The 54,844-nt window shown below is 71.4% G+C and carries 57 protein-coding genes (1 of these 57 cut by a window edge); 34 read left to right on the forward strand and 23 right to left on the reverse strand.

Annotated elements, in window-relative coordinates:
- Positions 1–98: 98 nt before the first annotated feature.
- The 5 genes from ACFQ9V_RS16690 to ACFQ9V_RS16710 form a co-directional block, all read right to left on the reverse strand.
- On the reverse strand, positions 99–1,655 hold the full coding sequence (locus tag ACFQ9V_RS16690; protein WP_382460292.1) for an aspartate ammonia-lyase: 1,557 nt from the start codon (positions 1,653–1,655) through the stop codon (positions 99–101).
- Positions 1,656–1,836: 181 nt separating this feature from the next.
- Positions 1,837–3,261: an aldehyde dehydrogenase family protein gene (locus ACFQ9V_RS16695; protein WP_382460238.1), complete on the reverse strand. Its 1,425-nt coding sequence runs from the start codon at positions 3,259–3,261 to the stop codon at positions 1,837–1,839.
- 10 nt (positions 3,262–3,271) lie between these two features.
- On the reverse strand, positions 3,272–3,955 hold the full coding sequence (trmB, locus tag ACFQ9V_RS16700) for a tRNA (guanosine(46)-N7)-methyltransferase TrmB (RefSeq protein ID WP_382460239.1): 684 nt from the start codon (positions 3,953–3,955) through the stop codon (positions 3,272–3,274).
- A 52-nt stretch (positions 3,956–4,007) separates the two neighbouring features.
- Entirely contained in the window at positions 4,008–4,316 is a 309-nt protein-coding gene (locus ACFQ9V_RS16705; protein WP_382460240.1) for a hypothetical protein, read from the reverse strand.
- A gap of 91 nt (positions 4,317–4,407) precedes the next feature.
- Positions 4,408–5,898 carry an NCS2 family permease gene (locus ACFQ9V_RS16710; protein ID WP_382460293.1) on the reverse strand — a complete coding sequence of 497 codons (1,491 nt, stop codon included), beginning with the start codon at positions 5,896–5,898 and terminating at the stop codon, positions 4,408–4,410.
- Positions 5,899–5,959: 61 nt separating this feature from the next.
- On the opposite strand from ACFQ9V_RS16710, the gene ACFQ9V_RS16715 reads away from it, so the two are divergent.
- The 11 genes from ACFQ9V_RS16715 to ACFQ9V_RS16765 all read left to right on the forward strand — a co-directional run bounded on the left by ACFQ9V_RS16715 (position 5,960) and on the right by ACFQ9V_RS16765 (position 17,071).
- Positions 5,960–7,237, forward strand: coding sequence for a uracil-xanthine permease family protein (locus tag ACFQ9V_RS16715; RefSeq protein ID WP_382460241.1), 1,278 nt, complete (start codon positions 5,960–5,962; stop codon positions 7,235–7,237).
- 118 nt (positions 7,238–7,355) lie between these two features.
- Positions 7,356–8,474, forward strand: coding sequence for a zinc-binding dehydrogenase (locus tag ACFQ9V_RS16720; protein WP_382460242.1), 1,119 nt, complete (start codon positions 7,356–7,358; stop codon positions 8,472–8,474).
- A 31-nt stretch (positions 8,475–8,505) separates the two neighbouring features.
- On the forward strand, positions 8,506–9,828 hold the full coding sequence (locus ACFQ9V_RS16725) for an RbtT/DalT/CsbX family MFS transporter (protein WP_382460243.1): 1,323 nt from the start codon (positions 8,506–8,508) through the stop codon (positions 9,826–9,828).
- Positions 9,825–11,600 carry a dihydroxyacetone kinase family protein gene (locus tag ACFQ9V_RS16730; protein ID WP_382460244.1) on the forward strand — a complete coding sequence of 592 codons (1,776 nt, stop codon included), beginning with the start codon at positions 9,825–9,827 and terminating at the stop codon, positions 11,598–11,600. Before ACFQ9V_RS16725 ends, ACFQ9V_RS16730 begins: the two co-directional genes overlap by 4 nt.
- Positions 11,597–12,052, forward strand: a complete 456-nt coding sequence (locus tag ACFQ9V_RS16735) for a ribose-5-phosphate isomerase (protein WP_382460245.1) — start codon at positions 11,597–11,599, stop codon at positions 12,050–12,052. Before ACFQ9V_RS16730 ends, ACFQ9V_RS16735 begins: the two co-directional genes overlap by 4 nt.
- A complete protein-coding gene (locus ACFQ9V_RS16740; RefSeq protein ID WP_382460246.1) occupies positions 12,049–12,792 on the forward strand; it encodes a GolD/DthD family dehydrogenase in 744 nt (247 codons plus the stop codon). Before ACFQ9V_RS16735 ends, ACFQ9V_RS16740 begins: the two co-directional genes overlap by 4 nt.
- Positions 12,793–12,846: 54 nt before the next feature.
- Positions 12,847–13,143 (forward strand): hypothetical protein, encoded by a 297-nt coding sequence (locus tag ACFQ9V_RS16745; protein WP_382460247.1) that lies wholly within the window; start codon positions 12,847–12,849, stop codon positions 13,141–13,143.
- Positions 13,144–13,174: 31 nt separating this feature from the next.
- Positions 13,175–15,127 (forward strand): alpha/beta hydrolase, encoded by a 1,953-nt coding sequence (locus ACFQ9V_RS16750; RefSeq protein ID WP_382460248.1) that lies wholly within the window; start codon positions 13,175–13,177, stop codon positions 15,125–15,127.
- 92 nt (positions 15,128–15,219) lie between these two features.
- The gene (locus ACFQ9V_RS16755) at positions 15,220–15,819 is read left to right on the forward strand and encodes a hypothetical protein (RefSeq protein ID WP_382460249.1); all 600 of its coding nucleotides are present in this window, start codon (positions 15,220–15,222) and stop codon (positions 15,817–15,819) included.
- A 50-nt stretch (positions 15,820–15,869) separates the two neighbouring features.
- Positions 15,870–16,391 (forward strand): hypothetical protein, encoded by a 522-nt coding sequence (locus ACFQ9V_RS16760; RefSeq protein WP_382460250.1) that lies wholly within the window; start codon positions 15,870–15,872, stop codon positions 16,389–16,391.
- Positions 16,392–16,483: 92 nt separating this feature from the next.
- Positions 16,484–17,071: a hypothetical protein gene (locus ACFQ9V_RS16765; protein ID WP_382460251.1), complete on the forward strand. Its 588-nt coding sequence runs from the start codon at positions 16,484–16,486 to the stop codon at positions 17,069–17,071.
- A gap of 1 nt (position 17,072) precedes the next feature.
- Here the strand turns inward: ACFQ9V_RS16765 and ACFQ9V_RS16770 are convergent, their stop codons facing one another.
- From ACFQ9V_RS16770 to ACFQ9V_RS16780, 3 genes are all read right to left on the reverse strand, one after another.
- The gene (locus ACFQ9V_RS16770; RefSeq protein WP_382460252.1) at positions 17,073–17,408 is read right to left on the reverse strand and encodes a peptidase; all 336 of its coding nucleotides are present in this window, start codon (positions 17,406–17,408) and stop codon (positions 17,073–17,075) included.
- Positions 17,405–18,619: an anion permease gene (locus ACFQ9V_RS16775; protein ID WP_382460253.1), complete on the reverse strand. Its 1,215-nt coding sequence runs from the start codon at positions 18,617–18,619 to the stop codon at positions 17,405–17,407. Before ACFQ9V_RS16775 ends, ACFQ9V_RS16770 begins: the two co-directional genes overlap by 4 nt.
- 143 nt (positions 18,620–18,762) lie before the next feature.
- A complete protein-coding gene (locus ACFQ9V_RS16780) occupies positions 18,763–21,318 on the reverse strand; it encodes a DEAD/DEAH box helicase (RefSeq protein WP_382460254.1) in 2,556 nt (851 codons plus the stop codon).
- A gap of 68 nt (positions 21,319–21,386) precedes the next feature.
- Between ACFQ9V_RS16780 and ACFQ9V_RS16785 the strand changes: the two genes are divergently transcribed.
- From ACFQ9V_RS16785 to ACFQ9V_RS16825, 9 genes are all read left to right on the forward strand, one after another.
- On the forward strand, positions 21,387–23,009 hold the full coding sequence (locus tag ACFQ9V_RS16785) for a molybdopterin-dependent oxidoreductase (protein WP_382460255.1): 1,623 nt from the start codon (positions 21,387–21,389) through the stop codon (positions 23,007–23,009).
- A gap of 4 nt (positions 23,010–23,013) precedes the next feature.
- Entirely contained in the window at positions 23,014–24,198 is a 1,185-nt protein-coding gene (locus ACFQ9V_RS16790; RefSeq protein ID WP_382460256.1) for a ThiF family adenylyltransferase, read from the forward strand.
- Between the two features lie 56 nt (positions 24,199–24,254).
- Entirely contained in the window at positions 24,255–25,469 is a 1,215-nt protein-coding gene (gene glp, locus ACFQ9V_RS16795; protein ID WP_382460257.1) for a gephyrin-like molybdotransferase Glp, read from the forward strand.
- Positions 25,466–26,488, forward strand: a complete 1,023-nt coding sequence (gene moaCB / locus ACFQ9V_RS16800) for a bifunctional molybdenum cofactor biosynthesis protein MoaC/MoaB (RefSeq protein WP_382460258.1) — start codon at positions 25,466–25,468, stop codon at positions 26,486–26,488. Before glp ends, moaCB begins: the two co-directional genes overlap by 4 nt.
- Positions 26,485–26,898, forward strand: a complete 414-nt coding sequence (locus ACFQ9V_RS16805) for a molybdenum cofactor biosynthesis protein MoaE (RefSeq protein WP_382460259.1) — start codon at positions 26,485–26,487, stop codon at positions 26,896–26,898. The genes moaCB and ACFQ9V_RS16805 overlap by 4 nt, the downstream gene beginning before the upstream one ends.
- Before the next feature lie 57 nt (positions 26,899–26,955).
- On the forward strand, positions 26,956–27,360 hold the full coding sequence (locus tag ACFQ9V_RS16810) for a molybdopterin-binding protein (RefSeq protein WP_382460260.1): 405 nt from the start codon (positions 26,956–26,958) through the stop codon (positions 27,358–27,360).
- A 71-nt stretch (positions 27,361–27,431) separates the two neighbouring features.
- Positions 27,432–28,253 carry a molybdate ABC transporter substrate-binding protein gene (gene modA, locus ACFQ9V_RS16815; RefSeq protein WP_382460261.1) on the forward strand — a complete coding sequence of 274 codons (822 nt, stop codon included), beginning with the start codon at positions 27,432–27,434 and terminating at the stop codon, positions 28,251–28,253.
- Positions 28,250–29,077, forward strand: coding sequence for an ABC transporter permease (locus tag ACFQ9V_RS16820; RefSeq protein WP_382460262.1), 828 nt, complete (start codon positions 28,250–28,252; stop codon positions 29,075–29,077). The genes modA and ACFQ9V_RS16820 overlap by 4 nt, the downstream gene beginning before the upstream one ends.
- Positions 29,074–30,111, forward strand: a complete 1,038-nt coding sequence (locus ACFQ9V_RS16825; protein WP_382460263.1) for a sulfate/molybdate ABC transporter ATP-binding protein — start codon at positions 29,074–29,076, stop codon at positions 30,109–30,111. Before ACFQ9V_RS16820 ends, ACFQ9V_RS16825 begins: the two co-directional genes overlap by 4 nt.
- Here ACFQ9V_RS16825 and ACFQ9V_RS16830 read toward each other — a convergent pair.
- The 3 genes from ACFQ9V_RS16830 to moaA form a co-directional block, all read right to left on the reverse strand.
- Entirely contained in the window at positions 30,108–30,443 is a 336-nt protein-coding gene (locus tag ACFQ9V_RS16830) for a hypothetical protein (RefSeq protein ID WP_382460264.1), read from the reverse strand. The genes ACFQ9V_RS16825 and ACFQ9V_RS16830 overlap by 4 nt on opposite strands.
- Positions 30,444–30,538: 95 nt before the next feature.
- On the reverse strand, positions 30,539–30,790 hold the full coding sequence (locus ACFQ9V_RS16835; RefSeq protein ID WP_382460265.1) for a MoaD/ThiS family protein: 252 nt from the start codon (positions 30,788–30,790) through the stop codon (positions 30,539–30,541).
- Positions 30,783–31,865 carry a GTP 3',8-cyclase MoaA gene (moaA, locus tag ACFQ9V_RS16840; RefSeq protein ID WP_382460266.1) on the reverse strand — a complete coding sequence of 361 codons (1,083 nt, stop codon included), beginning with the start codon at positions 31,863–31,865 and terminating at the stop codon, positions 30,783–30,785. The genes ACFQ9V_RS16835 and moaA overlap by 8 nt, the downstream gene beginning before the upstream one ends.
- Positions 31,866–31,926: 61 nt before the next feature.
- Here moaA and ACFQ9V_RS16845 point away from each other — a divergent pair, with 61 nt between their 5' ends.
- The 6 genes from ACFQ9V_RS16845 (at position 31,927) to ACFQ9V_RS16870 (ending at position 37,786) form a co-directional block, all read left to right on the forward strand.
- Positions 31,927–32,520, forward strand: coding sequence for a sulfite oxidase-like oxidoreductase (locus tag ACFQ9V_RS16845; RefSeq protein ID WP_370056947.1), 594 nt, complete (start codon positions 31,927–31,929; stop codon positions 32,518–32,520).
- Positions 32,517–33,269 carry a ferredoxin reductase gene (locus tag ACFQ9V_RS16850; protein ID WP_382460267.1) on the forward strand — a complete coding sequence of 251 codons (753 nt, stop codon included), beginning with the start codon at positions 32,517–32,519 and terminating at the stop codon, positions 33,267–33,269. Before ACFQ9V_RS16845 ends, ACFQ9V_RS16850 begins: the two co-directional genes overlap by 4 nt.
- Before the next feature lie 5 nt (positions 33,270–33,274).
- Positions 33,275–33,529: a DUF6510 family protein gene (locus ACFQ9V_RS16855; protein WP_382460294.1), complete on the forward strand. Its 255-nt coding sequence runs from the start codon at positions 33,275–33,277 to the stop codon at positions 33,527–33,529.
- 43 nt (positions 33,530–33,572) lie between these two features.
- Complete coding sequence (locus tag ACFQ9V_RS16860) at positions 33,573–35,066, forward strand: SDR family NAD(P)-dependent oxidoreductase (protein WP_382460268.1); 1,494 nt, start codon at positions 33,573–33,575, stop codon at positions 35,064–35,066.
- 235 nt (positions 35,067–35,301) lie between these two features.
- Positions 35,302–37,287 carry an amino acid transporter gene (locus ACFQ9V_RS16865; protein WP_382460295.1) on the forward strand — a complete coding sequence of 662 codons (1,986 nt, stop codon included), beginning with the start codon at positions 35,302–35,304 and terminating at the stop codon, positions 37,285–37,287.
- Positions 37,288–37,372: 85 nt separating this feature from the next.
- Positions 37,373–37,786, forward strand: coding sequence for a DUF1622 domain-containing protein (locus ACFQ9V_RS16870; protein ID WP_382460269.1), 414 nt, complete (start codon positions 37,373–37,375; stop codon positions 37,784–37,786).
- A gap of 16 nt (positions 37,787–37,802) precedes the next feature.
- Here ACFQ9V_RS16870 and ACFQ9V_RS16875 read toward each other — a convergent pair whose 3' ends face one another.
- Positions 37,803–38,189: a DUF5997 family protein gene (locus ACFQ9V_RS16875; RefSeq protein WP_382460270.1), complete on the reverse strand. Its 387-nt coding sequence runs from the start codon at positions 38,187–38,189 to the stop codon at positions 37,803–37,805.
- 53 nt (positions 38,190–38,242) lie between these two features.
- Between ACFQ9V_RS16875 and ACFQ9V_RS16880 the strand changes: the two genes are divergently transcribed.
- Complete coding sequence (locus ACFQ9V_RS16880; protein ID WP_382460271.1) at positions 38,243–38,932, forward strand: LysR family substrate-binding domain-containing protein; 690 nt, start codon at positions 38,243–38,245, stop codon at positions 38,930–38,932.
- A gap of 91 nt (positions 38,933–39,023) precedes the next feature.
- Positions 39,024–40,331, forward strand: coding sequence for an alpha-hydroxy-acid oxidizing protein (locus ACFQ9V_RS16885; protein ID WP_382460272.1), 1,308 nt, complete (start codon positions 39,024–39,026; stop codon positions 40,329–40,331).
- Here the strand turns inward: ACFQ9V_RS16885 and ACFQ9V_RS16890 are convergent.
- Positions 40,309–40,716 carry a hypothetical protein gene (locus ACFQ9V_RS16890; protein ID WP_382460273.1) on the reverse strand — a complete coding sequence of 136 codons (408 nt, stop codon included), beginning with the start codon at positions 40,714–40,716 and terminating at the stop codon, positions 40,309–40,311. The two genes, ACFQ9V_RS16885 and ACFQ9V_RS16890, sit on opposite strands and share 23 nt — an antisense overlap.
- A 139-nt stretch (positions 40,717–40,855) precedes the next feature.
- On the opposite strand from ACFQ9V_RS16890, the gene ACFQ9V_RS16895 reads away from it, so the two are divergent.
- Positions 40,856–42,148, forward strand: a complete 1,293-nt coding sequence (locus ACFQ9V_RS16895; protein ID WP_382460274.1) for an alpha/beta hydrolase — start codon at positions 40,856–40,858, stop codon at positions 42,146–42,148.
- Between the two features lie 21 nt (positions 42,149–42,169).
- On the opposite strand, the gene ACFQ9V_RS16900 is transcribed toward ACFQ9V_RS16895, so the two are convergent.
- From ACFQ9V_RS16900 to ACFQ9V_RS16910, 3 genes are all read right to left on the reverse strand, one after another.
- Positions 42,170–43,096, reverse strand: coding sequence for an NADP-dependent oxidoreductase (locus tag ACFQ9V_RS16900; protein WP_382460275.1), 927 nt, complete (start codon positions 43,094–43,096; stop codon positions 42,170–42,172).
- Positions 43,097–43,160: 64 nt separating this feature from the next.
- Complete coding sequence (locus ACFQ9V_RS16905) at positions 43,161–44,189, reverse strand: 6-phosphofructokinase (protein ID WP_370056938.1); 1,029 nt, start codon at positions 44,187–44,189, stop codon at positions 43,161–43,163.
- Positions 44,190–44,328: 139 nt separating this feature from the next.
- Positions 44,329–44,949: a CYTH domain-containing protein gene (locus tag ACFQ9V_RS16910; protein ID WP_382460276.1), complete on the reverse strand. Its 621-nt coding sequence runs from the start codon at positions 44,947–44,949 to the stop codon at positions 44,329–44,331.
- Positions 44,950–45,024: 75 nt separating this feature from the next.
- Here ACFQ9V_RS16910 and ACFQ9V_RS16915 point away from each other — a divergent pair, with 75 nt between their 5' ends.
- Both ACFQ9V_RS16915 and ACFQ9V_RS16920 read left to right on the forward strand, forming a co-directional pair.
- A complete protein-coding gene (locus ACFQ9V_RS16915) occupies positions 45,025–45,420 on the forward strand; it encodes a DUF3224 domain-containing protein (RefSeq protein WP_382460277.1) in 396 nt (131 codons plus the stop codon).
- 57 nt (positions 45,421–45,477) lie between these two features.
- Positions 45,478–45,669, forward strand: a complete 192-nt coding sequence (locus ACFQ9V_RS16920; protein ID WP_382460278.1) for a hypothetical protein — start codon at positions 45,478–45,480, stop codon at positions 45,667–45,669.
- A 21-nt stretch (positions 45,670–45,690) separates the two neighbouring features.
- Here the strand turns inward: ACFQ9V_RS16920 and ACFQ9V_RS16925 are convergent, their stop codons facing one another.
- The 3 genes from ACFQ9V_RS16925 to ACFQ9V_RS16935 all read right to left on the reverse strand — a co-directional run bounded on the left by ACFQ9V_RS16925 (position 45,691) and on the right by ACFQ9V_RS16935 (position 48,909).
- Positions 45,691–47,895 (reverse strand): DEAD/DEAH box helicase, encoded by a 2,205-nt coding sequence (locus ACFQ9V_RS16925; protein WP_382460279.1) that lies wholly within the window; start codon positions 47,893–47,895, stop codon positions 45,691–45,693.
- A 170-nt stretch (positions 47,896–48,065) separates the two neighbouring features.
- Complete coding sequence (locus tag ACFQ9V_RS16930) at positions 48,066–48,401, reverse strand: DUF6804 family protein (RefSeq protein WP_382460280.1); 336 nt, start codon at positions 48,399–48,401, stop codon at positions 48,066–48,068.
- Positions 48,402–48,480: 79 nt separating this feature from the next.
- The gene (locus tag ACFQ9V_RS16935) at positions 48,481–48,909 is read right to left on the reverse strand and encodes an RbsD/FucU domain-containing protein (protein ID WP_382460281.1); all 429 of its coding nucleotides are present in this window, start codon (positions 48,907–48,909) and stop codon (positions 48,481–48,483) included.
- A gap of 152 nt (positions 48,910–49,061) precedes the next feature.
- Between ACFQ9V_RS16935 and ACFQ9V_RS16940 the strand changes: the two genes are divergently transcribed.
- The 3 genes from ACFQ9V_RS16940 (at position 49,062) to ACFQ9V_RS16950 (ending at position 51,212) form a co-directional block, all read left to right on the forward strand.
- Positions 49,062–49,340: a metal-sensitive transcriptional regulator gene (locus tag ACFQ9V_RS16940; RefSeq protein WP_345836414.1), complete on the forward strand. Its 279-nt coding sequence runs from the start codon at positions 49,062–49,064 to the stop codon at positions 49,338–49,340.
- A gap of 1 nt (position 49,341) precedes the next feature.
- Positions 49,342–49,869: an O-acetyl-ADP-ribose deacetylase gene (locus ACFQ9V_RS16945; RefSeq protein WP_382460282.1), complete on the forward strand. Its 528-nt coding sequence runs from the start codon at positions 49,342–49,344 to the stop codon at positions 49,867–49,869.
- Between the two features lie 68 nt (positions 49,870–49,937).
- On the forward strand, positions 49,938–51,212 hold the full coding sequence (locus tag ACFQ9V_RS16950; protein ID WP_382460296.1) for a M20/M25/M40 family metallo-hydrolase: 1,275 nt from the start codon (positions 49,938–49,940) through the stop codon (positions 51,210–51,212).
- Between the two features lie 8 nt (positions 51,213–51,220).
- Here the strand turns inward: ACFQ9V_RS16950 and ACFQ9V_RS16955 are convergent, their stop codons facing one another.
- The 4 genes in view from ACFQ9V_RS16955 to deoC are tightly spaced (at most 52 nt apart) and all read right to left on the reverse strand, a layout consistent with a single transcriptional unit that may run on beyond the window.
- Positions 51,221–51,814, reverse strand: a complete 594-nt coding sequence (locus ACFQ9V_RS16955; RefSeq protein ID WP_382460283.1) for an SGNH/GDSL hydrolase family protein — start codon at positions 51,812–51,814, stop codon at positions 51,221–51,223.
- 52 nt (positions 51,815–51,866) lie between these two features.
- Positions 51,867–52,727 (reverse strand): aldehyde dehydrogenase family protein, encoded by an 861-nt coding sequence (locus ACFQ9V_RS16960; protein ID WP_382460284.1) that lies wholly within the window; start codon positions 52,725–52,727, stop codon positions 51,867–51,869.
- Positions 52,724–54,256: an aldehyde dehydrogenase family protein gene (locus ACFQ9V_RS16965; RefSeq protein ID WP_382460285.1), complete on the reverse strand. Its 1,533-nt coding sequence runs from the start codon at positions 54,254–54,256 to the stop codon at positions 52,724–52,726. The genes ACFQ9V_RS16960 and ACFQ9V_RS16965 overlap by 4 nt, the downstream gene beginning before the upstream one ends.
- Before the next feature lie 17 nt (positions 54,257–54,273).
- Positions 54,274–54,844 carry the 3' portion of a deoxyribose-phosphate aldolase gene (gene deoC, locus ACFQ9V_RS16970; RefSeq protein WP_382460286.1) on the reverse strand. 470 nt of this gene lie beyond the right edge of the window, so the window shows 571 of its 1,041 coding nt (coding positions 471–1,041); its start codon lies beyond the right edge, outside the window — the gene reads right to left on this strand; its stop codon occupies positions 54,274–54,276.

Consider the following 54,844-nt stretch of genomic DNA (forward strand, 5'->3'; position numbering starts at 1 on the left):
CAATAATCAAATACTCCACGTAACCGCCGATTGTAAAATAGTAATAACTTTCCGGGCTCGGAAGTGACAACGACGTGCCCCTCGACAGGTGGGTGGTGCTACTCGCGGGCCTTCTCGGCGGCCTCGATGGCCTCGGCCTCGACGATCGGGATGGAGGTGGTGATCGCCTCGAGGCCGCTCAGGCGGGCCGGGGACAGCAGGCGGGTGACCTCCTCGCGGCTCATCAGCTTGGCCTCCACCACCAGGTCGGCGACGTTGTGGCCGGTCAGCAGCGCGGACTTCGCGAGCGCGGCCGCGGCGGCGTAGCCGATGTGCGGGGTGAGCGCGGTGATGACGCCGACCGACGAGCCGACCATCGCGCCGAGGCGCTCCTCGTTGGCGGTGATGCCGTCGACGCAGTTGACCCGCAGCGTGTGGAAGGCCTGCGCCATCCAGGTGATGCTCTGCAGCAGCGAGTGGGCGATGACCGGCTCGAACGCGTTGAGCTGGAGCTGGCCGCCCTCGGCCGCCATCGTCACGGTGACGTCCGCGCCGGCCACGGAGAACGCGACCTGGTTGACGACCTCCGGGATGACGGGGTTGACCTTGCCCGGCATGATCGACGACCCGGCCTGGCGCGGCGGGAGGTTGATCTCGCCGAGGCCGGCCTGCGGGCCGGACGACAGCAGCCGGAGGTCGTTGCAGATCTTCGACAGCTTGATGGCGCTGCGCTTGAGGGAGCCGGAGAACGACATGAAGGCGCCGGCGTCGCTGGTCGACTCGATCAGGTCGGGCGCGGTCTCCAGGTTGAGGCCGGTGATCAGGTTGAGGTGCTTGACCGCCGAGGCCGCGTAGCCGGGGTCGGCGGTGATGCCGGTGCCGATCGCGGTCGCGCCCAGGTTGATCTCGGCGAGCAGCCACTTGGTCTCGGTGAGCCGGGCGTGGTCCTCGGTGAGGGTGGTGGCGAAGCCGTGGAACTCCTGGCCGAGCGTCATCGGAACGGCGTCCTGGAGCTGGGTGCGGCCGACCTTGAGGATGTGGCGGAACTCCCGGCCCTTGGCGGCGAACGCGTCGCGCAGCAGGGCGAGCTCGTCCAGCAGGTGGCCGAGCGCGAAGGTCAGTCCGATCTTGATCGCGGTCGGGTAGGTGTCGTTCGTGCTCTGGCTGCGGTTCACGTCGTCGATCGGGGACATGAACGCGTAGTCGCCCTTGGGGCGGCCGTCGAGCTCCAGCGCGATGTTCGCGATGACCTCGTTCGCGTTCATGTTCGTGGAGGTGCCCGCCCCGCCCTGCATGACGCCGACGACGAACTGGTCGTGGTACTGGCCGTCGATGATGAGCTGGCAGGCCCGGTCGATGAGGTCGGCCTTGTGCTTCTCCAGCACGCCGATCTCGACGTTGGCGCGCGCCGCGGCCTGCTTGACGGCGGCGAGGGCGACGATCAGGTCCGGGTAGACGGAGATGGGCCGCTTGGCGATCGGGAAGTTCTCGAGGGCTCGCGAGGTGTGGACGCCCCAGTAGGCATCGGCCGGGATCTCCCGGCTGCCCAGTGAGTCGGTCTCGACGCGGGTCGGGCGCCCTTCGGCGCTCGGGGTGGGGACGTCGGAGACGTTCTCGGACGCGTCGACGACCGCGGTGTCGATGACGGGGATGGGGTGAGTCTTCGGTTCGTCCATCGTTGCTGTGGAATCCACGCTTGGCTCCATTGCCTCTCGTTGTGCGTTGGCTTTTTTGGGGGGGTGCCGGCCGTTCGTGGCGCCCGGCACAGCCGAGCCTACCCCTGGTGACTGCACGGGAGATGGACACATCGTCCGGTATCCCGGACACCGTTAGACAGCCTGTCGAGACGGCCTCCGCTCAGCCCAGCTTGCGCAGCAATCCGCGTGCGAACCGGTCCTTGCCCTCGGTGTACGGCGGGTAGATGAGCTGCAGGGTGTCGGGCGCGAGCGCCTTCGTCAGCACGGCCTTCTCGTGGCTGAAGGTCTCCAGCGACCGGCGGCCGTGGTACGCGCCGGAGCCGCTCTCCCCCACGCCGCCGAAGGGGAGGCCGCCGACCGCGAGGTGCGCTGCGGGCACGCCGAAGCCGACCGCCCCGGAGCTGGTCTCGGTGAGGATGCGCCGGCGCACGTCGCGCCGCTCGCTGAAGACGTAGAGCGCCAGCGGCTTGTCGCCGGAGCGGATGAACGCGATGGCGTCGTCCAGCCCGTCGACGGCGACGATCGGCAGCACAGGGCCGAAGACCTCCTCGCCCATGACCGCGGAGTCGCGCGGCACATCCACGAGCACGGTCGGGGCGAGGTAGCGGGAGGCCGCGTCCGACCCGCCGCCGACCGCGGCAATCCCGGAGTCGAGCAGCCCGGTGAGCCGTTCGAAGTGGCGGTCGTCCACGATCCGCCCGTAGTCGGGGCTGTCGGCCGGGTCGTCGCCGTAGAGCGAGCGCACGGCGTTGGCGAGCTCGACGGCGAGCCGCTCCGAGACGGCCTTCGTGGCCAGGATGTAGTCGGGCGCGACGCAGGTCTGGCCCGCGTTCATGAACTTGCCCCAGGCGATCCGGCGCGCCGCCGCAGCGAGGTCGACGGAGTCGTCCACGTACACCGGCGACTTGCCGCCCAGCTCCAGAGTTACAGGGGTCAGGTGCTCGGCCGCCGCCGCGGCGACGATGCGGCCGACGCGGCCGTTGCCGGTGAAGAAGATGTGGTCCCAGCGCTGGGCGAGCAGCTCCGTGGTCTCCGCGACCCCGCCCTCCACGACAGCAACGGCCGACCGGTCGAGGTACTGCGGTACGAGCCGCGCCATCGCGGCCGAGGTGGCGGGCGCCAGCTCGCTCGGCTTCAGCACGACGGCATCGCCCGCCGCCAGCGCACCGACGACCGGCGCCAGCAGCAGCTGCACCGGGTAGTTCCAGGGGGCGATCACGAGCACGACGCCGACGGGCTCCAGCATGACCCTGGCCTTCGCGGGCATCAGGGCGCCGGGCACGGACACGCGACGGGGCCGCAGCCAGCGCCGGAGGTTGCGGCGCATGTGGTCGATCTCGCCGACGACGAAGCCGACCTCGGCGATCTGCGACTCGGTCGGATTCTTGGCGAGGTCCTCCAGCAGCGCGTCCTCGAACTCGGCCGCGCGCTCGGTGAGCATCCGGCGGAGGGCGGCGAGCTGGGCGAGCCGCCAGGAGAGCGGCTTGGTGCGGCCGCTGTCGAACGTGGCACGCAGGGTCGCGACGGTGTGCGGGATGCTGTCGCCGGCGACGGTGCCGGACGTGAGCGTGGACTCCGAAGTCATGCGCCCATCATCACACGCGCGGCCGGTACTCCAGGTCGTAGATCGCGTGTCCGAGCCGCTCGCCGCGCCGTTCGAACTTGGTCACCGGCCGATCGTCGGGCCGAGGGATGAACCCGCCGTCGCCGGCGACGTTCACCAGGGCGGGCTCGGCGTCCAGCACCTCGATCATGTGCTCGGCGTACGGCTCCCAGTCCGTCGCGAGCCGGAGGACGCCGGTCGGCTTCAGCGCCGCGACGAGGAGCCGGGCGACGTCGGGCTGCACCAGACGGCGCCGGTGGTGGCGGGCCTTCGGCCACGGGTCGGGGAAGAAGATGAGCACCTCGTCGACGCTGGCGGCGCCGAGCCCCCGCTCGAAGACCTCCACCGCGTCGTGCCGGACGACCCGGACGTTCGTCAGCCCCTGCTCGTGGGCGGCGGCGAGCACCCGCCCGACGCCGGCGCCGTGCACCTCCACGCCGAGGAAGTCCTTCTCGGGATGCCGCGTGGCCAGGGCGAGGAGGTTCTCGCCGTTGCCGAAGCCGATCTCGACCACGCGCGGCGCCGAGCGCCCGAAGATCGTGTCGAGGTCGAGCGGCGAGCCGTCGAAGTCCACGCCGTAGACCGGCCAGAACTCGTCGATCGCCCGCCGCTGGGCTTCGGTCTTCCTGCCGCGGACGACGAAGCTGTGCGGCCTGACGAGGGGGGACGGTTCCATCCCTCCATTCTCGCAGGCCGCACGAGCGGACGGTTCGCCTGGGCGGTACGGGTCAGAGGTGCGCCCCCACGACGTGCCACGGCAGGAACGCCAGCCCGAAGCCCACGCCGACCACCGCGAGCAGGAGTCCGATCAGAATGCCCGCGAGCATGACGGCGTTGAGCACGATCCCCCAGATCGCGAAAGTGCGGCCCTGCGGCTCGCGGCTGAGCGCGAGCACGCCGAGCACGAGGCCGGCGATCGGGGCGAGGAAGGTCCAGCTGAAGGCGATGGACGCGAGGCCGAGCGCGAAGCTCGTGATGCTGAGCGTGCGGGCCGGGGCGGCCTGGTACGGGTTCGGTGAGGTGCCGGTGGATGTCATGGATCCAGTCAAGCGATCCGCGCGGCCCGCGCACATCCGGGTAACCCCCGGTTGTCGTCAGGGGTTACCCGGGATGTGAGTCTCAGGCGCCTCAGTGCGGGAGGATCGCCTCGATCGGGCCGCGCGCGAAGTACACCAGGAAGCCGGCCGCGACGATCCAGAGCAGCGGGCTGATCTCGCGCGCCTTGCCGGACAGCGACCGCACCAGCACCCAGGAGATGAAGCCGACGCCGATGCCGTTCGCGATCGAGTAGGTCAGCGGCATGACGATGATCGTGAGGAAAACCGGCAGCGTGCTGGAGAACTCGTGGAAGTCGATGTGGCGGATCTGCACCACCATCAGGGCGCCCACGATGACCAGGGCGGCCGCGGCGACCTCGCTCGGGACGACGCTCGTGAGCGGCGTGAAGAACATGGCCAGCAGGAACAGCACACCGGTGATGACGCTCGCGAAGCCGGTCTTCGCGCCCTCGCCGATGCCGGAGGCCGACTCGACGAACACCGTGTTGGACGACGCCGAGGTGCCGCCGCCGACCACCGCGCCGACACCCTCCACGATGAGCGCGGACTGCAGGCGCGGGAAGGTGCCGTCCTCGTTGGCGAGGCCTGCGCTGCGGGCCAGGCCGGTCATCGAGCCCATCGCGTCGAAGAAGTTCGTGAAGACGAGCGTGAAGACCAGCATGATGGCCGCGAGGCCGCCGATGCGGGCGAACGAGCCGAACAGGTCGAACTGCCCGACGAGGCTGAGGTTCGGCACGGACACGAACGAGGTCGGCAGCTGCGGGACCGAGAGGTTCCAGCCGTCCGGGTTCTTCGCCGACGAGCCGAGGTGGAAGATCGCCTCGATGACGATCGCGACGACCGTCGCCGCGACGATGCCGATGAGCAGTGCACCCTTCACCTTGCGCGCCATGAGCACGCCCATGATCACGAGGGCGATCAGGAACACCAGGGTGGGGAGGGTGGCGATGGACCCGGCCTCCCCGAGCTGCACAGGCGGCGAGGCCGACTTGGTGCTGCGCACGAAACCGCTGTCGACGAAGCCGATGAAAGCGATGAAGAGGCCGATGCCGACGGTGATCGCCGTCTTGAGCTGCGGCGGCACCGCGTTGAAGATCAGGCGGCGCAGGCCGGTCGCGGCCAGCAGCACGATGATCAGTCCGTTGATGACGACGAGGCCCATCGCCTCCTGCCAGGTGAGCACCTTGACGACGTTCACCGCGAGGAAGGAGTTGATGCCGAGGCCGGCCGCGAACGCGAACGGCAGCCGGGCGACCAGGCCGAAGAGCACGGTCATGACACCGGCGCTCAGGGCGGTCACGGCCCCGACCTGGTCGAAGCCCAGCGAGTGCCCCGCCACGTCCGGCGTCGAGCTCAGGATGATCGGGTTGAGGATGACGATGTACGCCATCGTCACGAAGGTCAGCAGGCCGCCGCGGATCTCCGTGGCCCATGTGGTGCCGCGGGCTGTGATCTCGAAGAACCGGTCCAGGCGCCCCGTGACGGTGGGCTTGGGCGTCGAAGTCGATGCGGAAATGGTGGTCTCCCGTAATATCGGTGGGGTTTGAGGTTCGCGGCGCATTCGAAGAGATGTCACAGCGCCGTACCAGCCTAATTCCCCGACCGACACGATAAGGACACGCATGGCTCTGCCCTGGAAGCTGCACGGCGACGGAAAGAAGGTCGGAGCCCGGGAGGTCGTGCTCCCCGGCGAGCGGCTGACCTGGCCGCGGACGATCGGGCTGGGCGCCCAGCACGTCGTCGCGATGTTCGGCGCGACCTTCCTGGTGCCGCTGCTCACCGGCTTCCCTCCGAGCACCACGCTGCTGTTCTCCGGCGTCGGCACGATCCTGTTCCTGCTGGTGACGCGCAACAAGCTGCCCAGCTACCTGGGCTCCTCGTTCGCGTTCATCGTGCCGATCGTCGCGGCGACGAAGGCGCACGGGATGCCGTCCGCCCTGTTCGGCATCGTCGTCACCGGCCTCCTGCTCGCCGTCGTCGGCCTGATCGTGGTCGCCACCGGCACCAAGTGGATCGACGGGCTGATGCCGCCGATCGTCGCCGGCGCGATCGTGGCGCTGATCGGGTTCAACCTCGCGCCCGCGGCGAAGAACAACTTCATGGCGGCGCCGGTCACCGCGCTGGTGACGCTGGCCGCCGTCATCCTCTGCACCGTGCTCTTCAAGGGGATGCTGGGCCGGCTGTCGATCTTCCTCGGGGTGGTCGTCGGCTACGTCTTCGCGGTGCTCGCCGGGCAGGTCGACTTCAGCAAGATCGAGAAGGCGGCGTGGATCGGCCTCCCGCAGTTCACGTTCCCGGCCAACCCGTTCACGGACGCGGCGGCGACCTGGGGCATCCTGCCCGCGTTCCTCCCGGTCGTGCTCGTGCTGATCGCGGAGAACGTCGGGCACATCCGCGGCGTGGCGCAGCTCACCGACCCGTCGGTCAACAAGCTCACCGGCCGCGCGCTGTTCGCCGACGGCCTGGCGACGACGATCGCCGGCTTCTTCGGCGGCTCCGGGACGACGACCTACGGCGAGAACATCGGCGTCATGGCCGCGACCCGCGTCTACTCGACGGCCGCGTACTGGGTCGCCGGCATCGTCGCCGTGCTGCTCGGCCTCTCCCCCAAGGTCGGCGCGGTCATCAACACGATCCCCGCGGGCGTGCTCGGCGGCGTGACGACTGCACTGTACGGCCTCATCGGCGTGATCGGCGTGAAGATCTGGCTGGACAACAAGGTCGACTTCTCCAAGCCGGTCAACCAGTTCACCGCGGCGATTGCGCTCATCATCGGCATCGGCGACTTCACGCTGAACGTCGGCCAGCTCACGTTCAACGGGATCGCGCTCGGCGCCATCGCCGCGATCGTCGTGTACCACGTCATGAACTCGATCGCGAAGGTGCGCGGCACCGCATAACACCGCGCACGCCGCAGGCCGGCGCTTACTTTCGCCCTGCTATATCTGAAATTGCACACTCCCTGGGATCTGTCCTAAGCTGAAACATGTCAGCCTGGGCCGATCCCAAAGGAGTGTCATGTCCACAACGCTGTCCGAAACCGAGGCGCACGTCGCCGCTCCGCTCCCCGAGACCATGACGGCGGTCGTCGTCCACGGCCCGGAGGACTACCGGCTCGAGACCGTGCCTGTGCCACTGCCCGGCGACGGCGAGCTGCTGCTGCGAGTGGAGGCCGTGGGCGTGTGCGCGTCCGACCTCAAGTGCTACCACGGCGCCGCCAAGTTCTGGGGCGACGAGAACCGGCCGGCCTGGGCGCAGACCGGCCGCATCCCCGGTCACGAGTTCGTCGGCCGTGTGGTCGCGGGCGACCCGGCCGCGCTCGCTCGGCGCGGGCTGGCGCTCGGCGGCCGCGTCGCGTGCGAGCAGATCGTCCCGTGCGGCGACTGCCGGTACTGCGAACGCGGCCAGTACTGGATGTGCGCCCCGCACGCGATGTTCGGCTTCAAGGAGTTCGACGGCGCGATGGCCGAGTACGCGCTCATCCCCGAGCGTGCGCTGACGCATCCGGTGTCGGCGGACCTCGCACCGCAGCACGCTGCGTACGCCGAGCCGCTCTCCTGCGCCATGCACGCGGTGGAGCGCGCCGACGTGAGGTTTGGCGACGTTGTGGTGATCGCGGGAGCCGGCCCCATCGGCCTCGGCGCCATCGCGGGCGTCCGCCAGAAGAACCCGCTGAAGGTCATCGCGCTCGATATGAGCGACGACAAGCTGGAGCTCGCCCGGAAGTGCGGCGCGGACCTCACGATCAACATCACGACGGAGGACGCCATCGCCCGCGTGAAGGAGCTCACCGACAGCTACGGCGCGGACGTCTACATCGAGGCGACCGGCCACCCCTCGGCGGTCGGCCAGGGTCTCAACCTCCTCCGCAAACTCGGCACCTACGTCGAGTACTCGGTTTTCGGCTCCGACGTGACGGTCGACTGGTCGATCATCAGCGACGACAAGGAGCTCGATGTCCGGGGCGCCCACCTCGGTCCCGGCTGCTGGCCCGCCGCGATCAAGCTGCTCGAGTCCGGCGTGCTGCCGATGGACGAGATCTGCACGCACCAGTTCCCGCTCGACGGGTTCCAGAGCGCCCTCGACCTAGTCGGCGACACCGCAGGCGCGTCCATCAAGGTCACCATCCTGCCCTGAGGCAGCCGACCCGACGATCACGGAGTTTCTGATGACCACCACAGCATTACCCGCCCGCGAGACCTTCCTCGACCGGATCGGCATCCCCCATCCCCTGCGCTGGGGGTTCCTCGGCGTCCTCGTCTTCATGACGGGCAACGGGGTCGAGTCCAACTTCCTCTCGCCGCACATGACGCACGCGCTGGGCGAGGACAAGTTCGCCATCGTCGCGCAGATCATCGCCATGTACAGCCTGGCCGTCCTGATCGCGTCCTACCTGTCCGGCGCGCTCGCCGATCTGTGGGGTCCGCGGCGCGTGATGACGCTCGGCATGATCCTGTGGATCGTGTTCGAGGGCGCCTTCCTGTTCTCGCTCTCGATCGGGAGTGTTCCGCTGCTGTTCGTCAGCTACTTCCTGCGCGGCTTCGGCTTCCCTTTCTTCGCCTTCGCCTTCCTGGTCTGGATCAACCAGATCGTGCCGAAGAAGCGCAACGGTACCGCTGTCGGCTGGTTCTACGTCATGTTCACCGGCGGCCTGCCCACCCTCGGCTCGCTGTTCGCGGTCTTCGCGATCCCTGCGTTCGGCGGCGGCGCGGGCGGCGAGACGTACACGATGGTCGCCTCGGCGGCGCTCGTGCTCGTCGGCTGGGCCATCGCGCACTTCGGCGTCCGCGAGCCGCACGGGAAACGTCGGCTCGCCCCGGCGACCGACTCGGCCGCCCGTGTGCTGACCTCGGGGATCGTGCTCACGGCGCGCAACCCGAAGGTGCTGATGGGCTTCCTCATCCGCCTGATCAACACCGCGCCGGAGTTCGGGATGTTCATCGTCCTGCCCGCGGTCATGGCCGACCAGCTCGGCTGGGGGCAGAGCCGCTGGCTGATCATGACGGTGGTGATCTTCGCGGGCAACATCGCCTTCAACGCGGTGTTCGGGGCGATCGGCGACCGGATGGGCTGGGGACGGACCGTTCGCTGGTTCGGCATCGTCGGCTCGTCCATCGGCCTCCTGCTGTGGTGGTACGTGCCGCACTGGGTGCCGGCCGGCAGCGACTGGGGCTTCGTCGTCGCGACGATCGCGGGCACCGTCTTCGGCATCATGCTCGCCGGCTTCGTCCCGATGGGAGCGATCATGCCAGCGCTCGCACCGAAGCAGAAGGGCGCCGCGATGGCAATGTACACAACCGCGGCCGGTGGGGCGACCTTCCTCGGCAGCGGCGTGGTCGCGCTGGTGTTCCCGGAGTTCGGCGCGGTCGGCGTCGTGTGGTCGTTCGTGGCGCTGTACGCCTGTGCGTTCGTGATGATCGGCTTCCTGAAGGTGAACCAGCTCGCCGAGGACGAGCCGACGGCCGAGCCGGAGCTGGAGAGCGTCCGATGACCCGCATCGCGGACGTGCCGGCCGACTTCGCGGAGGATCAGCTCGACGGCTTCGTGGCCGTCTACGGTGGCCGGCTGCGCCGGGTGACGGGCGGCGTGGTCGCCCGGGCTGCCGGCGAGCCGACCGTCGCCGTCGTGGTCGGCGGCGGCTCCGGCCACTACCCGGCCTTCGCGGGGCTCGTCGGCCCGGGATTCGCCACGGGCGCGGTCGTGGGCAACATCTTCACTTCGCCGTCCGCGGCGCACGTGTACTCCGTGGCGAAGGCCGCGCACCGCGGCCGCGGCGTCGTGCTGACGTTCGGCAACTATGCGGGCGACGTGATGAACTTCGGGATCGCCGCCGACCGGCTGCGAGCCGAGGGCATCGACACGCGCATCGTGCTGGTGACCGACGACGTGGCGTCCGCCCCCGCCGAGGACGAGCGCCGCGGGATCGCGGGCGACTTCGTGGTGTTCAAGGCGCTCGGCGCCGCCGCGGCCGCGGGGCTCGACCTCGACGCCGTGGAGCGTGCGGGCCAGGCGGCCAACGCGGCGACGCGCACCCTCGGCGTCGCGTTCTCCGGTTGCACGATGCCGGGCGCGGCCGCGCCGCTGTTCCACATCGAGCCCGGGATGCTCGGGCTGGGCCTCGGCATCCACGGCGAGCCGGGCATCCGGGACGTGCCGATGCCGACCGCGACCGGGCTGGCCGAACTGCTCGTGACCGGCGTGCTGGAGGCGGCTCCGCGCACCGGACCGGCACGCGTCGGGGCGATCCTCAACGGTCTTGGCACCACCAAGTACGAAGAGCTGTTCCTGCTCTGGGCGCGCGTCCTGCCGTTGCTGGAGGCCGCAGAGCTGGAGGTCGTGGAGCCAGAGGTCGGCGAGCTCGTCACGAGCCTCGACATGGGCGGCTGCTCGCTGACCCTCACCTGGCTGGATGGCGAGCTGGAACCGCTCTGGCGGGCGGACGCCTACGCTCCGGCGTACCGCAAGCAGGCCGCGCCACTGGCGGCGACCCTGGCGTCTGCCGCCGAGACGGAGGACACAGCGGCGGACGAGACGCTGGCGTTCGCGACGCCCTCCCCAGCCGCCGCGGCGCTCGCGGTGAGCGTGGCCGAGGCCGCCGAGCTCGTGACCGGGCTGCTGCGCGACCACGAGCACGAGTTGGGTGCGATCGACGCGGTGGCCGGCGACGGCGACCACGGCCGCGGGATGCTGCGCGGCGCCGAAGCCGCCCTGTCCGCGATCGACCGGACGGTCGAGCGCGGCGCGGGCGCCGGTGCGGTCCTCGCCGCCGGAGGCCGCGCGTGGGCCGAACAGGCCGGCGGCACCTCCGGCGTGCTCTGGGGCGCTGCCCTGGAGGCGGCGGGCGCCGCGCTGGACGACGCCGCAGCGGCCTTCTCGGACGACAGCGCCGGCACGGCGGTGGTCGCGTTCACCGGCGCGATCCTCGACCTCGGGCGCGCGGAGCCGGGCGACAAGACCCTCGTGGACGCGCTGCTGCCGTTCCGCGACGAGCTGACCGGCCGGCTCGCCGACGGGGCCTCCCTGGCGAAGGCGTGGGCGGGTGCTGCGCTGATCGCCTCAGAGGCGGCGGCGGCGACCTCCGCGCTCCGCCCGAAGCGGGGCCGCGCACGGCCGCTAGCCGATAAATCGGTGGGCACTCCCGATGCGGGCGCCGCTTCCTTCTCGCTTATCGCATGCGCGGTGGGAGACCTGCTAGCGGGAGGCGACCGCCTGACGACCGACCACCAGACGAACTACTACTGGACCGAAAGGACACCCTCATGACCGCTCTTCGCGTCGTGATCGGCAGCGACGACGCCGGCTTCGCGCTCAAGGAGACCCTGCGCGACGACCTGGAGGCGCATCCCCTCGTCGCCTCGCTCGTGGACGTCGGCGTGGACGCCGACGGCCACACCGCCTATCCGGCGGTCGCCGCCGCCGCCGCGGAGCTCGTCGCGTCCGGCGAGGCCGACCGCGCGCTGCTGGTGTGCGGCACCGGCCTCGGCGTCGCGATCGCCGCGAACAAGGTGGCGGGCATCCGGGCTGTCACGGCCCACGACTCGTACTCCGTCGAGCGGTCGGTGCTCTCCAACGACGCCCAGGTGCTGTGCCTCGGGCAGCGCGTCATCGGCTCGGAGCTGGCGCGGCGCCTGGTCGGCGAGTGGCTGACCTACCGGTTCGACACGAACAGCCCGTCGGCGCGCAAGGTCGAGCTGATCGGGGAGCTGGAGAGATGAGCGGGGCCCTCGACGGACGGATCGCGGTGGTCACCGGCGCCGCGAGCGGCATCGGACTCGCCGTCGCCGGCTGGTTCGCCGAGCGCGGCGCCACGGTCGCCGGCGTGGACAGGGACCAGCACGTGGCCGACGTGGTCGCCGGGCTCCCGGGTCGCGGGCACCTGCCCGTCGTCGCGGACCTGACGCAGCCCGACGCCGCCGAGATGGCCGTCGCCCGGATCGTGGCTGAGGCCGGCACGCCCCACATCCTGGTCAACTCGGCCGGGATCGCCCGCCTCTCCTCCGCGCTCATGACGACGGCCGCGGATTGGGACAGCACCCTCGCGGTCAACCTGACTGCGAGCTTCCGGATGGCGCAGGCCGTGGGCGCGCGGATGGTGGCAGCCGGCTTCGGCCGCATCGTCAACCTGGCGTCGCAGGCGAGCGTCGTGGGCCTGGACGAGCACGTCGCCTACTGCGCGAGCAAGGCGGGGCTGCTCGGGATGACCCGCGTGCTGTCGCTGGAGTGGGCGCCGCACGGCGTCACCGTCAACGCGGTCTCGCCGACCGTGGTGGAGACCCCGCTCGGCCGTGAGGCCTGGAAGGGACCGAAGGGCGACGAACTGCGCGCACGCATCCCGGCCCGGCGCTTCGCCCAGCCCGAGGAAGTGGCCGCATTGATCGGCTACCTGGCCTCCGACGAGGCGGGCATGGTCACCGGCGAGAACATCCTGATCGACGGCGGCTTCTCCTCCATCTGACCCGCTCCTCGCGGGGCACGTGAAAAGTACAGAGTTCAGGTTTTTGGAGGACTGATGGCGAAGGCGGTTGCCGTCGATACGGCAGAGCTGAAGGCGGGCGCGAAAGCGCTGAAGGGGGCCGCAACCGGTTCCCGTCCGTCGGCGGACGAGTCCGACGGTTTCGGCTCAGCGGTGGCCCGAGGTGCGGTGAGCCGGTTCGAGGGGTACTGGGTCCGCGGTCAGTCGACGGTCGACGAGTTGGTCGCCGGGTTGGCTGGCGCGCTCTCCCAGGCGGCCGATTCGTATCAGCGCCGGGACGCTGAGGACGCCGAGGCGTTGCGGAAGGACCGGGCCGGTTTCTATGGGTTCTAGGTGGGCGGATTGGTCACCGGTCGGCTTCGAGATGGATCCGACGCCGGGCGATCGGGAGATGGTGGAGGCCCTGGTCGTCCACTACCGCAAGTGGTCCGGCCGGCTGGAGGGTCAGTCGACGGTGGCACGGCAGGTGCTGGATACGAATCTGGGGGCGGCGTCGTGGTCGGGGCTGGCCGCGGAGGTGTTCTCGGATCGGTTGCGTGCGCTGACGGCCGGAGCGCTGAAGGCGGCCGAGCAGCACAATGAGGGTGCCGTGGCGGCGACCGCGTGGTCGATGGCGCTGGAGTACACGCAGGGTGAGGCGGATCGGGCGTTGCAGGATGCCGAGGACGCGTTGGCGGACCTGGAGACCGCTGAGGCGTCGGTGGCGACGCTGGGCGCCGAGCAGGCCGCACTGCTGGCCGCGTTGCGGGCGCTGGAGATGGCCTACAACTCGCGCGAGAAGCCGCCGCCGGGGTCGTCGGCCCCGGCGCATGTGGACGTCACGAGCGCTCGGCAGCGGGAGCAGAACGCTCGCGACGAGCTGGCGACGGCGCGCTTGACGATCCGAGACGCGCAGGAACGGTTGGACGATGCGAAGCGGAGAGCCGAGCGGGCGAAGCACGATTACGACGCGGCCGAGAGGACGTTCGCCACGAAGCTGGACGACGCGTTGCACGGCGCCCTGACGCCGACGTCCCAGCCCGAGCTGAAGGCCTTCGCGTCGATCGTCGGCAAGCTCTCCGGCATTGCCGCCACGGCGAGCGTGAACGCGTCGTTGATGGACACGTTGCAGCGGTTGACTCCCGAGGAGCTGGCGGTGCTCGTGACGGAGGACCCGGACCTGATGCAGGAGTTGTGGAAGCATCCGCCGGCTCCGGACAAGGTCGCGGAATGGTGGTCGGGTCTCGGGGACGAAGCGAAGGCGGCGCTCCAGACGGGGGCGCCCGGTGTCCTCGGCAACCTGGCGGGGTTGCCGTACTCGGTTCGCGACCGCTGCAATCGTGCCGTCTACGACGCGGCGCAGGAGCGCACGGCTAGCCTCACCCCGGAGCAGCGGAAGGTGCTGACCGCTCTCGAAACAGTGCTCGCTGACCCGTTGGCGTCGCTGGTTTGTTTCAATCTGGGCGCGTCGGTGCCGATGGTCGCGATCGGGTACGGCGATCTGGACACGGCGGACACTGTGACCTGGGCGGCACCCGGGATGAACTCCGACGCGGCGGATGCGACCGCGAGCTGGTCGGGCGCCGCGAGGAACCTTTACGACGAGCAGAACCGACTTGACCGAGGTCGGTCGCATGCTGTGGTGGGCTGGCTGGGGTATGACACTCCGGATCTGGTGAGCGTGAACACTCCGGCGCTGGCGCAAGACGGGTCATGGCGGTTCGCGAACGAGCTGGACGGGACGCACGCCACCCGGGCGGCGCAGCCAGGCGTGCCGTTCCCGTATGTGTCCGTGGTGGCGCATTCGTATGGGACGACGATGGCAGCGGATGCGTTGACTCGGGTCAAGCACACGGTGGACTCCTTCACGATGCTGGGGTCGGCGGGGATCGACACGGAGGTGGTGTCCTCGTTGTCGGACCTTGAGGTGAAGCAGGCGGGCGGGCGACCGTCGATCTTCACCACGGCGGCTGAGTTGGATTTCCTCGCGCCGTTCGGTTCGGCGATGGGAGGGCGCGCGGAGCCGAATCCCGAGGCACTCTCCAACCTGGGCACAGCAGTGGCAATGCCCCTGACGGGGCTGAACCAGCCGCAGTCGATGGGCGGTGCGCTGTCGTTCTCCTCCGAAGGCGCTGTGCTGCCCGGTGGTGAGGTGCTGAAGCAGACCAAGGGCCACAGCACGGTGGGTGAGCACATCGACGGCCTCAATCCGCTGAACGGGATCGCGCCGGAAGGCTCCGGCTACCTCGACAAGCGGACCGAAGCTCTGCGGAACACCGGTTTCACGACTGTTGGTCTGTCTGAGAGCGTCGTCGGTGGGCTGAGGACCACTCAATGAACGACATGTCGAGTGTATGTGTGGGTCGAATGGTGAGAATGTGCGCTGTGGCGGCCGTCGCAGCCGTGACGGTATCGGTTTTAGGAGGCTGTATGTCTATTCCTGCTGTGAGTGATCCTGCCCCGCAGCGCCCGGGCACCCCGCAGAAGACGATCGGTGAGCTGCTGACGCAGTGGGCGGACCACACCGACGCCGCCATCGCCGCTACCGGTGACACGGAGGGATGGTTTCGCGGTCCGATCCAGAATGGGAGGCCTTGGGACCCGGCTGTGGAGGAAGTGAGCCTGCCACCGTGTGGGACTGGGCCGAACGCCGCTCATCGGGTGAGTAACCAGGTGACGCACGATGCGTTCGAGGATGATCCGCATCCGATCGCGGACAAGCTCACCGCGTACTGGGAGAGGGAGGGGTTCACGGTTCTGCGGACGGTCGATTGGAAGTCGCCGTCCGGTGCGATGGATGTCTCGATCCGCGCTACGCGGTCTGACGGGGTGTTCTACGGACTCGGAGTTACCAGCGAGATTGTGGCCATCGACGTCTCGTCGGAATGCTCCACCGATCCCTCCATCCAGTCGTGGGCGCGTGACAAGTCACTGCGTAACAACCCGTATGCGCCAACGCCATCGCCATCGCCTGCTGCGAAGGCGGATGCCACCGCGGATGGCGCCGACGACTGGTTCTGGGGATTCTGATCAGCCCACGCCGAACCCCCTGCCACCAAGCCTCTACGTCTGGCACGACGATGGCAGCGGATGCGTTGACTTGGGTCACGCACACGGTGGACTCCTTCACAATGCTGGGGTCGGCGGGGATCGACACGGAGGTGGTGTCCTCGTTGTCGGACCTTCGCGTGAAGCAGGCGGGCGGGCAGCCGTTGATCTTCACCACGGCGGCTGAGTTGGATTTCCTCGCGCCGTTCGGTTCGGCGATGGGAGGACGCGCGGAACCGAACCCCGAGGCGCTCGTCAACCTGGGTACGGCGGCGGCCATGCCTCTGAAGGGGGTGCTGAACCCGCCGCAATCGATGGGCGGCTCGCAATCGTTCTCCTCCGACGGCGCAATGCTGCCCAGTGGCGAGGTGCTGAAGCAGACCAAAGGCCACAGCACGGTGGGTGAGCACGTCGACGGCCTGAATCCCCTCAACGGGATCGCGCCGGAAGGCTTCGGCTACCTCGACGAGGACACCGAGGCCTTGCGGAACACGGGCTTTACCACCGTTGGCCTGTCCGAGAGCGTCGTCGGTGGGCTGAGGACTACCCGATGAACCGGGGATCGGGTGTCTTCGTACGTCGAATGATGAGAATGTGCGCTGTGGCGGCCGTCGCAGCCGTGACGGTATCGGTTTTAGGAGGGTGTATGTCTGTTCCTGCTGTGAGTGATCCTGCCCCGCAGAGCCCGGGGACGCTGCAGAAGACGATCGATGAACTGCTGACCCAGTGGGCCGACCTCACCGACGCCGCCATCGCCGCTACTGGTGTCACCGACGGTTGGTTCCGCGGCGGACTCCAAAACAACACGCCTTGGGACCCGGCTGCGGAGGATGTAGCTCTGACGCTGTGTGGGACTGTCGGGTCGAAGGACGCTCATCGGATGGACAACGTCGTGTCGCATGACGCGTTCGAGGATGATCCGCATCCGATCGCGGACAAACTCACCGCGCACTGGAAGAGCGAAGGGTTCACGGTTCTGCGGACGGTCGATTGGAAGTCCCCCACCGGTGAGATGGATATCTCGATCCGCGCTACGCGATCCGACGGGGTGTACTACGGACTCGGCGTCACCAGCAAGGTCGTGGCCATCACCGTGGCGTCGGAGTGCTCCACCGATCCCTCCATCGACACCTGGGCCGATGAGAAGTCGCTTCGCGATCCGCATGTGCCGTCGCCATCCCCTTCGCCAGTTGCGGACGCGGTCACCGACGACGATTGGTTCTCGTGGATGTAGCTCAGCCGTGGAAGTACGGGATGATCAGGTAAAGCCCGTACAGCACGGCCGCGCCACACAGCACGAAGCACGCGTAGGCGCCGGCCAGCGCGGCGCGCTTGCGGCCCTCGCTCACCGGCGGGCTCTTGCGCTGGGCCTTCTCGGCCTTCCGCTGGGCCTTGGCGGCCTGCTCCGGGGTGATCACGGTGATGGCGTCGGTGAACTCCGCCGGCTCCACGAACAGCCCGCGCCCGGCGACGGCCAGCAGCCGCGTGCCCAGGGCGTAGAAGCCGACGACCACGCACGCGCCGACCAGCGACGCGACGAACACGGTTAAGAACTGCAGGACGGCGCTCATGCGGGGTTCCTCCCGGTGCGCTCGCGCTTGAGCGGCTTGACCTTTCGGATCTTCACGACCCGGCCGGACTCGGCGACGTCGCTCTGACCCTGCACCGGGCCGGGCTCGACCGCGTCGGCGCTGGACACCTGGTTGCGGCGCGAGCGCCAGAAGATGAACGTGATCACCACGACGGCGATCACCGTGTCGATCAGGATGCCGACCGGGCCGAGCAGGCCGACGAACGCGGCGAGGGCGCCGACGAGGCCGGCCGCCGGGAGGGTCAGCACCCAGCCGGTGGCGATCCGGCCGGCCGTGCCCCAGCGCACCGAGGCGCCGCGGCGGCCGAGGCCGGAGCCGATCACCGAGCCGGAGGCGACCTGGGTCGTGGAGAGCGCGAAGCCGAGGTGGCTGGAGGCCAGGATGGTCGCCGCCGTGCTCGTCTCGGCGGCGAAGCCCTGCGCGGGCTTCACCTCGGTGAGGCCGCGGCCGAGAGTGCGGATGATGCGCCAGCCGCCGGAGTAGGTGCCGACCGCGATGGCGAGCGCGCACGCGACGACGACCCAGAGCGGCGGGCCGCTCCCGGCGGGCAGCAGGTTGGCCGAGATCAGCAGCAGGGTGATGACGCCCATCGTCTTCTGCGCGTCGTTGGTGCCGTGCGACAGGGCGACGAGGGACGAGGAGAAGATCTGGCCGTAGCGGAAGCCGCCGCGGCCGTCCGGACGGCCGTCGTAGCGCCGGGTGATCCAGTACGCGAGCTTGGTCGCCGCCCAGGCGACGACACCGGCGGTGAACGGCGCGATGACCGCGGGGAGGACGACCTTCTGCACGACCACCGGGAAGTTCACGGACGCGAACCCGGCGCCGACGATCGCCGCGCCGATCAGGCCGCCGAACAGGGCGTGGCTGGAGGACGACGGGAGGCCGTAGAGCCAGGTCACCATGTTCCAGACGATCGCGCCGACCAGGCCGGCGAAGATCAGCTCCGGCGAGATCAGGACGCCGCCCGAGCCCTCGTTGATGATGCCGCCCGAGATGGTCTTGGCGACCTCCGTCGAGAGGAACGCGCCGACGAGGTTCAGGACCGCAGCGAGCGCGACCGCCACCTTGGGCCGCATGGCGCCGGTCGCGATCGGCGTCGCCATCGCGTTCGCGGTGTCGTGGAACCCGTTGGTGAAATCGAAGAAGAGGGCCAGCGCGATGACCAGCACGATGATGAGGGTGAGATCCACCGGCTTCTTTCTCGTGTGTCGACGGACGGCCGGCGAGTTCACCGGACGTTCATGCGGAGTGCCTGGCGCCGTTCAGACACCGCTGACATGTTTTCACGGCCGTCTCGGTGCGTCAAACCGCCGACCGGTCGCTACGGCCGGGCCTACAGTCGGTCGACCGCCGTCACCCGGACGACCGCCGCGCCGGTGCGGGCGGAGTCCACCAGCAGCACCTCGGCGGCGATCCCCCAGTCGTGGTCGCCCGCCGGGTCGGCGAGGATCTGCCGCACCCGCCAGACGCCCTCCGCGGCGGCGGGCGTCTCGTCCACGACGATCATGCCCGCGGCCCGCGCCGACGCGTCCGTGAGGATCTCGTCGTGCTCGGCGTAGTAGGCCTCCAGCGCTTCGTCCCACTGCAGTTCGGTGAACGACGGCGTGGTGGCCTCGGCGAGCGCCGCCGCCTCGTTCTCGAGCGCGCCGAGCTCCTGGACCTTGTCGAGCGCGGCAAGCTGCACGCGCCGGAACAGCTCGTTGCGCACGAGCACGAAGAAGGCCCTGCGGTTGGTGGTGACGTTCCGCGGCACTGGCGGCGCGAGCTCACCGCTCTCGGCCGCGTGCCGGGCGGCATCGGGGTGCACGAGCTCCTCCCACTCGTCCAGGAGGCTGGAGTCGACCTGGCGGACCAGCTCGCCGAGCCACTCCACGATGTCGCGCAGCTCCTCGGTGCGCAGGTCGAGCGGCACGGTCTGGCCCAGCGCGCGGTAGGCGTCGGAGAGGTAGCGCAGCACGACGCCCTCCGAGCGGGCGAGCTTGTAGAAGGCGATGAACTCGCCGAAGGTCATCGCGCGCTCGTAGAGGTCGCGGACCACCGACTTGGGGCTCAGCTCGAAGTCGGCCACCCAGGGCTGACTGGAGGCGTAAGTGACGAACGCCTCGTGCAGCAGCTCGTCGTGCGGCTTGGGGTGCGTGACGGTCTCCAGCGCCTCCATGCGCTCGTCGTACTCGATCCCCTCGGCCTTCATCGCGGCGACGGCCTCGCCGCGCGCCTGGAACTGCTGGGCGGAGAGCACCGGCCGCGGGTCGTCGAGCGTGGCCTCCACCACCGAGACGATGTCGAGCGCGTAGGCCGGCGACTCGAGGTCGAAGAGCTCGAACGCGGCGAGCGCGAAGGGCGACAGCGGCTGGTTGAGGGCGAAGTTGGGCTGGAGGTCGACGGTCAGGCGGATCTCGCCGTCCACGACCTCCACGACCCCGGCGGTGAGCAGCGAGCGGTACAGCCCGAGCGCGCGGCGGGCGAGCGCGAGCTGGCGCTTCCACGGCTCGTGGTTGTCGAACACCAGGTCACGGACGTGCCCGAAGACGTCGCCGCCGCGCCCGATCACGTTGATGAGCATGGCGCTCGTGATCTGCATGGAGGACGTGAGCGTCTCCGGGTCTGCCTCCACGAGCTTGCGGAACGACGGCTCCCCCCAGGAGACGAAGCCCTCCGGCGCCTTCTTCCGGACGATCTTGCGGCGCTTCTTCGGGTCGTCGCCGGCCTTCTCCAGGGCCTTGACGTTCTCGCTCTCGTGCTCGGGCGCCTGCACGACGACGGTGCCCGCAGTGTCGTAGCCCGCGCGGCCCGCGCGACCGGCGATCTGGTGGAACTCGCGCGCGTTGAGCTGGCGCAGCCGGGTGCCGTCGAACTTGGTCAGCGCGGTCAGCAGCACCGTACGGATCGGGACGTTGATGCCGACGCCGAGGGTGTCGGTGCCGCAGATCACCCGCAGCATCCCGCGCTGGGCGAGCTGCTCGACCAGCCGGCGGTACTTGGGCAGCATCCCGGCGTGGTGCACGCCGATGCCCTGGCGCAGCAGCCGGGACAGCGTGCGGCCGAAGGAGGTCGTGAACCGGAACTCCCCGATCAGCTCGGCGATCGCGTCGCGCTGCTCCCGGGTCGCGATCTTGGCGCTGGAGAGCGCCTGCGCGCGCTCCAGGGCGGCGAGCTGCGAGAAGTGCACGATGTAGATCGGCGCCTGGCCGGTGTGCAGGAGGTCCTCGACCGTGTCGTGGATGGGCGTCAGCTCGTAGTAGTAGTGCAGCGGCACCGGGCGCTCGACGCCGGTGACCGTGGCGGTCTCCCGGCCGGTGCGGCGGCTGAGGTCGGCGGCGAGCGCCGTCACGTCGCCGAGGGTGGCGGACATGAGCACGAACTGGGCGCGGTTCAGGACGAGCAGCGGCACCTGCCACGCCCAGCCGCGGTCGGGGTCGGCGTAGAAATGGAACTCGTCCATGACGACCTGCCCCACCGGGGTGTCCTCCCCCTGGCGCAGGGCGAGGTTCGCCAGGATCTCGGCGGTGCAGCAGATGATCGGCGCGTCGGCGTTGACCGAGGAGTCGCCGGTCATCATCCCGACGTTCTCGGCGCCGAAGACGTCGACGAGGGCGAAGAACTTCTCAGACACCAGGGCCTTGATGGGGGCGGTGTAGAAGCTGCGCTCGCCGCGGGCCAGCGCCGCGAAGTGGGCGCCGACGGCGACGAGCGACTTCCCGGTGCCGGTGGGCGTCGACAGGATGAGGTTCGAGCCGCCGACGATCTCGATGACCGACTCGTCCTGCGCCGGGTAGAGGGTGATGCCGGTCGACTCCGCCCAGGCGACGAACGCCTCGTAGACGGCGTCCTCGCTCACCGAGGAGGGGCCGGCCCAGCCGGGGAGGTCGTCGACGCGGAGGGAGGCCATAGGGTCCAAGCCTGTCACAGGCCGGGATGCTCGGCATATCCACCGGATCGCGCGCTTATTCTTCGGGTATGGGATCGCCTGTGTCTGCGGGGCCGGCCCGGCCGGAGGGGTCGGGGGCCGAGGGTTCGGGGAGTGCTGGCCCGTCGCCGTCCGCGAAGCCCCGCGCCCCGTTCTGGCCCTCCGCCGCCGTCGGTGTCGCGAGCATCGTGGCCGGGGTCGGCGCCGCCGAGCTGCTGAGCGCGTTCTTCGTGCAGGACGGCAGCCCGATCCTCGTCGTCGGCGCTCTCGTCATCGATCTCACCCCCGCCTGGGTGAAGAACGCCGTGATCGGCGTGTTCGGGACCGGCGACAAAGCGTTCCTCATCTCCTCCCTCGCCGTGGTGCTCCTCATCGGTGGCGCGCTGGCGGGCTGGGTGGAGCTGCGGCGGCCTCCGTTCGGCCGCATCCTGATCGGGATCGGCGGGGCGCTCGGCGTGTTCGCCGCTGTCACGCGGGCGGGATCCTCGATCGTCAACGTCGTGCCGTCCGCGCTCGCGGCGCTGGTCGCCATCCTGATCCTGGGCTGGCTGGCCGACCTGCTGCGCGGCACCCGGCCGACCCGGATCGCCCCGGAGGGCGAGGTCACCCGGCGGCACTTCGTCACGGCGACCACTGCGACCGCGGCCGCCGGGATCGTGGCGACGATCGTGGGTCAGGCCATCGCCACCGGTTACCGCGCCGCCAGCGCTGCGCGGGCCGCCTTCCACCTCCCGAAGCCCGCCGTCACCGCCCCGCCCGTGCCGGCCGCCGCGTCGTTCGACATCGCGGGCCTCGCGCCGATCATCACCCCGAACGCCGACTTCTACCGCATCGACACCGCGCTGCAGATCCCCGGCATCGACCCGTCGGCCTGGCGGCTCCGGATCACCGGGATGGTGGAGAAGGAGGTCGAGCTGACGTTCGCCCAACTGCTCGCCCTGCCGCTGGAGGAGTCCGTCACCACCCTCACCTGCGTCTCCAACGAGGTCGGCGGCAACCTGATCAGCAACGCGAAATGGCTCGGCTATCCCATCCGGCACCTGCTCGCCCGGGCGGGGCCGTCCGCCGACGCCGACATGGTGCTCTCCCGCAGCCAGGACGGCTGGACGGCAGGGACGCCGCTGGAGGCGCTGACCGACGGCCGCAACGCCATCCTGGCGGTCGGGATGAACGGGCAGCCGCTCCCGCTGGAGCACGGCTACCCGGTGCGGATGGTCGTCCCGGGGCTGTACGGCTACGTGTCCGCGACCAAGTGGGTGGTCGAGCTGAACGTCACGCGCTTCGACAAGGCGACCTCGTACTGGACCGACCGCGGCTGGTCGGAGCGCGGCCCGGTCAAGCTGGAGTCGCGCATCGACGTGCCGGCGGACGGGCACCAGGTGAAGGCGGGCACGGTCGCGGTCGCGGGCGTCGCCTGGTCGCAGCACGTCGGCGTGAGCGCCGTGCACGTGCAGATCGACGGCGGCGCCTGGCAGCAGGCCACGCTCGCCGACGCCATCTCGGCGGACACCTGGCGGCAGTGGAAGTACGCGTGGGACGCGACGCCCGGCTCGCACACGATCAAGGTGCGCGCCACCGACGCGCACGGCACCGTGCAGACCTCGAAGGTGCAGGACGTGATCCCGGACGGCGCGACCGGATTGCACAGCATCGGCGTGACCGTGGTTGGCTAGCGCCATGACCTCCCCCGACCGTCCGGCGCCGCTCGTCGCACCCGGCCCCGCGCTGCCCTCGGAGCAGCGCGCGCGCTACGCCAGGACCGTCCAGCTCCCGGGCTTCGGGGAGGTCGCCCAGCGCCGCCTCCGCGCCGCGCGCGTGCTGGTGGTCGGCGCCGGGGGCCTCGGCTCCGCCGTGCTGCCGCTGCTGGCGGGGGCCGGGTTCGGGACGATCGGGATCGTCGACGACGACAGCGTGGAGCTCAGCAACCTCCCGCGCCAGACCATCCACCGCGAGCGCGACCTCGGCAGGCCGAAGACCGCGTCGGCGGCCGACGCGATCCGCGCCATCGACGCGGGCATCTACGTGCGGGTCTTCGCCGAGCGGCTCACGTCGGCGAACGCGCCGGGCATCCTCGACGGCTTCGATCTCGTGCTCGACGGCAGCGACAACTTCCCGACCAGGTACCTCGTGGACGACGCGGCGCTGCTGGCGGGCCTGCCGGTGGTGTGGGGTGCGGTGCACCGGTTCGGCGGGCAGGTCGGGCTGAGCTGGGCGGCTTTCGGCCCGCACTATCGCGACCTGTTCCCCGTGCCTCCCGAGCCCGGCAGCGTGCCGAGCTGCGCGGAGGCGGGCGTGCTCCCCAGCGTGTGCGGCGTCATCGGGTCGCTGATGGCGAGCGAGGCGACCAAGGTCGTGACCGGGGAGGGCGACCTCCTGCTCGGGCGGGTCGTGGTGCACGACGGCCTGCGCGGGACGTTCCGCGAGCTGCCGTACGCCGCCGACCCTGCGGCGGAGCCGGTGACGGAGCTGATCGACTACGAGCTGTTCTGCGGGGTGGCCCCGGTGGAGGATGAGCCGAGCGAGGCTGCGACGGCGGCGGCCACCAGCATCTCCCCCGCCGACCTGGCCGCGCGGCTGGCCGCGGGACAGCCGCACATCCTCCTCGACGTGCGCGAGCCGTGGGAGGCCGACATCGCCGAGCTGCCCGGCTCCCTGCTGGTGCCCCTCGACGTCGTGGTGCGGGACTCGGCGGGCGTGGCCGAACGGCTGGGCGACGACCCGCTCGTGATCATCTGCCACCTCGGCGTCCGGGCGGAGACCGCGCGGAGGCTGCTGGCCGCGGCGGGCGCCCCCGGCGTGGTGCTGGAGGGCGGCCTGGACGCCTGGTCGCGCCAGGTCGACCCGTCGCTGCCGCGCTACTGAGGGCCTCGCCTGGCTGTGCCCTCGCCTGGCCGCACCCCGCGCGGGATACTGAACCCATGACCCCACCGCGCAGCGTCGAGGAGCACGTCGATCACGTCAACCGCCTCCTGGAGCCGCTCTCCGCGCAGCCGGACGTGGAGACCGTCCTGCTCGCCCACGCCGCCGGGCGCGTCGCCGCGGCGGACGTCCGATCGGACGTCGACCTCCCGCTGTTCCGCAACTCGCAGATGGACGGCTACGCGGTGCGCGCCGCCGACGTCGCCCACGTGCCGGTCGCGCTCGAGGTCACCGGGGACGTCCCGGCCGGCCACGAGGTGCCGGTGTCGCTGACCCCTGGCACCGCCATCCGGATCATGACCGGAGCGCCCGTGCCCAGCGGCGCTGACGCGATCGTGCCGGTGGAGGACACCGAGCTCGTCCTCGGAAGGGACGACGACCTGTTCGGCGCCGTGGTCGAGATCCGGCGCTCCCGCAAGCGAGGCGAGTACGTGCGCGAGCGCGGCAGCGACCTGGAGCGCGGCGACGTGCTCGTCACGGCCGGCACCCGGCTGGCCGCGCGGCACCTGGCGGCGCTCGCGGCCGCGGGCGTCAGCTCGGTGGCGGTGCGGGCGCGACTGCGCGTCGCCGTCCTGACCACCGGCTCGGAACTCGCGGCGCCCGGTCGGGGCGTGCGCTTCGGCCAGGTCTTCGACGCGAACGGTGTGGCCCTCGCCGCGCTGGTCGAGGAGTCCGGCGCCGTCGTGTCGCTACGGGCGAGCAGCAGCGACGACCCGGAGGCCTTCGCGCGCGTGTTCGACGCCGCGGTCGCCGCCTCCGACCTGGTCGTCACCTCCGGCGGCATCTCGAAGGGCGCGTACGAGGTGGTGCGGGAGGTGCTGCTGCCGCGGGGCGCGGAGGTCACCACCGTGGCGATGCAGCCGGGCGGCCCGCAGGCGACGGCGGTAGTCGACGGCGTGCCCGTGCTGTGCTTCCCCGGCAACCCGGTGAGCACGCAGGTGTCGTTCGCGGTGTTCCTGCGCGGCCCGCTGCGCGACGCGGCAGGCCTGCCTGCGTTGCCTGTGCGCCGCGTGAGGCTGGCCGAGTCGGTGCGGTCGGTGCCGGGCAAGCGCCAGTTCCTGCGCGGACGGGTCGGCGAGGACGGCGTCGCCCCGGTCTCCGGTCCCAGCTCCCACCTCGTCGCGGCGATGGCCACCGCGGACGTGCTGATCGACCTGCCCGCGGAGGCGGAGGCGGTCGAGTCGGGCGCGGACGTGACAGTCTGGACCCTATGAGCGAGCTCACCCACCTGGACGCCGACGGTCGCGCCCGCATGGTCGACGTCGGCGCGAAACCGGAGACCGACCGGGAGGCCACCGCCCGCGGCCGGCTGGTGACCACGCCCGAGGTGGTGCGCCTGGTCGCGGCGGACGACCTGCCGAAGGCCGACGTGCTCGCGACCGCGCGCATCGCCGGGATCGCGGGAGGCAAGCGCACGAGCGACCTCATCCCGCTCTGCCACCCCCTTCCGCTCAACTCGCTGCGCGTCGACTTCGCGCTCGACGAGGCGGCGGGGTCGATCGCGATCGAGGCGGTCGCACGCACGCACGGACGCACCGGCGTGGAGATGGAGGCGCTGACCGCGGTGGCCGTTGCGGGCCTGACGCTGCACGACATGGTGAAGGCCGTGGACCCGGCGGCGAGTCTGACGGACGTGCGGCTGGTGGCCAAGAGCGGCGGCAAGCGCGGCGAATGGCGCAGGGACGGTGAAGAGAGCCCCACCGCCTCATCGCAGGAACGCACTGCCCCCTCGGCGCCCGCACGCTCCACCGCCGCCGTCGTGATCGTCGCCTCCACCCGCGCCGCCGCGGGCACGGCCGACGACACCACCGGCCCGGTCATCGCGTCCTGGCTCGACAGCCACGGCCTCCACGCCGAGGTGCGCGTCGTGGCGGACGCCGACATCGCGCCCGCGCTGACGGCCGCCGTCGCCGAACGCCCCGCCGTCGTGCTCACCACGGGCGGCACCGGGGTCGCCCCCGGCGACCGCACCCCGGAGGCCACCGCCGCCGTCCTCGACCGGGAGCTGCCAGGGCTCGCCGACGCGCTGCGGGCAAAGGGCGCGACCTCCACCCCACTCGCCGCCCTGAGCCGCGGCCGGGCGGGCGTCGCCGGCCGCACGCTGGTCGTGAACCTCCCCGGGTCCCGCGGAGGCGTCGCGGACGGGCTCGCCGTCCTGGACGACGTCCTGGCGCACCTCCTCGATCAGCTCGGCGGCGACACCGACCGCGGCCACGACGGAGCGCGCCGATGAGCACCGTCTTCGCCGACGTCTCCGACCGGCCGCTCGATCCGACCACGCTGGACGCGTTCGTCTGGCGCCGCGAGGCCGGCGCCGTCGTGTCGTTCCAGGGCATCGTGCGCGACCACGACGGCGGCCGGTCGGTCGTCTCGCTCGACTACCGTGCGCATCCCGAGGCCGCCGAGTTCCTCCGGCGCTGCTGCGAGGAGGTCGCCGAGCGCACCGGGCTGCGCGTCGCCGCCGTTCACAGGGTGGGGTCGCTGACCATCGGCGACCTCGCGCTCATCGCCTCGGTCGCGGCCCCGCACCGCGCGGAGGCATTCGCCGCGTGCGCCGAGCTCGTGGAGCGGATCAAGGCCGAGGTGCCCATCTGGAAGCGCCAGCACTTCGGCGACGGCGCGTCGGAGTGGGTCGGACTCTGAGGCACAGCCTCCACCCGGAGTCGATTTCCACGCTCCTGCCGGTCTAGAGTGGCGTTCGTGCCGCAGATACGGATAAGGGACGCCGCGAGCTTCCTCGGAGTGAGCGACGACACCGTGCGTCGCTGGATCGACGCCGGGGTGCTCGCCAGCGCCAAGGACGAGGGCGGCCGCACGGTCGTCGACGGCCTCGAGCTGGCGCAGCTCGCCAAGCAGAACGCGGTGCTCCCTCCCGACCCGTCCGGGGTCGGCCGGTCGGCGCGCAACCGCTTCGTCGGGATCGTAACGGACATCGTCATGGACAAGGTGATGGCGCAGGTCGAGCTGCAGTGCGGCCCGCACCGCGTCGTGTCGCTGATCAGCAGCGAGGCCGTGCGCGAGCTCGGGCTGGAGCTGGGCTCGGTCGCCGTCGCGGTCGTCAAGGCCACCAACGTGATCGTGGAGACGGCGGGATCGCCGGAATGAGGACCAATCGGGTGAAGACCAATCGGGTGAAGACCAATCGGGTGAAGACCAATCGGGTGAAGAACACTCGAGTGAAGAACACTCGAGTGCAGAGCATCGCGGGCAGGCGCGCCGGGATCGTCGGGGCCGCGCTCGTGGCGGTGCTGCTCGCCGTCGCAGGATGCTCGGCGGACCCGGGGTCGCAGACGCCGACCCAGACGCCGACGAAGCACGCCATCACCGGCACCGTCACCGTCTTCGCCGCGGCCTCCCTCACCAAGACGTTCACCGAACTCGGCAAGGACTTCGAGAAGGCCAACCCGGGCAGCACCGTCAGTTTCAGCTTCGGCGGCTCGTCCGACCTGGTCACCCAGCTCACCGCGGGCGCCCCGGCCGACGTGTTCGCCTCGGCCGACCAGAAGAACATGGACAAGGCCGTCTCCGGCGGCGTCGTCTCCGGCGCCCCCGTCGACTTCGCGACGAACGTGCTCGCGATCGCCGTGCCCCCAGGCAACCCGGCTCACGTAACGGGGTGGGCCGACCTCGCGAAGCCCGGCCTGAAGGTGGTCGTGTGCGCCCCGCAGGTGCCGTGCGGCGCGGCGACGGCGAAGGTGGAGGCCAACACGGGCGTCACGCTCAAGCCGGTCAGCCAGGAGTCGTCGGTGACCGACGTGCTCGGCAAGGTGTCGTCCGGGGAGGCCGACGCCGGCATCGTCTACGTGACGGACGTGAAGGGCGCGGGCAAGAGCGTCGACTCCGTGCCGTTCCCCGAGGCGAAGGACGTGGTCAACACCTACCCGATCGCCGCGGTCAAGCAGGGGCAGAACTTCACCGGGGGCTCGGCCTTCATCGCATACGTGACCGGCCCGGAGGGCAGGAAGGTGCTCGAGGCCGCCGGCTTCGGGAAGCCGTGACGCGGCGCGCGCCCACGAGCGCGCGGACTGGCACGGGCATCCCCGGCTGGGTGCTCGTCGTCGCCGCCGTCGGCGCGCTGTTCGTCCTGCTCCCGATCGTCGCGATGATCACGCGCGTGGACTGGACGCAGTTCGTCGCGCTGATCACCTCGCCCTCCTCCATCGACGCGCTGCTCCTCAGCCTGCGCACCTCGGTCGCGGCCACGATCGGGTGCCTGGTGCTCGGCGTCCCGATGGCGATCGTGCTGGCGCGGGTGCCGTTCCGCGGGCGCGCCCTGGTGCGCGCGATCGTGCTGCTGCCGCTCGTGCTGCCGCCCGTCGTCGGGGGCCTGGCCCTGCTCGCGCTGTACGGCAGGCGCGGGCTGCTGGACGGGGCCATCCCGATCGCGTTCTCGACGCCGGCGGTGGTGATCGCGCAGACGTTCGTGGCTCTGCCGTTCCTGGTGCTGAGCCTGGAGGGCGCGCTGCGGACCACCGGCCAGCGCTACGAGGCCGTCGCGGCCACGCTCGGCGCGCGGCCGTCGAGCGTGCTGTTCCGCGTGACGCTGCCGCTCGTGTTCCCCGCGATCGTCTCCGGCTCGATCCTGTCGTTCGCGCGCGCCCTCGGCGAGTTCGGGGCGACACTGACCTTCGCCGGGAGCCTGCAGGGGACGACGCGCACGCTGCCGCTGGAGATCTACCTGCAGCGCGAGACCGACCCCGACACCGCCGTCGCGCTGTCGCTGGTGCTGATCGCGGTCGCCATCGCCGTCGTCGCGGTGGCGCACGGTGCGGGCGAGCCGCTGCGCCGGAGGCCGCGTCCGGTGCGCGAGGCGGCATCGTGAGCCTCGACTTCGCGGCGACGGTCGCCGAGCGCGACGTCGACGTGGAGCTGCGGCTCGGCACGGGCGAGACGCTGGCGCTGCTCGGGCCGAACGGCGCGGGCAAGTCCACGGTGCTCGGGGTGCTGGCGGGCCTGATCCGGCCGGACATGGGGCGCGCGACGCTCGCGGACGAGACGCTGTTCGACCTCCCCACCGCCTGGCTGCCTCCGCACCGCCGCGGCATCGCGCTGCTCGCCCAGGACGCGTTGCTCTTCCCGCACCTGACCGTGCGCCGGAACGTCGAGTTCGCGTCGCGGTCGGCGGGGGGGTCCCGGCCGGAGGCGCGCGCGAAGGCCGAGGAGTGGCTGGAGCGCACGGGCGTCCGCGCGCTGGCCGATCGCCGGCCCGACGAGCTCTCCGGCGGGCAGGCGCAGCGCGTCGCCATCGCGCGGGCCCTGGCCGCCGAGCCCGACCTGATCCTCCTGGACGAGCCGCTCGCCTCCCTCGACGTGAGCGTGGCGGGCGAGCTGCGCGGGGTGCTGGCCGAGGTGCTCGCCGACCACACCGCGGTCGTCGTGACGCATGACGCGCTCGACGCCTACCTGCTCGCGGACCGCGTGGCGGTGCTCGGCGGCGGCCGGGTGGTCGAGGAAGGCACGGCGCGCGACGTGCTGACGCAGCCGCGGCACCCGTTCACCGCCGAGCTGACCGGGCTCAGCCTCCTCACCGGACGGCGCACGGCGACGGGCCTGGTGACCGACGACGGCCTGGCCCTCGACGGCACGCCGACGACGCCGATCGCGGAGGGCCGGCCGGTGACCGCAGTGGTGCGGCCGTCGACGGTCGCCGTGCGGGTCGGCGCTCCGATGGAGGGCACGGCCGGCATCGCCGCGACCGTCACGGCCCTGGAGCCGCGCGACGACCTAGTGCGGGTCCGGACGGACCGCCTCACCGCGCTGGTCCCTGCTGCAGTGGTCGCGGAGCTCCGGCTCACCGCAGGCGCACGCGTGACCCTGACCGTGCCGCCCGCCGAGGTGCGGATCTCCCCCGCTTAGGAGCCGAGCTTCATCCCCGCGGTGGAGTAGCCGCCGTCGGGGTTCGCCGACGGCCGCGGCTCGTCGAACGCCGGGTTCGGCTTCCCCGGGAGGCTCTGCGGCGCCACCCGCGCCCGCGCGGCTCCGACGATCGCGACGATGCACGCCGCCAGCAGCACGACCCCGGCGACGACCAGCGCCAGCCCGAACACCGCCCCGCGCGTCAGCAGCACGACGCCGAACGGCAGCGTCAGCCACGTCCCGATCGCGGTGAGCACAGCCGCGATCACGAGGGCCGCGAACCTCCCCTGCCGACGCCGAACGGCTTCCAGGTCCCGCAGTTGCACGCTCATGGTGTCCCCCTCGCCGCAGCCTAGCGGAGCGCGTGCCGAAGATTCGGCACGAATGTCGCGTTTGCCGCCGCCATTCGCCACATTCGTGCTGAATGTCAGCCGCCGGCGAACGGGGGCAGCACGTCGACGCGCTCGCCGATCGGCGCGTCCGGGTCGCGCGACACGACGCCGTCGACCAGGAAGGACCCGTTGCGCAGCACCAGCCGCATGGCCTCGCCATAGCGCGCGTCCAGCAGCACGCGCAGGGCGCCGACGGTGGGCGCATCGAGGGAGACCCGCTCCTCCTCGCGTCCGGCGGCCTCCTCGGCGGCCGCGAAGTAGCGGACGAGGATGGCGCGCTCAGCCACCGATCGCCCCCATGCTCCGCACCGGCGGGACGAAGCCCGCTGCGTCCATCCCGTGCCCGGACTGCTTGCCCCACATCGCGCCGCGCCACCAGCGGGCCAGCTCGGCGTCGTCCGCGCCGCCGCGCAGCAGAGGGCGCAGGTCGGTCTCGTCGTCGCCGAACAGGCACGAGCGCACCGTGCCCTCGGCGGTGATCCTGGTGCGGTCGCACGCCGAGCAGAACGAGCGGGTCACCGAGGCGATGATGCCGACCGTGGCGGGGCCGCCGTCGACCAGCCACTCCTCGGCGGGGGACGACGGGTCGTCCGGACGGCCGGACTCCACCAGGTCGAACCGGGTGCGGAGGACGGCGAGCAGCTCCTCGGCGGACACCATGTTGTCGCGCAGCCAGGTGTGGTCGGCGTCGAGCGGCATCTGCTCGATGAAGCGCAGCCGGCAGCCGTGCTCCAGCGCCCAGGCGAGGAGGTCGGGGGCGCCGGCGAGGGTCTGGCGCATCATCACGGCGTTCAGCTTGAGCGGCGTCAGCCCGGCGGCGTGCGCGGCGGCGATCCCGGCGAACACGGCAGGCAGCCGGTCGCGGCGGGTGAGCGCGGCGAAGTGCTCGCGGTCGACGGTGTCCAGCGAGATGTTCACCCGCGTCAGGCCCGCGGCGACGAGCTCGCGCACGCGGTGGTCCAGGCCGATGCCGTTGGTCGTGATGCTGAGGTCGATGCCGGGGGCGGCGGCGGCCGAGAGCCCGATGATCTCCGCGAGGTCGGCGCGCATCAGCGGCTCGCCTCCGGTGAAGCGCACCTCGCGGATGCCGAGGTCGCGCACGCCGATCCGCACCAGCCGGGCGATCTCGGCCGGGGTCAGCAGGTCCTCGCGCGGGATGGCGGGCAGGCCCTCCGCCGGCATGCAGTAGGTGCAGCGCAGCGAGCACTTCTCGGTCACCGAGACGCGCAGATCGCGGGCGATGCGGCCGAACCGGTCCACGAGGCCGGGAACATCCGGGCGGCCGTCGAGGCCGGGCGCGGCAGCACTCGGCTCATCCCGCAGCGACGCGCTGCGCGGGAGTCCGAGATTCACCGCGACCATGTCCTCACCCTAGACCGACCGGCCATAGACCGGCGCACGGCGACGGGAATATGCTCCGCGCATGGGAATCATCTCGTCCGGCTTCCTCGGCCGGCGCAGAACCGAGGACCCGCGCCTCCCACCGGGGCAGTACGTCACGGAGGGCTTCCCCGTCCTGTCCGCCGGGCCCACCCCGCGCGTGGCGAAGGAGGACTGGGCGTTCACGATCACGACCGAGAAGGGCGTCGTGCACCGCTGGAGTTGGGACGAGTTCCTGGCCCTCCCGCAGGCCGACGTCGGCACCGACATCCACTGCGTGACGAGCTGGTCGAAGCTCGGGACCTCGTGGCGCGGCGTCGCGCTCGACACGCTGTTCGAGAACGTCGACACCGACTACGAGTACACGATGGCGCACTCCTACGGCGGCTACACGACGAACGTTCCGCTGAAGGACCTCCTCGACGGCAAGGCCTGGGTGGCGCACACGTTCGACGGCGCCGACCTGCCGCCGGAGCACGGCGGCCCCGCCCGGCTGCTGGTGCCGCACCTGTACTTCTGGAAGAGCGCCAAGTGGGTCAGCGGGCTGGAGATGCTGCCGCAGGACCAGCCCGGCTTCTGGGAGCAGAACGGCTACAACCTGTACGGGGACCCCTGGAAGGAAGAGCGCTACTGGTGAGCACCGCGTGGCGGGTGGCGGAGGTCGTGGCCGCGCACGGGGAGACCGCGACGGCCCGCACGATCCGGCTGCGCATCGCAGGGCTCGCCGGGCACCTCGCGGGTCAGCACGTGGACGTGCGGCTCACCGCGCCGGACGGCTACCAGGCCGTGCGGTCGTACTCGATCGCGTCGGCATCCGGCACGGGCGGCCTGGCGGCGGACGAGCTGGAGCTGACCGTGGAGGAGCTCCCGGACGGCGAGGTGTCGCCCTACCTCGTGCACGGCATCGCGGTCGGCGACCAGTTGGAGGTGCGCGGCCCGGTCGGCGGCTGGTTCGTCTGGCGGGCGGGCGACGACGGGCCGGTGCAGCTGATCGCGGGAGGCTCCGGGGTCGTGCCGCTGATGTCGATGGCCCGCGCGCACGCCGCCGCGGCGAGCGCCGCGCCGTTCCGGCTGCTGTACTCCGCCCGCACGCCGATGTCGGTCTACTACCGCGACGAGCTGATGGCGCTCGGCGAGGCCTCCGCGCCGCTGCACGTCGACTACGTCTACACGCGCGAAGCGCCGACGGGCTGGCCGGTCGCGGCGGGCCGGCTGACCGCGGAGGGGCTCGGCGCGCTCGTGCTGCCGGCCGCGGACGCCCCGCGGTTCTACCTGTGCGGGTCCACCCCGTTCGTCGAGGCCGTCTCGGGCTGGCTGGTCGACGCCGGGCACGACGCGGACCGCATCCGCACCGAGCGCTACGGCGGGATCGGAGGCGCCGCGTGAGCGACATGGACTACCTGGACGGCAACGCCGCGGCAGGACTCCTCTCGGAGGTCTTCGCGGTCGACGTGACCGTGGCGCGCGGCAAGTGCGCGCACTGCGGGGACGTCACGGTGATCGCCAAGGCGCACCTCTGGCCCGACGACCACGGGATGGTGCTGCGCTGCCGGGTCTGCGACGACGTGATCGCGATGGCGACCGAGCGCGACGGCAAGCTGTGCCTCGACCTGCGCGGCCTGGACTGGCTCGAATTGGAGGTGTAGCGCCCCTCAGCGGGCGGTCATCCGCTCCCCATACAATCGTCCGGTGCCAGAATCACCTGCGAGCCTCGACCCCGACGACCTCGCGACCACCCTCCGCGTCCTCGCGCAGCTCCACGAGCTCGACCAGGAGCACCCCGACTTCGTCTCGGTCCGCCGCGCGACCGCGCACATGTTCAAGGCCGTCAAGCAGGCCAGGCGGCGCGAGCTGCGGGAGGCCGAGCTCCTCGCCGACCGCGCCGTGATCGCGGCGACCGCCACCGGCGCGCCCGACCGCATCGACGACGAGACCCGCGGGCGCGACCTGACCTCCCCCACCGCCGGCTCCGCGACCGCCGGCACGCTGATCAACTCGCAGGCCTGCTATATCTGCAAGCAGCACTACACGGACGTGGACTGGTTCTACCACCAGCTCTGCCCGTCCTGCGCCGCCTTCAGCCACGCCAAGCGCACCGCCCGCACCGACCTGACCGGCAAGCGCGCGCTGCTCACCGGAGGCCGCGCCAAGATCGGCATGCACATCGCCCTGCGCCTGCTGCGCGACGGCGCCGACCTCACCATCACCACGCGCTTCCCGCGCGACGCGGTGCGCCGGTTCTCCCAGCTCCCCGACGCGAAGGACTGGCTGCACCGCCTCCGGGTCGTCGGCATCGACCTCCGCGACCCCGCCCAGGTCATCGGCCTCGCCGACTCCGTCGCCGCCCGCGGCCCGCTGCACGTGCTCATCAACAACGCCGCGCAGACCGTGCGCCGCTCCCCCGGCTCGTACTCGCTGCTGGCCGAGGCGGAGTCGCACCCGCTGCCCGACGGCCCGCTGCCCGAGCTGGAGACCTTCGGCCACACCGCCGACCCGCACCCGCAGGCGCTGGAGGCCTCCGTCGCCGCGCACCCGCTGCTGTCGTCGGCGAACGTCCATGGCACCGTCGCCGAGCTGGTGGGCGCTGCCGCCCTCACCGCGAACGACCTCGCGTCGGCCGCGATGGCCGCCGGCTCCTCCTCGCTGGAGCGCCACCACGACGGCACCGCGATCGACGCGGGCGGCCTCGTGCCCGACGTGCAGCGCGTCAACACCTGGACCAGGGCCGTCGGCGGCATCGACCCGCTCGAGCTGCTGGAGGTGCAGCTCTGCAACACGACGGCGCCGTTCATCCTGATCGACCGCCTCCGTCCGTCGCTCGCCGCCGCGGGCCGATCGTACGTGGTGAACGTCTCGGCGATGGAGGGCGTCTTCGGCCGCCGCTACAAGGGCGCAGGCCACCCGCACACCAACATGGCGAAGGCCGCGCTCAACATGCTCACCCGCACGAGCTCGCTGGAGCTGTTCGAGACGGACAACATCCTGATGACGAGTGTCGACACCGGCTGGATCACCGACGAGCGCCCGCACTACACGAAGGTCCGCCTCGCCGAGGAGGGCTTCCACGCCCCGCTCGACCTGGTCGACGGCGCCGCGCGGGTCTACGACCCCGTCGTGCGCGGCGAGTCCGGCGAGGACCTGCACGGGGTGTTCCTGAAGGATTACAGATCGTCCGCGTGGTGAGCCCCGCCGCCTGACTATACTTTTCCAGGCATCGCGGGGAGGCCGGTGAGGACCTTCCCGAAGGTCTTCCGGGCGCGCGCGTGCAGAACGTACAGTGAGCACGAACGCGAACGAAGGGCAGTCGATGTCGAGCACCACCCCGTCCGGTGACAAGGCGCAGGGCACCGGCCCCGGCGCCACGGACGATCCCGCTTCACCGCCCGCCCCGGCCGAGCTCGGCGGAAGCGCGCCGCGGCTGGTCCGGCCGAGCGAACCCATCCCGATCCCCGGGCAGACGCACCCGCTGACGTCGGCGGCGGGCGGCAGCCGGTTCAAGCACTGGCTGCTGCGCGGCATGGTGGACGAGCGCGGCACCCAGCAGGGCCCGCACGGCCAGAACCCGGAGCACCTGCACTCGTGGTGGCGCGTCATGTGCCTCACCGGCCTCGACTACTTCTCCACCCTCGGCTACCAGCCCGCCATCGCGGCCCTCGCGGCCGGGCTGGTCTCCCCGTTCGCGACCCTCGTGCTCGTGGCGCTGACCCTGCTCGGCGCCCTCCCCGTCTACCGCAGGGTCGCGCGCGAGAGCTTCCGCGGCTCCGGCTCGATCGCGATGCTGGAGCGGTTCCTGCCCTGGTGGGCGGGCAAGCTGTTCGTCCTCGTGCTGCTCGGGTTCGCCGCGACGGATTTCATGATCACCATCACGCTCTCCGCCGCCGACGCGACAGCGCACGCGATCGAGAACCCGTTCGCGCCGGCCTGGTTCCACGGCAACAACGTCATCATCACGCTGGTGCTCATCACGCTGCTCGGCGCGGTCTTCCTCAAGGGCTTCCGGGAGGCGATCGGCATCGCCGTCGTGCTCGTCGCCGTCTACCTCGCGCTCAACGTCGTGGTCGTGACGACCTCCATCGTCCAGGTGTTCGAGCACCCCACCGCCATCACCGACTGGTGGGACGCCCTCTTCGTCTCGCACGGCAACCCCCTGCTCATCGTCGGCGTCGCGCTGCTGGTCTTCCCGAAGCTCGCACTGGGCCTCTCCGGCTTCGAGACCGGCGTCGCCGTCATGCCGCAGATCAAGGGCAAGCCGGACGACGACCCGAACTACCCGGCCGGCCGCATCCGCGGCGCGGGGCGCCTGCTGACCACCGCCGCCCTCATCATGAGCGTGTTCCTCATCACGTCGAGCTTCACGACTACGCTGCTCATCCCGCAGAGGGAGTTCCAGGCCGGCGGCGCCGCCAACGGCCGCGCGCTCGCCTACCTGGCGCACGAATACCTGGGCAACGGCTTCGGCACGGTCTACGACATCAGCACCATCCTCATCCTGTGGTTCGCCGGCGCCTCCGCGATGGCCGGCCTGCTCAACCTGGTGCCTCGCTACCTCCCCCGCTACGGGATGGCGCCGCAGTGGGCGCGCGCCGTGCGGCCGCTCGTGCTGGTGTTCACCGCGATCGCCTTCCTGATCACGGTGGTCTTCGACGCGAACGTCGACGCCCAGGGCGGCGCGTACGCCACCGGCGTGCTCGTGCTGATCACCTCCGCGTCGCTCGCCGTGAGCCTGTCCGCCTGGCGCAAGAAGCAGCCGAAGCGCACGGTCGTGTTCGCGATCATCACCGCGATCTTCGTCTACACGACCATCGACAACATCATCGAGCGCCCGGACGGCCTCCGCATCGCGACGCTGTTCATCATCGGCATCCTGATCGTGTCGATCGTGTCGCGCGTCGGGCGGTCGTTCCAGGTGCGGGCGACGAGCGTCACCTTCGACGTGTCGGCGCTCGACTTCATCCTGGAGGACGCCGAGGAGGGCGAGATCCGCATCATCTCGCACGAGCCCGACGTCGACACCACGAAGGAGTACGAGGAGAAGAACAAGGACGAGCGCCGCTTCAGCCACATCCCGCAGCGCTCGCGGACCATCTTCCTGGAGGTCATGAAGTCCGACTCCTCCGACTTCGAGGAGGACCTGGTCGTGCACGGCGTCGTCAAGTACGGCTACCGCGTGCTGCGGGTGAAGAGCGGCAACGTGCCGAACACCATCGCGGCCATCCTGCTGGAGATGCGCGACATCACCGGGGTGGTGCCGACCGTCTATTTCGAGTGGACCGAAGGCAACCCGATCTCGAACATGTTCCGCTACCTCATCACCGGCGTGGGCGAGGTCGCCCCGGTGACCCGTGAGGTGCTGCGCGAGGCGGAGAAGGACGTCAAGCGGAGGCCGGCCGTCCACGTGGCCTGACGCCGGGCCACACTGACGCCGGGCCACAGTGACGCCGGGCCACAAGGCTCTCTCCGTCAGGGCGCCCATGTGGCACCATGTGCGCATGGACACCCACGCGGTCTTCGCGGCGGTCGGGGTCGCCTTCGAGTTCGCGGGCGTCGCCGCCCTGGCGATCGGCTTCGTCGTGGCGCTCGTGATCGCGCTCGCGGTCTGGGTGCGCACGCGCAGCGGCACGGACGCCTTCCGCACGCTGCGCGAGGCCTTCGGCGGCGTCATCCTGCTGGGTCTGGAGCTGCTGGTCGCTGCCGACCTGATCAAGACCGTCACGTCCAACCCGACGCTCACCGACGCGCTGGTGCTCGGCATCATCGTGCTCATCCGCACCATCCTGAGCTTCTCGCTGCAAGTGGAGATCGACGGCGTCGCGCCCTGGCGCCGGGCCTTCGTTACCGGGCCGGAGGTGCTGGCGCGGGCGGCCAGGAAGGCCGGCTCGGCGGGGACGCCGGACCGGCCCTAGCGGTCGGTCGCGGGGTTCAGTCGCGGTTGGAGCGCGCCGTACGCTCGGCGTTGCGCTGCTTCACGCGCGCGTTCTCGGCGTGCACCTGCGCCTGCGTGGCGCGCTCAGCGACCAGCCACTCCGGCTTCTCCTCGAGCAGCGTCTTGATCTCGGCCGTGGTGAGAGGCTCAGTGACGCCGGCACGCGCCAGCCCCGAGTTGCTCACGCCGAGCTTGTGGGCGACGACGTCGCGCGGGTGCGGGCCGTCGGCGCGGAGGGCGACCAGCCAGGCGGGCGGGTTCGCGGTCAGCTCGTCGAGCTCGGTGCGGCTGATCTCGCGGTCCTGGAACTCCTCCGGAGCCGCCGACAGCAGGATACCGAGCTTCTTGGCCGCGGTGGCCGCCTTCATGGTCTGGGGCTTCATACCGTCAAGGGTATCGTCCGCGGGCCGCGCGGCCGGACGGTAGCCTGGCGTGCATGGCCTCCCGCTTCGCCCTCGCCTTCCCGCTCGGAGTCACGATCGGCAAGTGGACGCGCGTGTTCGCCGAGCGGCAGCCCGATGTGGAGCTGGTGGTGCGGCCGTCCACCGACCCGCTGGCCGCGCTCGCGTCGGGCGAGGCCGACATGGTGTTCGCGCGCGACGCCCCGGCCGACGACGACCGGCACCTCATCCCGCTCTACACCGAGGACGTCGTGGTCGTGATGCACCACGAGCACCTGCTGACGCTGGAGGAGAAGCTGCACCTGGCCGACCTCGACGGCGAGCCCCTGGTCACGGGCGAGCCGTCGGAGGCGTTCATGCGCAGCGTGGCGGCGGGCGACGGCATCGCCCTGCTGCCCGCCTCGGTCGCGAAGGCTCTGCGCCGCAAGGACGTCACCGCGATGCGGCTGGAGGACGGCCCGGTCTCGCAGGTCGGTCTCGCCTGGCCGCGCGACGGCCAGCATCCGCTCGTGGACGAGTTCATCGGGATCGTACGCGGCCGCTCCGCGCACAGCTCACGCAACCCCGAGGTGGCCGCGACGGAGGCCGAGCGCTCCGCCAGGGACGCCAAGGCGGCCAAGTCCGCGAAGATCGCCGCCACCCAGTCCGCGCGCGCCGCCAAGCACGCCAAGCGCGCCGCCGCCGCCAAGCGCTCCACCGGCAAGCGCCCCCGCCCCAAGCGCTGACCGCGCATCCAAGTGACAGGACACGCCGTCTCGCCGCCGCGCGAGACGGCGTGTCCTGTCACGTAGATCGGGTGCGGGGCAGAATGGGCGGATGACGGCGAGCATCGGGACCAGCATCGGCCGCACGGCGCAGAGCGTCGTGTACCGCGCGGGCGTGAGCGGGCGGCGGCCGGCCATCCCGGTCGCGTTCCCCGAACTGGAGCGCGCGGCGCGCAGGCGGATGTCGCGCGCCGCCTTCGCCTACATCGCGGGCTCCGCGGGGCGGGAGCGCACCGACCGGGCCGACACCGAGGCGTTCTCGCGGCACCGGATCGTGCCGAGGGTGCTGCGGGACGTCTCGCAGCGCGATCTCTCCATCGAGCTGTTCGGCCGCCGGCTGCCCACTCCCCTGCTGCTGGCGCCGATCGGCGTGCTCGAGCTGGCCCGCCGAGACGGCGACGCGGCCGCCGCGCGCGCCGCCGCCGCCCACGGCATCCCGGCCGTGCTCTCCACCCAGGCCTCGGCGCCGATGGAGGCCGTCGCCGCCGCGATGGAGGACGTCCGGCCCGGCGCCGCGCGCTGGTTCCAGCTCTACTGGAGCTCGTCGCGCGACCTGGTCGCGAGCCTGGTCGCCCGGGCGGAGGCCAGCGGCTGCGAGGCGATCGTGGTCACCCTGGACACGCACGTGCTGGGCTGGCGCCCGCGGGACCTCGACCTCGGCTACCTCCCGTTCAGCCGCGGCATCGGCATCGCCCAGTACACCAGCGACCCGGTCTTCCGCCGCCTGGTGCGCGAGCGGATGGCGAGTGCGGGTCCGCGCGAGCGCACCGCGGTCACCCCGGCGGCGCTGGCGTCGTTCGCGAGCATCCTGCGCCACCATCCCGGCGACCTGCGCGAGAACCTGCGCTCCGGCGAGCCGCTCGCGGCGGTCGAGACGTTCCTCGACGTGTTCGCCGACCCGTCGCTCGGCTGGGACGACCTCGCCTTCCTGCGCGAGCACACGAGCCTCCCGATCGTCCTCAAGGGCGTCCTGCACCCCGACGACGCCCGCCGCGCCGTCGACGCGGGCGTGGACGCCGTGCAGGTGTCCACGCACGGCGGCCGGCAGATCGACGGCGAGGTCGCGGCGCTCGACGCGCTGCCCGGCGTCGTGGACGCGGTCGCCGGCCGCCTCCCCGTGCTGTTCGACAGCGGGATCCGCGGCGGCGCGGACGCCGTGATCGCGCTCGCACTCGGCGCCAGAGCCGTCGCGGTCGGGAGGCCGTACCCCTACGCGCTCGCGCTGGCCGGCGAGCGCGGCGTCAGCGAGCTGCTCCGCAACCTCCTCGCCGAGCTCGACATCACGCTCGGGCTCTCCGGCGTGGCGCGCGTCGCCGACCTCGACCGCTCCGTGCTGGCTACGCCACCGCCCGGGCGATGAGCGACAGCAGCGCCTGCGCGTAGGCGGACGCGGCGTCCTCCTCCTCGAAGAAGCGCTCGACGCCCTCCAGCTCCAGGGTGACCCGGTAGCCGTCCGCCGTGCGCGCGAGGTGGCGGAAGGAGCCGCCCAGCAGCTCCCTGAGCTGGTCCTCGCGCGGGATCCACAGCGCGTCCTCGACGGCGAGCGAGTCGAGCGCCCACTCGGTGGTGCCGTTGAAGCCGAGGATCGTGCCGGTGTCGAAGTGGTGCGGCTCGATCGTCATCTCGCTCACGGTGAAGCGCTCGCCCGCCATCCCCGGTCGGTCGATGGCGAAGGTGTCCCCCGACGCCGGTTGCCAGCGCAGGCCGGCGGCGCGCAGCAGACGCGCGATGTCCTCGTCGATCATGGCTGCTCCTCTCGCGTTGACGGATCACCCCTAGTTCGGGGGCGCGGCCCGAGAATACGCCCCCGGTTCCCAGGCCTCGTTCACCGTTCGTTCGATTGTCGGCCATAGATTGCTCGTATGGGAATCCCGCCGGCGCGCCGTGTTTGACGCACTGCTCTCGATCGATGTGCTCGGCGGGCCCGTCCCGATCCTGGTGTTCGCCATCGCCGCCGCGCTGCTGGTCGCCCTGCTGGCGCGCCGTCCGTCGCTCGCGCTGCTCCGCCGGCTCGGCCTGGCCGGCGCGATCGGCCTCCTCGGCGCCGTCATCACCTGGCTGGTGTGCGTCCGCTGGCTGAACCTGTTCGGCGAGTCCCTCGGCGCCGGGAACTACCTCTGGGTGGCCGCGGTGTTCTGCGGCGTGGCGCTCTGCGTGGCCAGCATCGGCCGCGCGCCGCGCTGGCGCACGGCCGTGGCCATCGTCGCCGCGCCCGCCTTCGTGCTCGCCGCGGCCCTGGGCATCAACCTGAACTACGGTCTCGACCGCACGGTCGGAAACGTCCTGGCCATCACGATCCCGAACCCGATCAAGACCAAGCCGCTCGCCCACCAGAGCACGGCCTACGACGTCGCCCTCTGGAGGGACTGGAAGGCGCCTGCCGACATGCCGCTCAAGGGCAAGACCGGCACGGCGCACATCCCGGGGACGGTCAGCGGCTTCCACGCCAGGGAGGCCGGCGTCTACCTGCCGCCCGCCGCCCTGGTGGCGCACCCGCCCGCGCTGCCGCTCGTCGTGATGATGATGGGCCAGCCCGGCAATCCGGACCCGGAGCCGATCGCGTCTGTGCTGAACGCGCTCGCCGCCCAGCATCACGGCCTCGCGCCCGTCGTCGTCGTGGCCGACCAGCTCGGCGCCGGGATGCCGGACACCCTGTGCCTCGACACCGCGCGCTATGGCAACGCGGCGACCTACATCACCCGGGACGTCACGGACTGGGCGGATCGGCACCTGCCGATCACGCACGACCACCGGTTCTGGTCGGTCGCCGGGTACTCGAACGGCGGCCTGTGCGGGCTGTCGTTCGGCATCGACCATCCCGAGCTGTTCTCGAATGTGCTCGACATCTCCGGCGAGGAGTTCCCCGGCGCCGAGCATCCCGCCGCCACGCTGAACGAGTTCTTCCACGGCGACAGGGCCGCCTACGACCGCGCGAAGCCGTTCAACCGGCTCGCGCCGGGGGCGTTCCCCGGCAGCATGATCTTCACCGCGTGCCGCGACGATCCGGCCTACCACCACGTGGCGCAGGCGGAGCTGCGGGCCGCGCAGCGCGCCGGGGTCGCCAGCACGTTCGTCGACCTCCCGACGGGAGGCCACGGCATGGGCGCGCTGATGGGCGGGCTGAACGGCGGCCTCCCGCTGCTGTTCGCCACGCTGGGGCTGCAGAAGCCGAGCTGACGCCGCGCTGTGACGCCGCGCTCAGTCGGTGACGATCACGATCTTGCCGCGCACGTGGCCGGCCTCCAGCCGCCCGTACGCCTCGACGGTGCGCTCGATCGGCCAGATCGAGTCGATCGGCAGAACCAGCTCGTTCTGCGCGAGGAGGTCGGCGAGCTCGGCCAGCTCGGCGTTGCCCGCCGTGCGTCCTCCGACGGTGCGCGCGCCGCGGGCGGCCGGGCCGAAAGCGGCGATCGTGTTGATCCGCTCCGGGGGGACGCCGAGCTCGATCGCGGCGTCGATGGTGTCCGGCCCGTGGTTGTCGAGGACCGCCGTCACGCGCTGCCCGTCGTCCAGGACCTCGCGCACCCGGTCGGCCAACCCTTCCCCGTACGCGACGGGGATGATGCCCAGCGTCTCCAGGTACTCGTGGTTCTCCTCGCCCGCCGTGCCGACGACCGTCGCTCCGCAGCGGATCGCGAGCTGCGCCGCGAGCACCCCGACCCCGCCGGCCGCCGCGCTCACCAGCACGGTGTCGGCCTCGCCGAGGTCGAGCGAGGCGGCGGTCGCCATCGCGGTGCGCCCGACCACGCCGAGCGACCCGGCCACCTCGAAGGTGAGCGGGTCCGGCTTCTCGACGATCTGCCCGTCCTCGGCGACCACGACGAAGTCCGCGAGCGCGGCGAACGGAGCCGTGCCGAACACGGCCTGGCCGAGCCCGAACCGCACGGCGCCCTCACCGCGCTCCTCCACGAAGCCGGCGAAGTCCTGGCCCATCCCGCTCGGCAGGGTCACGCCCATCCGGGCGGCCGCCTTTTCGCTGCGGTACGCCTTGTAGTCCATCGGGTTGAGGCCGGCGGCCATCACCCGCACCAGCACCTGTCCTGGCCCCGGCCACGGTCGCTCCCGCTCGACGAGGTGGAGGAACTCGCGCGAGCCGAACTCCTCGAGCTGGACGAATCTGGGCACCGTGGGGCTCCTTCCGCTCATACGGTGGAGCCTAACCCCGCGCCTCGCCGGAAGGGAGGGGCGGTCAGCCGAAGAGCAGCTCCGCCTCCTCGTACCGCGCAGGCGGAACGGTCTTGAGGCCGCCGGTCGCGTCGGCGATCGACACGTTCACGACGTCGGTGCCGCGCAGCGACACCATCGAGCCCCAGCGGCCCTCGTAGGCCGCGTCGACCGCCGCCATGCCGAGCCGGGTCGCGAGCACGCGGTCGTAGGCGCTGGGGACGCCGCCGCGCTGCATGTGGCCGAGGACCGACGCGCGCGACTCGATGCCGGTGCGCTCCTCGATCATCGGGGCCAGCATCTCGCCGATCCCGCCGAGGCGCGGACGGTTGAAGGCGTCGAGGCCCTTGTGCGAGTGCGCCTCCTCCATCGTGTCGAGGTGGAAGCCCTCGGAGACGACGATCACCGGCGCGCGGCCGCGGTCGCGCACCGACTCGACCCACTCGCAGATCTGCTCGATGGACTTGGGCTGCTCCGGGATGAGGATGGCGTGCGCGCCGCCCGCCATGCCCGAGTGCAGGGCGATCCAGCCGACGTGGCGGCCCATGACCTCCACCACCATGCAGCGCTGGTGCGACTCAGCGGTGGTGCGGAGGCGGTCGATGGCCTCTGTCGCGATCTCCACCGCGGTGTCGAAGCCGAAGGAGTAGTCGGTGGCGGCGAGGTCGTTGTCGATGGTCTTCGGCACGCCGACGATCTTCAGGCCCGCGTCGGTGAGCCGGCGGGCCGCCGTGAGCGTGCCCTCGCCGCCGATCGCGATGATCGCGTCGATGCCGTTCTCGTCCATCATCCGCTGGATGTTCTCCGGGCCGCCCTTGTCGCCCTCGAACGGGTTGGTGCGGCTGGAGCCGAGGATGGTGCCGCCCTGGCGCGAGAGCCCGCGGACGCTGTGCCGGTCGAGCGGCATGATGTCGCCATCGACCACGCCGCGCCAGCCGTAGCGGAAGCCGGCGAACTCGGACCCGTACACACGGTCGCCCTTGAGGACCGCGCCGCGGATGACCGCGTTCAGTCCGGGACAGTCGCCGCCACTGGTCAGGATGCCGATCTTCATGCTGCTCTCTTTCTCGTTGCGCCCCTGAGCATCATGCCCGAGGTATACCGGAGCACCAAAATCCCGCCGCGCCCGGGCCGATCAGAGGCATCATGCCCGAGGTATACCGGAGCACCAAAATCCTTCGGCGCCCGGCCGCTCAGAGGCCGAGCGCGCGCTGGAGCTTGGACGAGCTCGCGGAGGGCCGGGCGCCCGCCGCCAGCAGCTCCGCCTCGATGCCGTCGAGGAGCGCTGTGCGGCGCTCGCGCGAGTCGGGGGCGCCGCTGAGCAGCTCGACCTCCCACTCCCGCCAGGCGTCGCTCGCGCCGGTCTGCAGGTTCTCGCCGCGGACGTGGTCGTCGCACAGCTCGGCGAGCTCGAAGCCCGCCGCGTCCTTGAGGAGGGTGGTGTCGCGGCTGTTCGTCACGCGCGCGACCGGGATCAGGACGCCGTCGCCGAGCTGCTCGCGGATGGCCTCGCGCAGGTCCGCCGGCGGCTCCACGCCGTCGCCGAGCGGCCAGTGCAGCTCGGGCCGCCCCTCGCCGGTCGGCGGCAGCTTGACGTGCCAGCCCTCGTCCGAGCCGCCGCGCCGTGCGCGCACCGCGACGCGCTGCCTGGCGAGCCGCAGCTCGGCCGTGTCGTAGTAGGTCGCCACCAGTTCGGCGGTCTCCGGCTCGCTCTCGACGGCGATCGCCCCGACGCCGACGAGCTGGGGTGGGCGGAGGTCGCCGTCCACGTCGTACTTGCGCTCGATCTCGAGCTGGGTATGGTGCTGCGCCATGTCCCCTGTCTAGTCCACTTCGGCGCTGTCGCGAAATTGCAAGCTGTGCGCGCACGCACTCGTTAAGCTCCGGGCATGGACAACTCCACGATCGTCACCGCCCGCTTCGACGTCACCGGCTGGGACCCGGAGGAGCTGCCCGGCATCGCGGGCGACTGGCTGGGCGCGGTGGTGATGCGCAAGACCTACACCGAGGGGCTGGTCGGCGAGTCGGTCGCGCACTTCGTCTCCTCCGGAACGGAGGAGCGCGGCCGCGGCTACCTCGCCGCCGAGCGGATCACCGGGGCGCTGGCGGACGGCCGCTCCGGCTCGTTCACGGTGCACCACGGCGCGCTGCAGCACCCGGACGATCCCTCGGCGTTCGGCTACATCGTCCCCGGCACGGGCACGGACGACTTCGCGGGCGTCAGCGGCCCCGCGCGCATCCGGCACGACGACCGCGGCGCCTACTTCGAGTTCGACCTGGGCTGAGCCGGGCCGTCGCGAACCACTCTCGTGCACGCTCGGCCCGCGCGGTACCCTCGTGGCATGAGCGAGACGGACCGCACCAGAGAGGACGACGACGACTTCCTCGAGGCGCAGGAGGGCGACTACGAGCCCGCCGATGTCATCCGCGACGAGGACGACCTGCCGGTGGACGACGACGAGGACGACGACCGGATCCTGCCGGACGACGAGCGCCCGGTGCCGCTCGACCCGGACGACGCCGAGATCGCCTGACGCCCGCTCCCTCTTCGCCGGCTATGCCTCCAGCGCGTCCTCCAGCAGGTTGATCAGGGCGTCGAGCTGCACCGAGTCGGCCGAGCCGATCTCCACGTCGCTGCCGTCCAGCGCGCGGGCCGCGAGGCCCTGCTTGGAGTCGATCAGCTCCGCGATCTTGGAGTCGATGGTCTGCGCAGCGATGATCCGCCACGCCGTGACCGGCTCGTCCTGGCCGATGCGGTGCACGCGGTCGATCGCCTGGGTCTGCTCGGCGGCCGTCCAGGACAGCTCGGCGAGCACCACGTTCGACGCGGCCTGGAGGTTGAGCCCGACGCCCGCCGCCGTGAGCGAGCAGACCGCGACCGCGACCTCCGGGTCGTTGTTGAAGGCGTCGATCTCCTTCTGCCGGGCCAGCGCGGTCTGGTCGCCGCGGATGGAGATGGTCTTCAGGTCGCGGGCGGCGAAGGCCTCCTCCGCCGCGTCCATGACGTCGATGTGCTTGGCGAAGAACACCACCTTGCCGACCGAGCGTGCGAGCTGCGCGGTGTAGTCGGAGGCCAGGCCGGCCTTCGCCTGGCCGATCTTGCGGACCATCGTGAAGACGTTGTCGCCGGTCTTGGACGACTTCGCCTCCTCCAGCTCGGACTGCGCGACCAGGCGGATGAGGTGCTTGCGGTGCGCCTCGTCGTCGCCGTCGAACGAGTCGGGACGGCCGGCGGCGGCGGCGCGGTGGAAGCGGGCGACCAGCCGGGCGGCCAGCTCCTTCTCCGCCTGCATGATCGAGCGGCCGAGGTCGTCGTCCAGCTCGACCGGCAGGTCGACCACGCGCCGGCTCGGCAGGTCGGCGGCCACGTCCACCTTGCGGCGGCGGACGATGCCCAGATCGATGACGGACTCGCGCGCAGCGGCATAGAAGCCGAAGTCGGCCGGCGTGAGGCCGGTCTCCTCCAGGCTCTCCATCAGCTCCGCGGTCGGCTTGTTGCCGTCGATCCAGCCGAGGAACTGCCAGATCGCCTTGAAGTCGTCGATGTCGTTGATCAGCGGCGTCCCGGTGAGCGCGATGAGCAGCGGGTCGGCCGCCTTCTCGCGGATCGCCTCGGCCAGGCCGAGCACGAGCCGGGAGCGCTGCGAGTGCAGGTTCTTGATGAAGTGCGCCTCGTCGACGACCATGCCCTGGAAGCCGAGCGTGCGCAGCCAGGACAGGTGCCGGTCGAGCACCTCGTAGTTGACGATGACGACATCGGCGAACGCGTCGAGCCCCTGGCCGTCGCCGTGGATGACGGTGGCGCGGCGGTGCGGCGTCCAGCGCTCGACCTCGCGCGCCCAGTTCATCTTGACCACGTTCGGGACGACCGCGAGCAGCGGGAAGGCGCCGGCGACGGACGCGCCGAGGATGGACTGCGCGGTCTTGCCGAGGCCGGGCTCGTCGGCGAGCAGGAAGCGGCGGTGGCCCTGGCGCACGCTCTCGATGAAGCGCGACTGGTGGTGCATGAGCTCGAGCCCCTGCGGGGAGTAGCGGTCGATCTTCGGGGCGGGCGGGAGCTCCATGCTCGCGGCCTGGCCTCCCGCGCCGTACTCGAACGACTTGAACAGCGGACCGAGCAGCTCCCACGAGTCGAGCCGGCGGCGCGGCGCGGGGGCGGGGGCGGTGCCCTTGCTGAAGTCGGGGGCGAGGAACGGGTTGGAGAGCTGGCGCGCCTTGACCGAGGCGGGCACCACCTGCTTCTCGGCGAGCTCCGGCGGGATGATGCTCTCGGGGGCGATCACGCGCTCGACCGTGATGATGAGGTCGTCAGGGCTGAGCTCCGTGCCGGACTCCAGCAGCCAGTCGCGCCGGATCTTCTGCGCCGTCGCGGTGGGCGCGGCGGCGCTCTCCAGCAGCGCGATGAGCGAGGTGTCGCGGGCCGCGGTCTTCGCCAGGATCGTCGCGATGCCGTCCAGCCGCTTGAGCTGCTCGGCGCGCGCGGCGTCGCTCAGCTCCGGATCGGCCTTGGCACGGGCGCGCTCCTCGCGCATGAGGAACGCGATGACCTGGAACTTGGTGCGGTTCGTCGGGCCGAGCTTCTTGCCGTCCGCGGCCTTCGCCTCCACCTCACGCACCTTGCGCGCGAGGACGGGGATGAGCCCGTCGTTGTTGGCGTGGCGGTTGCGGCGCTGCTGCTGCTGCGGCCGCGACGAGGCGCGCTGAGACGCGCCTTGGCCCGACATGCGCTGTTGCGACGTGCGCTGACCCGAACGAGACATGGTCCTCCAGTGGAGGCGCCGCGCGCTGACAGAGGACGCGACGCCGGTATGGCGTGAGGGCCGGCGCGGCGGCGGGGAGCGGAACCGAGTGGTCCGACCGAGCATCGCAGAACGCCGGGCGCACGGCGCAGGACGGCCGTGCAACCGTCATTTTACCGTATCGGGACGGGTCAGCGGCGTGTCTGGGCCGGAATCTTGATCAGAAGCCCAGCCGCGACGAAGACGGCGGCCGCCGCGAGGCTCAGCAACGGCAGCACCGGGGTGAGTCCGGGGACCGGGAAGATCGGGTTCCAGAGCAGGGCGATCGGGATCAGCCCGGCGAGCCACCACCGGCTTCGGGCCTGCCAGGAGAACACGCAGAGGATGAGCGCCAGGATGCAGACCGCGTACTCCACGTAGGTGTACCAGTCCGCGAACGCCAGCCCGAAGAGCAGCACGAGAGCGCCGAGGATGCCGGGCGCCAGGGCGGCGCGGTTGTAGGCGGGCGGCTGCGGGGTGTATGGCACCGTCCAACTCTAGGCGACCGTCCCTGAACGGTCCGCGCCCCTGGGACGAGACCTCATCCCCGGGGCGCGGACGGCTGCTTCAGAGAGCGCCCCTGCGGAACAGGAACGCGCACGGCGGCGCGTCCGATCCCACACGGACGATGACGGCGGAGCGGCGGGCCAGCTCGACGAACGGCTCGAGGTCGAGCCGGCTCATCGGGATGCGACGCAGTTCTGCGTCCGAAGCGATGCCGTTGACGGCGAAGGCGACGTCGGGGACTTCGTAGGGCTCTCCTGCGAGGTCGAGGAACACAATCGGCGACGGGTCTGCGGTGTCGAGCGGGAACACGCTGAGGATGGCCTCGGCGGCCGCTTCGGTGGTGACGTCCTCCCCCAGGTGGACGACGGGCGCGGTGAGTGCTTCTTCGGGATAGCCGCTGCCGACAAGGGTAAGCGTGTCGCCATCGTGCATGGAATCGAGAGCGCTCAAGAGCGCACCGGACAGCAGCGGGCTGAGGTTCTTCAGCAAAGTCGGGCCTTTCCTGTAAAACGAATATTTCTCAACCCCTGTTGGGAGGATAGACCCGGCGTTATGTCCTCTCACACCCCCCTTTAGGGGGTGCACTCGTCACTCCCGCATACCTGGCCGGGGTATCCGGTTTCCGCGGTATCCTTGGTCCCGTGATCGCAGACATCAAGAAGAGGGCGCTGCACCGCACGCGCATCCTCGAGGGGCAGCTGCGCGGCCTCGAGAAGATGATAGAGAACGAGGACTACTGCGTCGACATCATCACCCAATCGCTCGCCATCCAGAAGTCCCTCGGCTCGCTCAACAAGCTGCTCGTCGAGAACCACCTGAAGACGCACATCTCCACGATGTTCGAGGAGGGAGGAGACCAGCGCGACGACGCCATCCTCGAGCTCCTGAAGGTGTACGAGCTCTCGAACAACCGGGGCTGATGTGACGGACCCGATCGAGATCGTCCGCGGCGACATCACAGAGCAGGCCGTGGACGCCGTGGTCAACGCGGCCAACAGCTCGCTGCTCGGCGGAGGCGGCGTCGACGGCGCCATCCACCGCCGCGGCGGCCCTGCCATCCTGGCCGCCTGCCGCGAGCTGCGCGCCACCACTCTGCCCGACGGCCTGCCGACCGGCCAGGCGGTGGCGACGACCGCGGGAGACCTCGCAGCGCAGTGGGTCATCCACACGGTCGGCCCGGTCTGGGCGCAGCACGAGGACCGCACCCCCGACCTGCAGAACGCCTACCGGTCGTCGCTGCGGGTCGCCCGCGAGCTCGGCGCCGCGACCGTCGCCTTCCCCGCCGTGTCCGCCGGCGTCTACGGCTGGCCGATGGACGACGCGGCGCGGATCGCGGTGAGCACCGTGCGCGCCGTGCTGTCCTCCGGCGTCGGCTCGGTGGAGCTGGTGCGCTTCGTGCTGTTCAACGACGACGCGCTGGCGGCGTTCCGCACGGCGGCCGGCGAGTGAGCGACGACCACCGCCTCGGCGGCGACGCCGCCGTCGAGCGCTTCCGCACGCTGCTGCGCATCCCCACCATGTCGCGCAACGCGGTCGCGGAGACGGACTGGGCGGCGTTCGACGCGTTCGTCGCGGCGCTGCCGGAGCTGTACCCGCGCCTGCACGCGGTGCTCGATCGCGAGCAGCACGGCCACTCGCTGCTGTACCGCTGGCGCGGCGCGGGCGACGGCGCCCCCACCGTCCTGATGGCGCACTACGACGTCGTCCCCGCCACCGACGAGGGCTGGGAGCACCCGCCGTTCGGCGCCGAGCTCACCGGGTCCGGCCACGACCGCGTGCTGTGGAGCCGCGGCACGCTGGACGACAAGGGCGCGCTCGTCGCCATCCTGGAGGCGGTGGAGGCGCTGGTCGCCGCCGGTCACACCCCCGCGGCGGACGTGTACCTCAGCTTCGGCCACGACGAGGAGACGGTCGGCTCCGGCGCGCAGGCCATCGTCGCCGCCCTCGCCGGGCGCGGCGTGCGGCCGGCCCTGGTGCTGGACGAGGGCGGGGCCGTTGTCGAGGGCGTCTTCCCCGGCGTGACCAAGCCCATCGCCGTGGTCGGCGTGAGCGAGAAGGGCATCACGAGCGTGCTGCTGACGGTCGAGCAGCACGGCGGCCACGCCTCCACCCCGCCGAAGCTGACGGCGACCGTGCGGCTCGCGCGCGCGATCACCCGGCTGAACGCCAGGCCGTTCCCCGCCCGCCTCACCGAGACGAACCTCCGGATGGTGGAGACGCTCGGCGCGCACGCAACCGGCCCGCTCCGCGCGGTGTTCACGCGTGCCAGGAGGCTGAAGCCGGCCTTGGTCGCCGTCCTCGGCCGGCTGAGCGACGAGACGCGCGCGATCGTGCGCACGACGACCGCGGTCACGCAGCTCAGCGGCAGCCTCGCCGCGAACGCGCTGCCGGAGACCGCGACGGCGGTGCTCAACGTGCGCATCGCGGTCGGCTCGAGCGTCGCCGAGACCGTCGCCCATCTCCGCCGCGCCATCCACGACCGGCTTGTGCGCATCGAGACGATCGACCCGACGGAACCGTCACCGGTGTCCCCCACCTCCGGGCCGCAGTGGGAGGCGGTGGCGGGAGCCGTCGCAGCGGTGCACCCGGACGCGATCGTGACCCCGTACATCATGCTCGGGGCGAGCGACGGCCGGCACTTCACCGCGATCAGCGACGCGGTCTACCGCTTCACGCCGTTCGAGATGAGCGCCGCCGAGCGCGGGACGCTGCACGCGCGCAACGAGCGGATCCACGTGGCGACGTGGCTGCGCGGGATCCGGTTCTACGAAGAGATGCTGCGCGGGAGGTAGTCGGGCCCCTACGCGGCCCCACCCAGATCCGGCAACTGGATCGCCCGGCTGTTCGGCGGAAGCTGCCGCGCCCGCTCCAGCCCGGGCACCAGCTCCCCCAGCCACGCCACGTATCCCTCCGCGTTGAGGTGGAGGCGGTCGTCGGTGTACGCCGGGTTCAGCTCGCCGTCCTCCAGGGCCATCGCCGGCCAGAGGTCGAGCCAGGCGGCGTGGACAGTGGGGGCGAACTGCCACAGGTGGCGGTTGATGTCGCGGATCTGGTCGGCGAACTCGTGGCCGCGCGGCATCACCGACTGCACCAGGATGCGCACCTCCGGCAGCTCCTTGCGGAGTGTGACCAGGATGGTCTCGACGTTGCGGACGACGTGCTCGACCGACCGGCGCCAGGCCAGGTCGTTGGTTCCGATGAGGAGCGCGACGAGCGCGGGGCCGGCCTCCACCACGTCGGTCAGGCGGGCGACCACGTCGTCGGAGGTGTCGCCCGCGACGCCGAGGTTCAGGATCTCCTCGCCGGGCATCCAGGACTCCCAGTCGCCGCCCTGGGTCAGGCTGTCGCCGACCAGGACGAGAGTTCCGTGCCCAGATCCCCACCCGTCGCTCATCCTCCCATCCTCCCTCACAAGGAGGGAGGCGGGAAGAGCGCCTCAGGCGACTCTAAAGGAGCGACTTGGTGTGCCAGACCGTCTTGGTCTCGGTGAAGAACGCGATGCGGTCGAGCGACGGGGCGGCGGCGTCCGGGCCGTTCTCGGGGGGCAGGACGCGCTTCAGCGTGTCCGCCGCGGCGATCTGCAGGTCCACCCACTCCAGCGCTCCGGCGCCGACCAGGTCGAGCGCGTTGACGTCGGCGTGGGAGGCCAGCCACGGGGCGATCTCCGCCGGCGAGCCGGTGAGGATGTTGACCACGCCGCCGGGAACGTCGCTCGTCGCGAGCACCTCGCTCAGGCTGATGGCCGACAGCGGGAACCGCTCGCTCGCCACGACGACGACCGTGTTGCCGGCGACCAGCGCGGGGGCGATGGCGCTGACGAAGCCGAGCAGGCTGGAGTCCTGCGGGGCCACGATCGCGACCACGCCGGTGGGCTCGGGCACCGAGATGTTGAAGTACGGGCCGGCGACCGGGTTGGCGTTGCCCGCCACCTGGGCGAACTTGTCGGCCCAGCCGGCGTACCAGACCCAGCGGTCGATGGCCTCGTCCACTTGTGCGCCGGCGACGGCCGCGGAGACGCCCTCGGCGTTCTGGATCTCGTCCACGAACTGGGCCCGGCGGCCGTCCATCAGCTCGGCGATGCGGTACAGCACCTGGCCGCGGTTGTACGCCGTGGCGCCGGCCCAGCCGGAGACCGCGCCGCGCGCGGCCACGACCGCGTCACGGGCGTCCTTGCGGGAGGCCTTGGCGGCGTTCGCCAGGAACCCGCCCTTCGCGGAGACGACCTCATAGGTGCGACCGGACTCGGAGCGCGGGAACTTCCCGCCGATGTAGAGCTTGTAGGTCTTCGGCACGGCCAGGCGGCTCATTTCGTCGCTCCCTTGCGGGTCGTGGTGCGGGTGGAGGCCCGGGCAGGCCGGGAGGAGGAGGCGGTGACCGCGGGACGGGCGGCGGGCACCGACCGGCCGGGCACCAGGTACGCGCCGAGGCCGTTCCTGCCGCCCTCGCGGCCGTAGCCGGACTCCTTGTAGCCGCCGAACGGGCTGGCCGGGTCGAACCGGTTGAAGGTGTTCGCCCAGACGACGCCGGCGCGGAGCTGGTCGGCGACGGCGAGGATGCGGCTGCCCTTGTCGGTCCAGATGCCGGCGGAGAGGCCGTAGGGCGTGTTGTTCGCCTTGGCGATGGCCTCCGCCGGGGTGCGGAACGTCAGCACGGACAGCACCGGGCCGAAGATCTCCTCGCGGGCGATCCGGTGGCTGGTCGACACGTTGTCGAAGATGGTCGGCGCGAACCAGAAGCCGTTCTCCGGGATGGCGCACTCGGCCGTCCAGCGGTCGGCGCCCTCGGCCTCCCCGATGTCGGAGAGCTCGCGGATGCGCTGGAGCTGCTCCGCGCTGTTGATCGCGCCGATGTCGGTGTTCTTGTCGAGCGGGTCGCCGAGGCGCAGCGTGGAGAGCCGGCGCTTCAAGCGGTCCACGACCTCGTCGTGGATGCTCTCCTGCACCAGCAGGCGGCTGCCCGCGCAGCAGACGTGGCCCTGGTTGAAGAAGATGCCGTTGACGATGCCCTCGATGGCCTGGTCGATCGGCGCATCGTCGAAGACGATGTTCGCTGCCTTGCCGCCGAGCTCCAGCGTCAGCTTCTTCTCGGTGCCTGCCACCGAGCGCGCGATCTCGCGGCCGACGGCGGTGGAGCCGGTGAAGGCCACCTTGTTGACGTCCGGGTGTGCGACCAGCTCACGGCCGGTCTCCCCGGCGCCGGTGACGATGTTGACGACACCGGCGGGGAGGTCCGCCTGCTGCACGATCGCGGCGAACAGCAGCGCGGTGAGCGGGGTGGTCTCCGCGGGCTTCAGGACGACCGTGTTGCCTGCCGCGAGGGCCGGCGCGATCTTCCAGGCCAGCATGAGCAGCGGGAAGTTCCACGGGATGACCTGGGCGGCGACGCCGAGGGCGCGGGGCGCGGGGCCGAGGCCCGCGTGCTCCAGCTTGTCGGCCCAGCCGGCGTAGTAGAAGAACCAGGCGGCGACCAGGGGCACGTCGACGTCGCGGCTCTCCTTGATCGGCTTGCCGTTGTCGAGGCTCTCGGCGACGGCCAGCTCGCGGGCGCGCTCCTGGATGAGGCGGGCGATGCGGAACAGGTACTTGCCGCGGTCGCTGCCGCTCATCCGCGACCAGACCCGGTCGTAGGCCCGGCGGGCGGCGGCGACGGCGCGGTCGACGTCGGCGGAGTCCGCGGTCGCGATGGTCGCGATACGCTCCTCCGTCGCCGGGGAGATGGTCTGGAACGGCGTTCCGTGGCCGTCGACGAACTCGCCGTCGATGAAGAGCCCGTACTGGTCGCGCAGGTTGAGGATCGCGCGCGACTCGGGGGCCGGGGCGTATTCGAGGAAGCTCATGGTGTTGTCGTCCCGTCTCAGTCGATCGTCACGTAGTCGGCGCCGGAGTAGTGCCCCGTGCGCAGCTTCTGGCGCTGCAGCAGCACGTCGTTGAGGAGGCTGGAGGCGCCGAACCGGAACAGATGCGGCTGCAGCCAGCGCTCGCCCACGGTCTCGGCGACCGTCACGAGGTACTTGATGGCGTCCTTCGAGGAGCGGATGCCGCCGGCGGGCTTCACGCCGATCTCCTCGCCGGTCAGGTTGTGCCAGTCGCGCACGACCTCCAGCATCAGCAGCGTCACCGGGAGGGTCGCGGCGGGCGACACCTTGCCGGTGGAGGTCTTGATGAAGTCCGCGCCGGCGAGGATGCTCAGCCAGGACGCGCGCCGCACGTTGTCGTAGGTGTTCAGCTCGCCGGTCTCCAGGATGACCTTGAGGTGGGCGTAGCTGCCATCGTCGCGGCGGCAGGCCTCCTTGACGGCCACGATCTCGTCGAACACGAGGCCGTAGCGGCCGGAGAGGAACGCGCCGCGGTCGATGACCATGTCGATCTCGTCCGCGCCCGCCGCCACCGCGTCGGCGGTGTCGGCGAGCTTGACCGGCAGGGAG

The organism is Leifsonia sp. NPDC056665, assembly GCF_042791795.1.
GTDB lineage: Bacteria > Actinomycetota > Actinomycetes > Actinomycetales > Microbacteriaceae > Leifsonia.

Excerpts from the sequence above, each read along its gene's own strand:
- ACFQ9V_RS16690 (WP_382460292.1), bottom strand. The coding sequence starts at position 1,655 with ATGGACGAACCGAAGACTCACCCCATCCCCGTCATCGACACCGCGGTC.
- ACFQ9V_RS16695 (WP_382460238.1), bottom strand. The coding sequence starts at position 3,261 with ATGACTTCGGAGTCCACGCTCACGTCCGGCACCGTCGCCGGCGACAGC.
- trmB (WP_382460239.1), bottom strand. The coding sequence starts at position 3,955 with ATGGAACCGTCCCCCCTCGTCAGGCCGCACAGCTTCGTCGTCCGCGGC.
- ACFQ9V_RS16705 (WP_382460240.1), bottom strand. The coding sequence starts at position 4,316 with ATGACATCCACCGGCACCTCACCGAACCCGTACCAGGCCGCCCCGGCC.
- ACFQ9V_RS16710 (WP_382460293.1), bottom strand. The coding sequence starts at position 5,898 with ATGCGCCGCGAACCTCAAACCCCACCGATATTACGGGAGACCACCATT.
- ACFQ9V_RS16715 (WP_382460241.1), top strand. The coding sequence starts at position 5,960 with ATGGCTCTGCCCTGGAAGCTGCACGGCGACGGAAAGAAGGTCGGAGCC.
- ACFQ9V_RS16720 (WP_382460242.1), top strand. The coding sequence starts at position 7,356 with ATGTCCACAACGCTGTCCGAAACCGAGGCGCACGTCGCCGCTCCGCTC.
- ACFQ9V_RS16725 (WP_382460243.1), top strand. The coding sequence starts at position 8,506 with ATGACCACCACAGCATTACCCGCCCGCGAGACCTTCCTCGACCGGATC.
- ACFQ9V_RS16730 (WP_382460244.1), top strand. The coding sequence starts at position 9,825 with ATGACCCGCATCGCGGACGTGCCGGCCGACTTCGCGGAGGATCAGCTC.
- ACFQ9V_RS16735 (WP_382460245.1), top strand. The coding sequence starts at position 11,597 with ATGACCGCTCTTCGCGTCGTGATCGGCAGCGACGACGCCGGCTTCGCG.
- ACFQ9V_RS16740 (WP_382460246.1), top strand. The coding sequence starts at position 12,049 with ATGAGCGGGGCCCTCGACGGACGGATCGCGGTGGTCACCGGCGCCGCG.
- ACFQ9V_RS16745 (WP_382460247.1), top strand. The coding sequence starts at position 12,847 with ATGGCGAAGGCGGTTGCCGTCGATACGGCAGAGCTGAAGGCGGGCGCG.
- ACFQ9V_RS16750 (WP_382460248.1), top strand. The coding sequence starts at position 13,175 with ATGGATCCGACGCCGGGCGATCGGGAGATGGTGGAGGCCCTGGTCGTC.
- ACFQ9V_RS16755 (WP_382460249.1), top strand. The coding sequence starts at position 15,220 with ATGTCTATTCCTGCTGTGAGTGATCCTGCCCCGCAGCGCCCGGGCACC.
- ACFQ9V_RS16760 (WP_382460250.1), top strand. The coding sequence starts at position 15,870 with ATGGCAGCGGATGCGTTGACTTGGGTCACGCACACGGTGGACTCCTTC.
- ACFQ9V_RS16765 (WP_382460251.1), top strand. The coding sequence starts at position 16,484 with ATGTCTGTTCCTGCTGTGAGTGATCCTGCCCCGCAGAGCCCGGGGACG.
- ACFQ9V_RS16770 (WP_382460252.1), bottom strand. The coding sequence starts at position 17,408 with ATGAGCGCCGTCCTGCAGTTCTTAACCGTGTTCGTCGCGTCGCTGGTC.
- ACFQ9V_RS16780 (WP_382460254.1), bottom strand. The coding sequence starts at position 21,318 with ATGGCCTCCCTCCGCGTCGACGACCTCCCCGGCTGGGCCGGCCCCTCC.
- ACFQ9V_RS16785 (WP_382460255.1), top strand. The coding sequence starts at position 21,387 with ATGGGATCGCCTGTGTCTGCGGGGCCGGCCCGGCCGGAGGGGTCGGGG.
- ACFQ9V_RS16790 (WP_382460256.1), top strand. The coding sequence starts at position 23,014 with ATGACCTCCCCCGACCGTCCGGCGCCGCTCGTCGCACCCGGCCCCGCG.
- glp (WP_382460257.1), top strand. The coding sequence starts at position 24,255 with ATGACCCCACCGCGCAGCGTCGAGGAGCACGTCGATCACGTCAACCGC.
- moaCB (WP_382460258.1), top strand. The coding sequence starts at position 25,466 with ATGAGCGAGCTCACCCACCTGGACGCCGACGGTCGCGCCCGCATGGTC.
- ACFQ9V_RS16805 (WP_382460259.1), top strand. The coding sequence starts at position 26,485 with ATGAGCACCGTCTTCGCCGACGTCTCCGACCGGCCGCTCGATCCGACC.
- ACFQ9V_RS16830 (WP_382460264.1), bottom strand. The coding sequence starts at position 30,443 with ATGAGCGTGCAACTGCGGGACCTGGAAGCCGTTCGGCGTCGGCAGGGG.
- moaA (WP_382460266.1), bottom strand. The coding sequence starts at position 31,865 with ATGGTCGCGGTGAATCTCGGACTCCCGCGCAGCGCGTCGCTGCGGGAT.
- ACFQ9V_RS16845 (WP_370056947.1), top strand. The coding sequence starts at position 31,927 with ATGGGAATCATCTCGTCCGGCTTCCTCGGCCGGCGCAGAACCGAGGAC.
- ACFQ9V_RS16855 (WP_382460294.1), top strand. The coding sequence starts at position 33,275 with ATGGACTACCTGGACGGCAACGCCGCGGCAGGACTCCTCTCGGAGGTC.
- ACFQ9V_RS16870 (WP_382460269.1), top strand. The coding sequence starts at position 37,373 with ATGGACACCCACGCGGTCTTCGCGGCGGTCGGGGTCGCCTTCGAGTTC.
- ACFQ9V_RS16875 (WP_382460270.1), bottom strand. The coding sequence starts at position 38,189 with ATGAAGCCCCAGACCATGAAGGCGGCCACCGCGGCCAAGAAGCTCGGT.
- ACFQ9V_RS16880 (WP_382460271.1), top strand. The coding sequence starts at position 38,243 with ATGGCCTCCCGCTTCGCCCTCGCCTTCCCGCTCGGAGTCACGATCGGC.
- ACFQ9V_RS16885 (WP_382460272.1), top strand. The coding sequence starts at position 39,024 with ATGACGGCGAGCATCGGGACCAGCATCGGCCGCACGGCGCAGAGCGTC.
- ACFQ9V_RS16890 (WP_382460273.1), bottom strand. The coding sequence starts at position 40,716 with ATGATCGACGAGGACATCGCGCGTCTGCTGCGCGCCGCCGGCCTGCGC.
- ACFQ9V_RS16905 (WP_370056938.1), bottom strand. The coding sequence starts at position 44,189 with ATGAAGATCGGCATCCTGACCAGTGGCGGCGACTGTCCCGGACTGAAC.
- ACFQ9V_RS16910 (WP_382460276.1), bottom strand. The coding sequence starts at position 44,949 with ATGGCGCAGCACCATACCCAGCTCGAGATCGAGCGCAAGTACGACGTG.
- ACFQ9V_RS16915 (WP_382460277.1), top strand. The coding sequence starts at position 45,025 with ATGGACAACTCCACGATCGTCACCGCCCGCTTCGACGTCACCGGCTGG.
- ACFQ9V_RS16920 (WP_382460278.1), top strand. The coding sequence starts at position 45,478 with ATGAGCGAGACGGACCGCACCAGAGAGGACGACGACGACTTCCTCGAG.
- ACFQ9V_RS16925 (WP_382460279.1), bottom strand. The coding sequence starts at position 47,895 with ATGTCTCGTTCGGGTCAGCGCACGTCGCAACAGCGCATGTCGGGCCAA.
- ACFQ9V_RS16950 (WP_382460296.1), top strand. The coding sequence starts at position 49,938 with ATGTCGCGCAACGCGGTCGCGGAGACGGACTGGGCGGCGTTCGACGCG.
- ACFQ9V_RS16955 (WP_382460283.1), bottom strand. The coding sequence starts at position 51,814 with ATGAGCGACGGGTGGGGATCTGGGCACGGAACTCTCGTCCTGGTCGGC.
- ACFQ9V_RS16960 (WP_382460284.1), bottom strand. The coding sequence starts at position 52,727 with ATGAGCCGCCTGGCCGTGCCGAAGACCTACAAGCTCTACATCGGCGGG.
- ACFQ9V_RS16965 (WP_382460285.1), bottom strand. The coding sequence starts at position 54,256 with ATGAGCTTCCTCGAATACGCCCCGGCCCCCGAGTCGCGCGCGATCCTC.